Source organism: Actinomadura litoris (assembly GCF_009733595.1).
Taxonomy (GTDB): Bacteria; Actinomycetota; Actinomycetes; order Streptosporangiales; family Streptosporangiaceae; genus Spirillospora; species Spirillospora litoris.
This window is the reverse complement of sequence record NZ_WOFH01000003.1, coordinates 574,009-626,361: the sequence shown is the minus strand read 5'-3', so window position 1 is coordinate 626,361 and position 52,353 is coordinate 574,009. Positions and strand designations below refer to the sequence as shown.

Sequence of the window (52,353 nt, the reverse complement as noted above, 5' to 3'; positions counted from 1 at the left end):
TCCTGCTGGGGATCATCCCGTCCACGATGGTGTCGGCGCTGACCGAGGGCCAGGTGCTTCAGACGCTGCTGGTCGCGCTGCTCGCCGGGTTCGCGCTGCAGAGCCTCGGACCGGCGGGGGCGCCGGTGCTGCGCGGTGTCGAGCACGCGCAGCGGCTGGTGTTCCGGGTGCTCGCGATGATCATGTGGGCGGCGCCGGTCGGGGCGTTCGGCGCGATCGCGGCCGTGGTCGGCGCGAGCGGCTGGTCGGCGCTGCGCAGCCTCGCGGTGATCATGCTGGGCTTCTACGTGACCTGCGTGCTGTTCGTGTTCGGCGTGCTCGGCGCGGTGCTGTGGCTGGTCGCGCGGATCGGCATCTGGTCGCTGCTGCGCTACCTGGCCCGCGAGTTCCTGCTGATCCTGTCGACCTCGTCCTCGGAGTCGGCGCTGCCCCGGCTGATCGCCAAGATGGAGCATCTCGGGGTGAGCCGCCCGGTCGTCGGGATCACGGTCCCGACCGGGTACTCCTTCAACCTGGACGGCACCGCGATCTACCTGACGATGGCGACGCTGTTCATCGCCTCCGCGCAGGACCAGCCGCTGTCGGTCGGCGCGCAGATCCCGCTGCTGCTGTTCATGGTCGTCGCCTCCAAGGGCGCGGCGGGCGTCAGCGGCGCCGGCCTCGCGACGCTGGCGGGCGGCCTCCAGTCGCACAAGCCCGAACTGGTGGACGGCGTCGGCTTCATCGTCGGGATCGACCGGTTCATGTCCGAGGCCCGCGCCCTGACGAACTTCGCGGGCAACGCCGTCGCGACCGTGGTGATCGGCCACTGGACCGGCGAGTTCGACCCGGAGCGGGCGAGGCACGTCCTGTCCGGCGAAGACCCCTTCGACGAGGCCGCCCCGCAACACGAACCGACCACCGCCCCCGCCGAACGACCGGCCGCCCCGGCGCTCACCGAGCGCCCGCGACCGGCCACCTGACCACCTGACCAGCCGCCCGGCGCCAGCTCCCCCGCTCCCAAGCTCCCGGCGCCGGGCGGCACTACTTTTTGAACCCCGGCCCAAGGCGCTCGCCTGGCGGCTCGTTGACCGTGCTTTGGGCGAACGCGGCATCGCTTCGCGATCTTCCCGGTGGAGGTCCGCCTTCGGCTTCCCCCCACCGGCCGGCTACGCGCTCGCGTGACGGCCGAGGTCGTTTGCGCTACCGCCTAGGCGGCCTCTGCGGCCGGGGTGCGGCGGTGGCGTTTGGGGAAGGCCGGGCGCAGGCGGATCACCGCGTCCAGGTCGGGCATGCCCATCGTCCGGCGGTAGCGTTCGACGGGGCCCGCGCCCAGTTCGCCGAAGACCTCGCCCAGGACGGCGTCGCCCTCGCAGGTCACCGTGACCACCAGCCTGGGGTGGGTGAGGGTGCCGGTGAGGCGGACGCGCAGGTCGCGGACGCCGGGCAGCGCCTCGCCGTCCCGCGCCAGGTTCGCGGCGGCGGAGCGGGACAGCACGCGGGTGCCCGCGTCCATGTCGGGCCACCAGCGCCGGAGCAGGGCGCGGCCCTGGAGGACCAGCCACAGCTGGCCCGCGAGCGACACCAGTTCGGCGACGGCCGCCAGCACGCCCGGGAACCAGGAGGCTGAGCCGGCGAACCGGACCAGCGCCGGGTCGAGCGGCGGGCGCCCGGACAGGGCGCCCAGACCGTCGAAGCCGCCGAGCCCGGCGGCCAGGGCGGCGGCGCCGCAGCCGAACAGCAGGGCGCCGGTCACCGCCAGAGCGACCCTCATATCAGTCCTTCCGCCAGGTCAGCCGTACATCGACGGGCGGCCGGAACATCGGCTCGATGCTGTCGAGCCGGTCGTCGACCGCGCAGTGGACCAGTTCCTCCAGGTTGGCGGGGTTGCGGTAGCCGGTCGCGGCGCGCACGATGACGCGCCTGCGGACCAGGCCCGCGCCCCGCACGCGGGCGCGCTCGATGCCGGGCACGCTGAGCGCCGCGTCGGCGAGGGAGCGGCGGAGCGCCGAGCGGCGCAGGACGCCCGCGAGCCGCGGGTCGGAGCCGTCGAGCGGCATCCCGCGCATGCGGCCCGGTACGGCCGCCAGCACCAGCGCGAGCCCGAGGACGGCGACGCCCGCCGCGCACGCGCGCACCCCCGGATGGCTCCAGGGCAGCCGCCCGAGCGCGTCGGCCGCCCGGTCCGCGCCCGGGACCGGGTGGACGCCGGAGCCGAGCGCCTGCGCCGCCAGCTCGATCGCGACCGCGCCGCCGGCGACGGTCAGCAGCAGCGCGGCGGCCAGCCCCGCGAGCGTCCGGCGCGGCCGGAACTCCCGTGCGGCGAGCCGCCGCGCCCGCTGCCTGCTCTGTGTCTCCTGGATCACGTCCCTGACCAGAGACTCGGCCATAGCCACCCCCGTGAAGCCTCGGCACGTCGGACATCGTTACCCATGGTGAGGCATTGTCACGAGGAGTGAAACACGCCATGCCGACATCTCACGCGACCATCGCGCATCCGCCCGGGGGTTTCGGGGTGAGTCGCTGTGATTCGTCCTGGAATCAGCGAGGGGCGTCAGCGGGCGGAGGGCGCGTAGCGGTTCCTGCCGACCTTGATCGGGTCCGGACGGCACGCGCCCGGCTTGCCGCGCTTGTCCCAGTCCACCGGCTGCCCCTTGAAGCTCTTGCGGCGGCCGGGGCGCGGATACGGCTTCCCGTAGGTGTTGCCCGCGAAGTAGTTGCCCGTCCCGCACACGGGATCGCGCGGGAACCTGAAGTAGGAGAACAGCCCGTACCAGCCGGTGTCCTGGAACCGGTTGCCGAGCACCCGGTTGCGGCTGGCCCCGTCGCTGGCGCGGACAGGGTCGCCGCTGACCCTGGAGAAGGAGTTGCCCGACACGGTGTTCTCGCTCGCGCCGTCGGAGAAGTAGACACCGTGGATGCGGCTGTAGGTCTTGGCCGTCCTGTTCTCCAGTTGCTGGAAGTGGTTGTCCTCGATCCGCATCTTCCAGGAGTTGTACATGTGGACGGCGCCGTACCCCTCGCGGCCGTGGGCGTACCTGGTGCCGAGCCTGCGGAACACCATGTCGCGGACGGACCCGCCGGTGATCCTCTCCCCGGCGTCCTTGTCGCCCCGGAACAGGATGCCCCCGGCGGTGTAGTTCTGCACCGTGATGCCGCTGAAGTGCGTTCGCGCGCCCCCGGCGCGCACGGTCACCCAGTACCCGTCGCGGCCACGGCCGTCGTAGACGACGCGTCCCGTGCCGGGCTCGGCGCGGATGGTGATGGACCCTCCCTCGGGCGAGTACCGCCACGCGACCGACTCGTTCTTGTACGTCCCGCCCCTGACGAGGACGACGCCGTCGACCGCGTTCCGCTCCTCCAGCACCTTCTCGGCCTCCTCCAGGGACGCGACCTCCCCGCCGGGGGCCACATGGACGACGACGGAGCCGCCCTCGGTGGCACTGGCGGGGGCGGTCCGTAGCGAACCGGGGCCCAGCGCCGCCGCGCCCGCTCCCCCGGCGCCCGCGACGACGGTGGCGGCGAGGCCGATCAGCATTCCGCGCCTGCGCATTCGACTGCTCCTCGCTGACGATCCTTGCGACTGGTCGGCAAGGACGCTACGGAGCGGGAGCGCGCCGTCCCAGGGCCCTAGGGCCCCAGCGGAGCCGTGCGGCGGCCCTAGCGGAAGACGACCGTGCGGTCGCCGTTGAGCAGCACGCGGTGCTCGGCGTGCCAGCGGACGGCGCGGGCCAGCGCCAGGCACTCGACGTCGCGGCCGACCGCCACCATCTCCTCGGGGCTGTGGGTGTGGTCGACGCGCGCGACCTCCTGCTCGATGATCGGCCCCTCGTCCAGGTCGGCGGTGACGTAGTGCGCGGTCGCCCCGATGACCTTGACGCCGCGGGCGTGCGCCTGGTGGTAGGGGCGGGCGCCCTTGAAGCTCGGCAGGAACGAGTGGTGGATGTTGATGATCATGCCGGGCAGCTTGGCGCAGAAGTCGTCCGAGAGGATCTGCATGTAGCGGGCGAGGACGACGAGGTCGGCGCCGTAGTGCTCGACCAGCGTCAGGATCTCGGCCTCCTGCGCCTGCCTGCCGCCGGGGCCGACCGGCAGGTGGTGGTAGTCGATCCCGTAGGACTGGGTCAGGGGCCGCAGGTCGGGGTGGTTGGAGGCGACGGCGACGACGTCGATGTCGAGCAGCCCGGACCGCTGGCGGTAGAGCAGGTCGTTCAGGCAGTGCCCGCCCTTCGACACCATGATCAGCACACGCGGCCGGGACGCCAGGTCGTGCAGCCGCCAGCGCAGGCCGAGGTCGGCGGCCAGGGACGCGAACGCGCCGCGCAGCCCGTCGGGGTCGGAGGCGTCCGGGGCGGCGAACTGCACCCGCATGAAGAACGTGGCGGACTCGCGCTCGCCGAACTGCTGGCTCTCCACGATGTTGCAGCCGCGCTCGGCGAGCAGCCCCGACACCGCGGCGACGATGCCCGGCCGGTCGGGGCACGACAGGGTCAGCACATACTCGTTCACGATCTCATCCCTCGCCGCCTCGGTCATCGCCCCCAACCCTATGTCGGCCGGACCGGTCCCTCGGGGAGGAGGGCGCGGGCGAGCGTGGTGAGCGCGGCGGTGATCTCGGCCGGGGTGCGGCCCTGGCCGCGCTGGTGGGAGTAGACCTCGGAGGCCAGCGGCGCGAGGAGCGCGTCGGCGAGCACGTCCGGGCCCGGGACCCCGCCCTCGGCCAGCAGCATCCGGACGTGCGCGCGCCAGAACCCGTACGCGCCGGTGGTCAGCCGCGCCCCGCCCGCCTCGGCGCCGAGGACGAGCGGGATGTGCGCGTCGAGCAGGTCGACCATGGCGGCGTAGAAGGCGGCGAGCCGGTCGCCCGGCGGGGCGCCGGGGCCGAGCGGCGGGGCGCCGCGCAGCAGCTCGCCCTGGAGGCGGCGCTCGTGCTCGTCCAGCAGCGCGAGGGCGATCGAGGTCGTGTCGGGGTAGCGGCGGTAGAGCGTGCCGCGCCCCACGCCCGCGGCCTTGGCGATGTCGTCCATCGTGACGGCGCGCGGGTCGCCGGCGGCGAACAGCGCGGCGGCGGCGTCGAGGACCTTGGTGCGGTTGCGGGCGGCGTCGGCGCGCTCGCGCGGGCGTCCCTCCGCCCCGGCGGGATGCCCGCTGAGCAGGTCGGTGCGGCGTTCCATCCCGCCGACTGTAATCGACACGGCGATAAGTGGACAAGCTGTCCGGATACGGGGTACAGTCGGCACCGAAGCAAGCGGACAGTTTGTCCACTTAATGAGGGAGACCCTGATGACCACGTTGCTCCACCTGGACTCCAGCGCCCGCCGCGCCTCGGTCAGCCGCGAGGTCGGGGACGCGTTCGCGGACGCGTGGAGGCGGGCGAACCCGTCCGGCCGCCACGTCCACCGCGACCTGGCGGCCGAGCCCGTGCCGTTCATCGGCGAGGCGTGGACGGAGCTGTGCGACTACGTGCTGGCCAACCAGATCACCGACATCGGCCGGTACAAGGAGGCGGTGCGCACGCCCGCGCAGGCGGAGGCGTGGGCGGTCCTCGAACCGCTGCTGGACGAGCTGGTCGCCGCCGACGTCGTGCTGATCGCCACGCCGATGTACAACTTCTCCGTCCCCGCGTCGCTCAAGGCGTGGATCGACCAGGTGACCTTCCCCAAGATGTCGCTGGCCGGACGGCGGTTCGTGATCGCCTCGGCGCGCGGCGGCTCGTACGTGCCGGGCGCGCCGCGCGAGCCCTACGACCACCAGGAGCGCTTCCTGCGCGACTTCATCGCGGGGCACTTCGGGGTCGAGGACGTCGCGGCCGTGGCCGCCGAGCTGGTCAACAGCCGCCTCGACCCGGCGCTGGCGGGGCGGCGGGCCGCCCATGAGAAGTCGTACGCGGACGCGCTGGCGGCGGCGCGCGAACTGGGAGGGCGGTACTGATGGCCTGGCTCGTGCTCGGGCTGGCGGGGCTCGTCGAGATCGCGTTCTCGCAGAGCATCCGTCCGACGGAGAACTTCACCCGCCCGCTGCCGACGCTCGCCTGCTTCGCGCTCGGCGCGCTGTCGATCTACCTGCTCTCCTACGCGATGCGGACGCTGCCGGTCGGCACCTCCTACGCGGTGTTCACCGGGATCGGCGCGGTCGGCGCGATCACGGTGGGCATCCTCGTCCAGAAGGACCCGGTCACGGTCGGACGGGCGGCGGCGCTCGGCCTGATCATCGGCGGGCTCGTGCTGGCCCGCGTCACCAATCCGGAGTGAGGCCATGGCCAAGACATGAGATCTTTTCATATTCGGCGTACTCTTGCGGGGTGACCGCCATGAACCTCCGCGACCGCTACGACGCCGCGACCGGCGGGCTTGAGGCTCCGTTCGCCGTCGTGGACCTCGCCGCCCTGCGCGCGAACGCCGCCGCCCTCGTCCGCCGCGCGGCGGGCAAGCCGATCCGGGTGGCGAGCAAGTCGGTGCGCGTCCGGGCCGTGCTGGAGGAGGTCCTCGCGATGGACGGCTTCGCCGGGATCATGGCGTTCACCCTCCCCGAGGCGCTGTGGCTCGCGCGGGAGGGGCTCAGCGACGACATCCTCGTCGCCTACCCCACCGCCGACCGCGCCGCGATCGCCGAGCTGGCCGCCGACCCCCGCGCGGCCCGCGCGATCACGCTGATGGTCGACTCGTCCGAGCACCTCGACATGATCGAGCGCGCCGGCGGCGGCCGCCCGGTCCGCGTCTGCATCGACATCGACGCCTCCTACCGGACGCTCGGCGGGCGGGTCAGGTTCGGCGCGCTGCGCTCCCCGCTGCACACGGCCGCGCAGGTCGGCGCGTTCGCGGAGGAGATCCTCAAGCGCCCGTCGCTGGCCCTCGTGGGGCTGACGGCCTACGAGTCGCAGATCGCCGGGGTCGGCGACGCGCCGCCCGGACGCCCCGCCCGCGCCCGCGCCATCCGCGCCATGCAGCGGCGGTCGCGGCTGGAGCTGGCCCGGCGGCGCGCCGCGATCGTCCGCGCCGTCCGCGACCTGGCCGACCTGGAGTTCGTCAACGGCGGCGGCACCGGCAGCGTCGAGTCGACCGCCGCCGAGCGGGCCGTCACCGAGATCGCCGCCGGGTCCGGGCTCTACCACCCGCACCTGTTCGACCAGTACTCCGGGTTCACTGGACGGCCCGCCGCCCTGTTCGCGCTGCCCGTCGTCCGCCGCCCCGGGCCGGACGTCGTGACCTGCCTCGGCGGCGGCTACCTCGCCTCGGGGCCCGGCGACCGCGTCCGGCTGCCCCAGCCCTACCTGCCGACGGGGCTGTCCTACCACCGCGACGAGGGCGCGGGCGAGGTGCAGACGCCGCTGCTCGGACGCGCCGCCGCCACGCTGCGGATCGGCGACCGCGTCTGGTTCCGGCACACCAAGGCCGGTGAGCTGTGCGAGCGGTTCGCCGACGTGCACCTCATCGAGGGCGACCGGTTCGTCCGGACCGTCCCGACCTACCGTGGCGAGGGCCGCACCTTCCTCTGACGGGCCTGCCAGGGGACTGTGACGGTCTAGGTTGGGCGGTATGAGCGACGCTCCCCTGATCAGTGTCCGCGGCGAGGCCGTCCTGGAGGTCGACCCGGAGATCGCGCGGCTGTCGGTGTACGTCCAGTCGCAGGAGAACGACCGGCGGACCGCGCTCGACCGCCTCGTCGAGCGCAACCAGCGCTGCCTCGACCTCGTCCGGTCCTACGGCGAGGCGGTCGAGAAGGTGGAGACCGGCGGGCTGTCGATCACCCCGCTGCTGAGGTACCGGCGGCGCGAGGGCGACATCCGCGCCTACCAGGGCACCGCCTGGATCAAGATCACCGTCGCGGACTTCGCGGTGCTCGGCGAGCTGGTGACCCGGCTCGGCGACCTGGAGCGCACCGCGGTCAACGGCCCCGACTGGGCGCTGCGCCGCGACAGCGAGGTGCACGGGCGCGCCGCCCGGCAGGCCGTGCACGAGGCCGTCGCCCGCGCCCGCAGCTACGCCGAGGCGCTCGGCGCCCGCCTCACCGGCCTGGTCGAACTCGCCGACGAGGGACTGACCAGCGGCGACTCGGCCGCGCCGCGGGTCGCGCTCGCCTCGGCGTACGGGCTCGCGCCCGGCGGCGCGCCGGGCGAGCCGGAGTCGATCGACCTGGAACCGGCCACGCAGACCGTCCGCGCCGCCGTCGAGGCCCGCTTCACCGCGACCGCCCCCGCCCTGGACTGACCGGAGGCGGCCAGGGCGCCGGCCGCGGGCCCGGCGCCCCCTCCTCCTGGATCAGCGGCGTTTGCGCTTGCGGCGCCACAGCACGAGGACGGTCACGGTGACCGCCACTCCGGCGCCCGCGAGCAGCAGCCGCCGGTCGGGGCCGCCCGGCTCCTCGCCGTCGCCCTCGCCGTCCGGCCGCACGATCGCGCCGACGGCCTGCGCGACGTGCGCGGCCTCCTCCTTCAACCGGTCGGCGCCCCGCCGCGCGACGTTCTTCGGGTTCACCCGGTCGGCGAGCTCGTCTATCGTGCGGGCGAGCTCCAGACGGGTGCGCTCGATCTGCCGCTCCAGCGCCTCCGGGTCGCGGGCCCTGTCAGCCATGCCGTGTCCTTATCGTGTCGGGCCATGCGTGATCCGAACAGTTGTGCACGAACAGCCATGCACGAACGGTGTCGTGCATGATCCGAACAGTGTCGCAGGTCTTCCCCCCGGACGCCCGCCCGCACCCCGGGCGGTACCGTTGGATCCACCAACCGAGTGGATCCTCACCGAGCGAAAGGCGGGACAGGGTGTCCCAGCGGCTAGAGCCGGGCGACGTCGCCCCCGATTTCGAGCTTCCCGACGCCGACGACACCCCGGTGTCGCTGGCCTCCCTGCGCGGGAAGCGGGTGGTCCTCTACTTCTACCCGGCGGCCATGACGCCCGGCTGCACCAAGGAGTCGGTCGACTTCCAGGGCAGCCTCGCCGACCTGGAGTCCGCCGGCGTCACCGTCGTCGGCGTCTCCCCCGACGCCCCGGCCAAGCTCGCCAAGTTCCGCGAGAAGGAGGGCCTGACCTTCGCCCTCCTGTCCGACCCCGACGCCGAGGTGCTGCGCGCCTACGGCGCCTACGGCGAGAAGAAGCTCTACGGGAAGGCCGTCGTCGGCGTGATCCGCTCGACCTTCATCCTGGACGCCGAGGGCAAGGTCGAGAAGGCGTACTACAACGTGAAGGCCACCGGCCACGTCGAGCGCCTCCGCCGCGACCTCGGCGTCTGAGGCGGCGGCCCTGGAGGCGCGGCGCCCGGGGCGGCACCTGGGAGGGTGCGGGCGGGGGGATTCGAACCCCCACGGTGTCTCCACCAACAGGACCTAAACCTGCCGCGTATACCTGCTTCGCCACGCCCGCGGGCGCTCCGCGAGGGAGCGCGTTCAGCTTAGCGTTCCGCGCCGCCGGTCAGGCAAGGAGATTGGTGCGCGCCCGGGACGGGTCTGTGTCCGTCCCGGGCACTTCGCCGTCCCGGGACGCGGGACGGCGCAGCAGCACCGCGACGACCGCCGCCGTGACCGTGAGCGCGACCGCCGCCGACAGGAACGCGACGTGCATCCCGTCCGCGAACGCCGCCCGCGCCTGCGCCGCGACGTCCGGGCCGAGGCGGGCGGCCGTCGCGAGGGACGTCCTGGCCTGCTCGGCGGCGGGCGCGGGAAGGCCCTCGGGGTCCAGGTTCGCCCGATAGGCGGACTGGACGAGGCTGCCGAGCACCGCGATGCCGAGCGCCCCGCCCAGCTCGCGCGCCAGGTCGTTCATCGCCGAGCCCACGCCCTGCTTCTCCGGCGGCAGCGCGTCGGTGACCGCCGCCGTGGCCGGGGGCATCGCGAGGCCCATCCCGGCGCCGAGCGGGATCAGCCCGGCGAGCAGCGTCCAGTAGCCGCTCCCCTCGTCCAGCCGCGACAGCACGAGCATGCCCGCGGCGACCAGCGCCAGCCCCGCGACGACCACCGGCCGCGCCCCCGCCCGCGCCGCCAGCCGGGGCGCGGCGCCGCGCGCGAACGGCATCATCGTGACCGCCATCGGCAGCAGCCCCACCGCCGCGAGCAGCGCGCTGTCGCCCCGCACCAGCTGCATGTACTGGAGGACGACGAACACGAACCCGAAGAACGCGAAGAACTGGACGGTGAGCGAGAGGGCGCCCGCCGAGAAGGCGCGGACGCGGAACAGCCTCGGGTCGAGCAGCGGGTTCGGCCGGCGCAGCTCCCAGGCCACGAAACCGGCGAGCACGAGGACCGCGACCGCGAGGCCGAGCAGCGTCCGGGCGCTCGTCCAGCCCTCGGCGGGCGCCTCGATGACCGAGTAGACGCCCGCGCCGAGGCCGGCGACGGTGATCAGCGCGCCGGCGACGTCCAGCCTCGGCGCCGCCGCGTCGGCCGACTCGGGGACGACCGCGAGCGTCGCCGCCAGCGCGACCACCGACAGCGCGACGTTCAGCGCGAACACCGAGCGCCACGACCACGCCTCCAGCAGGCCGCCCGAGACGAGCAGCCCGAAGATCGCGCTCGCGCCCGCGACGCCCGCCCAGGCGCCGACCGCGCGGGTCCGCCGCTCGGCCGGGAACGTGGCGGTGATCGTGGACAGCGTCGCGGGCATCACCAGCGCGGCGCCCACGCCGAGGACGCCGCGCATCGCGATCAGCCAGCCGGGGTCGCTCGCGAGCATCGCGGCGGCCGATCCGGCGCCGAACACCGCGAGCCCGGCGGCGAGCGCGCGGCGGCGGCCGTAGCGGTCGCCGACGGCGCCGCCGAGGAGCAGCAGCGCGGCGAACACGAGCGCGTAGGCGTCGATGATCCAGGCGAGCTGCGTCTGGGTGGCGCCGGTGTCGCGGGCGATGGAGGGCACCGCCGTGTTGAGGGACGCCACGGCCGAGACGACGGTGGCGAGGGCGAGCATCACGGCGGGCAGCACGCCCCGCCGCGTCCCGCCCGGTGCCGGTGGGGTGATGGCCATCGGAAGCCTCCTTGAGCTGGGCCTGGACTGGGCCTGCCGCTCTGCGCGGCACCTCGAATCTCGTCCTCGGGAGGGCTATATTTCAACCGTGATGAATAAATCGCGGGGGCGGCGGGCGGGCGGCTCGCACACCCGGGAGGAGATCCTCGCGGTGGCGCGCCGCCGGTTCCTGGCCGAGGGGTACGGGCCCGTCACGATGCGCTCGATCGCCGCCGAGGCCGGCGTGGACGCGGCGCTGATCAGCTACTTCTTCGGCTCGAAGAAGGGCCTGTTCGGCGCCGTCCTCGGGCTCCTGGCCAACCCGCCCGACGTGCTGGCCGCCGCGCTGCCCGGCGACCCCGCCACGCTGCCCGAACGCGTCCTGCGGGCACTGCTCGGCGCCTGGGACGACCCCGCCAGCGGACGCCCGCTGCGCCTGATGGTGACGGCCGCGACGCAGGATCCCGAGCTGGTCCGGCTGCTGCGCGACGTCATCGGCCACGAGATGATCGACCGCATCGCCGAGCACATCGGCGGCGTCGACGCCCGGGGCCGCGCCGCCGCGTTCGGCACCCAGCTCGCCGGGGTGATCTTCGTCCGCTATGTGCTGGCCGTGGAGCCGGTCGCCTCCATGCCGGCGGATGAATTAATCGCGCGGTTCGCTCCGGGCCTGCGGGCGGCGCTGGCACGGCGAACCCGCCCGGAGGGACATTTCGGTCCTGTCCCGAATCGCGGTATGTGAAATTCCCGGCCTGCGCGGCGGGGCCGCGCGGCCTACGCTGGGTGCGTCCGCCCGCGCCGGGTGGACGGCATCGCCATGATCATCGTGATCAGAACCGGGTGGGCCACCGTGAGCGCTTCCTTCACCCACCGCGTACTGCCCTATGACGGGGTCGACGAGTTCCTCGGCGGCGCGCTGCCCTTCCTGCGCGACGGCGTGGACGCGGGCGACCGGGTCGTCGCGGTCACCGGCGTCGGACGCGAGGAGCTGCTGCGCGACGCCCTCGGCCCGGCCGCCGCCGGGGTCGAGTTCGCCGACGCCGCGACCTGGTACGCCCACCCGACCCGCACGCTCGCCGACTGCCTCGGCGACGCCGACAACACCGCCTGGCAGGGGCGGCGGCTGCGCGTGCTCGGCGACCCGGTGTGGGCGTCGCGCCCGCCGCTGGAGGTCATCGAGTGGCAGCGGGTCGAGGCGATCGTGAACGTGGCGTTCCAGGGCACCGGCGCGTCGCTGCTGTGCCCGTACGCGGCCTCGCTCCCGGCGGGCGTCGTCGCCGCCGCGCGCCGCACCCACCCCGAGTCGCTGCGCGGCGTCCGGGCCGTGGCGAACCCCGGCTACATGGACCCTTGGGCCTACAGCGCGCTCTGCGACGGCGAGCCGCTGCCTCCCCCGCCCGGCGACGCCGACGCGCTGAAGATCGACCGTCCCGACCTGTACTGGCTGCGCGCCTACGTGAGCGACTACGCGCGGCAGACGCGGCTGCCCGAGGAGGGCGTCCAGCGGCTGCTGGTCGCGGTCACCGAGGTCGTCACCAACGCGCTGCGGCACGGCGAGCCGCCGATCGTCCTGCGGCTGTGGACCGACGCGTCCGGCGGGCCCGCGCTCGTGTGCGAGGTCACCGACGAGGGGCGGTGGCCCTCCGGCGCGGCCTACGGGCTCGTCCCGCCCCGGCCCGCCGTGGACGGGACGGGCGGCGAGACCGGCGCGGAGGGCGGCGGACGGTTCGGGCTGTGGGCGGTCCGCCTGCTGTGCTCGATCGTCCAGATTCGCGCCGGTGACGGCGGCACGACCGTCCGGCTGAGGCTCGCGCTACCGGCCGTGCCGGCGGAGAGCGTCAACGGAGTGTGATCGAACATATGCGTTGGGCTTCCAAAACCGCGGGACCGGCGTACCCTGGACGAATCCGTGACAACCTCGATGGGCAGGCCATGGAGACACCCTGGTTCGCCAAGCGACCCGTCAGCGCCGTACGACCGGGCGATCACGCCTGGCTGGCCTACTCCGGCGCCGCCGAGCGCGACGCCGTCATCGGCCCCTTCGTCCGCGAGGGTTTGCAGACGAACGAGAAGGTCGTCTACGTCACCGACCTGCCGCCCGAGTCGCTGCCGGGGCTGACTCCCGCTCCCCGCCCCGGCGTCCGCGCGGGCGACCCGGCCGACGCCGACTCCCAGGCCGACCTCCGCGCCGGCCTCGCCGCCTACACCAGGACGGGCCAGCTGCGCGTCATCGCCCGCCGCGACGCCTGCCTCGACCGCGACGGCGGCTTCGAGCCCGCGATGATGCTCGACACCCTGTCCCGCGAGGTCGAGGCGGCGTTCGGGCAGGGCTTCCGCGCCGTCCGGCTGACGACCGACCACAGCTGGGTGCTGAACGGTCCGGAGGCCGCCGGCCTGCCGCGCATGCTCGGCTGCGAGCACCGCGTCGGCGACGCCGTGTCGCCCAGCACGATGGCGATGGCCATCTGCCAGGTCGACCGGCGCGCCTGCCCGCGCGACCAGCTGGTCGCCCTACGGGATACCCACGAGGTCCTGGTGGAAGTGAACCCCGAATTCGACGACGGGATCCTGAAGATCGTGCGCACCTTCGAGCCCAACGGGCTGCGCGTCGAGGGCGAACTCGACGCCGCCAGACACGCCGTGTTCGCCGAGAAGCTCGCCCAGGTGAGCACCGCCCGGCGGCGGGTCCACCTCGACTTCTCCCGGCTCGGCTTCATCGACCTCGGCGGGCTGGGCCTGCTGGCGCAGCACGCCACCCGGCTGCACGCCGACGAGGCGCTCGTCCTCGACCACCTCCCGCCCGACGTCGAGAACGTCATCGAGATGGTCGGCTGGCACCGGCTGCCCGGCCTGACCCGCGGCGGCGACGGGCTCCCGGAGACGGAGGACGTCCTCTGATGACACTGGAGCACCGGGCGTTCCTGTACGACGACCACGCGGACTTCCTGTCGGTCACCGTCCCCTACCTGCGGTCGGGGCTGGAGCGGGGGCAGGCCGTGGTCGCGGTGGTGCGCGAGCCCAACCTGTCCGCGCTGCGCGAGGTCTTCGAGCCGAAGGGCGCCGCCATCGCCTACTTCGACTCGGCGGATTTCTACCGGCATCCCGTCCGCACCCTGCGCGACTACCAGACGATCGTGGCGCAGAGCGCGCCGCGCAGCGTCTGCGCGCTGGCCGAGCCCGTCTGGGACGGCTGGGACGACCGGCAGACGCTGGAGTGGATCCGCTACGAGTCGCTGATCAACGTGGTGTTCGCGGGCTCGGGCGCGCGGGCGCTGTGCCCCTACGACACCGGGTCGCTGCCCCCGCGCGTGCTCGACGAGGCCCGGCGGACGCATCCGCTGCTGCTGTGCGACGGCCGCACCGGCGGCAACGACTCCTATGTCGACCCGGCGACGTTCGGCGCGAAATGCGACCGGGGCCGCCGCCCGGCGCGGCCGTGCGACGCCGAGTACCTGGCGATCGACGGCCACGACCTGCACGCGCTGCGCTCGTTCGTCGCCGAGCGGGCGCTGACGCACGGCCTGGCCCGCCAGCCCGCGCAGAACCTCGTCACCGCCGCCAACGAGGTCGCGGCGAACGCGCTCCAGCACGGCATCCCGCCGATGGGGCTGTGGGTGTGGCGCGAGTGCGCCGACCTCGTCTGCGAAATCGGCGACAACGGCTTCTGGCGGCCGAGCCCGCTCACCGGCTTCATCCCGCCCGGGTCGGCGCTGCAACGCGGTTTCGGGCTGTGGACGGTCCGGCTCCTGGTCGATCTGATGGAGCTGCGCGCCGGGTGGGACGGCACGTTCGTGCGGCTGCGCGTCCGCCGGTGACCGGTTTCGTTCTGGGTCTCAGATAGCGGCAAACCCCGGTGGGCGAGCGCCCCCTGCGGAGGGTCGCCGCACCGTAACCTGGAGGCGTCATGGAGACCCTCTGGTCCATCCACCGGCCGGTCCGCGACCTGCGGCCCGGCGATCACGCGTGCCTCTTCTACGGCGGCGAGGACGAGCAGCGGCACATCACCGGCGCGTTCGTCCGCGACGGGCTGCTCGCGCAGGAGAAGGTCGTCTACCTCGCCGGGTCGGCCTGCGACGCCGTCCCCGGCGTCCCCGCCGACGCGCCCGCCGGAACGCTGACCTTCCTGCCCGCCGGGCCGCGCGAGGGCGGCACGTTCGACCCGGCGGCGGCCGTCGCGGCCGCGGCCGCCGAGATCGACCGCGCCGCGCGGGACGGCTACCGCGCGATCCGCGTCGCCGCCGACCTGACCCGCGCGCTGCGCTCGCCCGCCGGGCTGGAGCGGGTGCTGTACTTCGAGCGCCACCTGGAGCGGACCGTGCCGCCGAGCACCCAGGTCATGGCGCTCTGCCAGTTCGACCGGCGCCGCTGCAACCCCGGCGAGCCGGACGCGCTCGGCGAGGGGCACACCGTGTTCGCCGCGCCCGACCCCGAGTTCGAGGACGCGGTGCTCCGGATCGTGCGGACGTTCCGTCCCGCCGGGCTCGCGCTGTCGGGCGAGCTGGACGCGTCCCGGCACACGGTGCTCGACCGCGAGCTCACCGCCTCGGCCTCCCGCGCCGGGGGCGGCGACCTCCACCTCGACCTCGCCCGGCTCGACTTCATCGACCTCGGCGCCATCAACATCCTCGCCGCGATCGCGGCGAGCCGCGAAGGGCCCGGCGGGATCGTCCTCGACCGCGTGTCGCCGCAGCTCCGCGCCGTGCTGGAGACCGTCGGCTGGGACATGCTCCCCGGCCTGCGCCTCGGCCGAACCTGACCTCAACGCCCGTACGGCGTGGGCGTCGACCGGCCGGGCCGCTGCGTCGGCCCCGGGTCGGGTGAGGACGTCGGCGGCGGTGGCGACGAACCCGTCGCCGTCGGCGTCGGCCTTCCCGTCGCTCCGCTCCTGGTCGGGCCCTGCGAGCGCGGCGTGCCCGAGATGTCCGACGGGCCCGGTGTCCCCGCCGTGCGCGACGGGGTGGGCGAACTCGGCACCGCCGACGGGACCGGCGGGACGGACGCCGCCGGAGACTCCGGCGGCGCCAGCGGGCGCGGCGGCTCGGGACTCCGCGTCCCGCCCTGGCCCGGCCACAGCAGGAGCGCCACGGCCACCACGACCGCCGCCGTGACGGCGGCGGCGAGCAGCGGGGGCGCCCAGCGGCGCGCGAGGCTCCGCAGCGGCATCGCGCCCCCGTCCCCGCCCGCCTCCCGGCCCGCGTCCTGGAACCGGCGGACGCTCCGCGGGCCGACCTCGATCCGGTCGGCGGCCGCGCGGTAGTGCTCGCGCAGCAGGGCGTCGAGGTCATCGTCCATGGACCCGGCCCCCCTTCACACGCTCCCGCAGCGCCGACATGGCCCGCGAGGTGTGGCTCTTCACCGTCCCCCGGGAGATCCCGAGCGTGTCGGCGATCTCCTGTTCGCTGAGGTCGCACCAGTAGCGCAGCACGAGCACCGCCCGCTGCTTGGCGGGCAGCGCGCCGAGCACCTCGTCCAACTCTCCCCCGCCGGCCCCCGGCGGCGCGGCCTGGACGAGGCGCTCCACGTCCGCGACCGACCCGACCGGCCGCTCCCGCCGCCGGGCCCGCCGCTTGTTCTCGTCGATCGCGAGGTTGACCAGCACCTTGCGCGTGTACGCCTCGGGATTGCCCGCCGCGACGCGCCGCCACCGCCGCGCGACCCGCTCGTAGGCGGTCTGGAGCAGATCCTCGGCGAGATGGCGGTCGTAGACGAGGAACACGGCGGTGCGCAGCAGGCGACCCGCGGTGGCGTTCACGAACTCCTCGAACGTGCTCTCCGCCCCGCGGGTCTCCTGGGTGCTCACGGTGGACAGACCGCACCTACCCCCGCTGGCCGGGCGCCGAGCCGCAGTGCGCCCCGTCGGAGGGAGCCGCGGTGGGCCGCGGCTTGGCCGTCGAGGTGGGGCGCGGCTTGGCCGTCGACGTCGGGTGCGGCGGCCTGGCGGTCGGCGTGGGGTGCGGCGGCCTGGCGGTCGGCGTGGGGTGCGGCGGCTTGGCGGTCGGCGTCGGACGCGGCGGCTTCGACGCGGTCGGCGTCGGGTGCGGCGTGCCGGTGGGCGTCGGACGCGGCGGCTTCGAGGCCGTCGGCGTCGGGTAGGGCTGGTCCGACGGCCGGGGGCGCGGCGGCTTCGACGCGGTCGGCACGGGGTGCGGCGCCTTGGTCGAGGGCCGTGGACGCGGCACCTTCGACGTCGGGGGCACCGGACGCGGCACCTTCGCCGTCGGCGTCGGGCACACGGGCGTGGGCACGGGCCTGGGCGCCAGCGTCCGTGTCGCCAGCGCGCCCCGGGCGGCCACCGGCGCGGCCTCGGGCGAACCGCTCGCGCCCGTGGCGAGCCAGAGCCCTGCGGCGAGGACGCCCGTCCCGCCGAGCCCGGCCAGGACGAGCATCGGCCCGCGGCGGACGCGACCCTTGTCGATCATGTTGCTCCTAGGGGGAGGACATCGTTACACCCCCAATAACCCCCACCCGTCCCACGCGGGTTGTCACGCCCCCGATTTTCCTAGTAGACGAGCGCGTCGGGGAGGAGTCGGGCCAGGGCGCGGAACGCGCGGCCGCGGTGGCTGATCGCGTCCTTCTCCTCCGGGGACATCTCGGCGGTCGTGCGGGACCCGCCCTCCGGAACGAAGACCGGGTCGTAGCCGAAGCCGCCGGTGCCGCGCGGCGCGTCGATGATGGCGCCGCGCATGCGCCCCTCGACGCAGTGCTCGACGCCGCCCGGCAGGACGAGCGCGGCGGCGCACACGAACGACGCGCCGCGCCGCCCGTCGGGGGCGTCGGCGAGCTGGTCGAGGACGAGCTGGAGGTTCGCGGCGTCCCGGTCGCCGGACGCGGCGCCGAACCGGCCCGACCAGCGGGCCGACAGCACGCCCGGCATGCCGTTCAGCTCGTCCACGCACAGGCCGGAGTCGTCGGCGACGGCGGGCAGCCCGGTGTGCGCGGCGATCGCGCGGGCCTTGAGCAGCGCGTTGCCCTCGAACGTCGGCTCGGTCTCGGGCACCTCGGGCGCGTCCGGGAAGGAGTCGAGGCCCGCGACGTCGATGCCGGACAGGATGCGGCGCAGCTCGGCGACCTTGCCCGCGTTGCGGGTGGCGAGGACGATCCGGGTCACCGTGCGAGTGCCTCGGCCTGGATGCGGGTGAGCTCCGCGCAGCCGCCCGCCGCGAGGTCGAGCAGCGCGTCCAGCTCGGCGCGGTCGAACGGGGTGCCCTCGGCGGTGCCCTGCACCTCGACGAACCGCCCGTCGCCGGTGCAGACGACGTTCATGTCGGTCTCGGCGGCCGAGTCCTCCTCGTAGCACAGGTCGAGGCGGGCCTCGCCGTCCACCAGCCCGACGCTGATCGCCGACACCGAGGTGATCAGCGGTTCGCCGCGCAGCAGCCGGCGGCCGCGCATCCACGACACCGCGTCCGCGAGCGCGATGTAGGCGCCGGTGATCGCGGCGGTGCGGGTGCCGCCGTCGGCCTGCAGGACGTCGCAGTCGAGCTGGACGGTGTTCTCCCCGAGCGCCTTGAAGTCGACGCACGCGCGGATCGAGCGGCCGATCAGCCGGGAGATCTCGTGGGTGCGGCCCCCGACCCTGCCGCGGATCGACTCGCGGTCGTTGCGGGTGTTGGTGGCGCGCGGCAGCATCGCGTACTCGGCGGTGACCCAGCCGAGGCCGCTCTCGCGCCGCCAGCGGGGCAGCGAGTCCTGCACGGAGGCGGCGCACAGCACCCGGGTGCCGCCGAACTCGATCAGCGCCGACCCCTCCGCGTGGTCGAGCCACCCGCGCTGCACGCGGACGGGACGGAGCTGGTCGGATGCGCGATCATCGGGGCGAGGCATGCGCCCACCTTAGTGGCACGCCCGGCGGCGGCACGCGCGGCGGCCGCGGCGTCGCCGCTCGCCCGGCCTCACAGGTCGTAGACGGTGCCGACCTCGGCCAGCTCGATCGGGCCCCGGTAGCCGCTCGCTTTGGCCTCGGCGAGCGTCTGCGCCGGGTCGTTCCACGGCAGCAGGTGGGTGAGCACGAGCCGTCCGGCCTCGGCGCGCTCGGCGTGCTCGCCCGCCTCCCGCCCGTTCAGGTGCATGTCGGGCGGGAGCCCGGGACGCTGCGCGAACGCCGCCTCGCACAGGAACAGGTCGGAGCCGCCCGCCAGCCGGACGAGGGTCTCGCTCGGCCCGGTGTCGCCGGAGTAGGTGAAGACGCGCCCGCCGTGCTCGACGCGCAGCCCGTACGCCTCGATGGGGTGGTTCATCCGCGCGGCGGTCACGGTGAAGGGGCCGATGCCCGTCGGCCGGGTCACGAGGTCGCGGAAGTCGAAGGTGTCGGTCATCCCCGGGTTCGGGTCCAGTTCGTACGCCTTGATCATGTGCTCGGCGGTGCCGCGCGGGCCGTAGACCGGGATGCGGGGGGCGGGGCCGCCCGGACAGTACGTCCGCGCGATCCAGTAGACCGTGAGGTCGAGGCAGTGGTCGGGATGCAGGTGCGTGATGCAGATGGCGTCGATGTCGAGCACGCCGTGGAAGCGTTGCAGCGCGCCGATCGAGCCGTTGCCGATGTCGAGGAGCATGGAGAACCCCTCCGCCTCGACGAGGTAGCTGGACGCGGCGCTGTCCGGCCCAGGGAAACTGCCGGAGCAGCCGATCACAGTGACCCGCACGCTCGCTCCTCCCTTGTGTCCCCGAGGAATCAGGTGGTCAGTGCCTTGCTCAGGGCGGTACCGGCCGAGGGGGGACGATGGACGGGGACGGCGCCGGTCTCCACCGCGCCGATCTCCGGCCCGAGGAACCGGCGGCCGAGCGCGGCGAAGACGCCGGGGTCGCCGGTGGCGCGGAAGCGGTGCGCCGGCTCCGGCGTCGGCTCCGCGCGGGCGAGCCCACGGTCATGCAGCACCCGGTACACGTCCTTGGCGGTCTCGTCGGCACTCGATACCAGTGTCACCCCATCGCCGACCACATAGGAGATCGCGCCCGTGAGGAGGGGGTAGTGGGTGCAGCCGAGGATGAGCGTGTCGCAGCCCGCGTCGATGATCGGCCGGAGGTAGCCGCGCGCCGCGTCCAGCAGCTCGGGGCTCATCGTCACGCCCTCCTCGACGAACTCGACGAAGCGCGGGCAGGCGGCGCTGACGAGGTCGATGTGCGGGGCGGCGGCGAAGGCGTCCTCGTAGGCGCGGCTGTTGACGGTGGCCTCGGTCGCGATGAGCCCGACCCGCCCGTTGCGGGTGGCGCGGGCGGCACGCCGGGTGGCGGGGTTGATGACCTCGATGACCGGGACGTCGTAGCGCTCGCGCGCGTCGCGCAGCATCGCCGAGCTGGCGCTGTTGCAGGCGATCACGAGGATCTTCACGCCCTCCTCGACCAGCCGGTCGAGCATCTCCAGCGCGAACGCGCGGACCTCGGCGATCGGGCGCGGCCCGTAGGGCTGGCGCGCGGAGTCACCGAGGTAGAGGATCGGCTCGTCGGGGAGCTGGTCGAGAATGGCCCGCGCGACGGTGAGACCGCCGAAGCCGCTGTCGAAGATGCCGATCGGGGCATCCGCGCCCGGTGACGTTGACATGGTGTCCAAGGCTAGGCGAGTTCGCGACGCGGAAGCACGCCATGCGGTGTACATCACATGGTCATCCCCAGGAAATAGGCGCAGTTCACGCGGGTCGCGCCTGGTCGTTCGGCCGGACGTGGCGAAACGCCGGTGAAACGCCTCACGCCGGATCCGGGAGGGGGCGCGTCCGCAATTCCCGGTCCGGATGGGGAAGCGGTCAGCGCCCTTCGCGGGCGATCTGCCGGCTCTGCGCGACGAGGCGTCCGGCGGAGTCCCAGACCTCGACCTCCTCGTCGAACCAGCCGCCCGACAGCAGCCGCCCCGAGCCGTGCAGGGCGAGCCAGCCCGGCGCGGGGACGGCGCGCAGGTGCCAGGTCAGCTCGACGGTGGGCGACCAGCCCTTGACGCCGAGGTTGAAGACGACGGGCGGGAGCGCGTCCACGGCGAGCGCGAGCGCGAGCGCGTCGGGCTCGTGCGGGTCGCGGAAGCGGAACCAGGCGCGGATCTCCGGCCTGCCGCTGGGCCGCCCGTCCAGCCAGCCCATGGTGGCGCGGTCGAAGCGCATGTCGAGCTGGGTGGCGATGCCCTCGTCGCCCGGGTCCGGCTGGTAGTCGGCGCACTCCTCCAGCGGCGGCAGCGGCGGGAGTGGCGGGGTGTCGCTCCACGAGGGCTCGGCGGCGCCGTCGAGCGTGCCGGTGGTGATCAGCGCGTCCACCGCGCGGCGCCCGTCCTGGACGAGCGTGACCAGCGACGTCGCGGCGGTGCGGCCGACCTTGCGCGGCTCGACGATCACCTCGGCGGGGCCGGGGCGCGCGACGCGCTGGAAGGTCGCGGCGGTGGAGACGGGGTGGGCGTGCGGGGAGACCTCCACGGCGGCGCGGCCGAGGATCGCCATCAGGTAGCCGCCGTTGATCGCGTCGGCGAACCCGAACGCCCCGTCCAGGACGGTCTCGTACCGCCCCTCGGCCACCCGCCGGACGGCGGTGGAGTCCCCGAACCTGCTCATCCGTACCCTCCCCGGTCCCGCGCGGCGGCGTGCGGCCGGCACGGTTCTAGAATCACGTTCCAGGACGAGACTCTACCGCGCCGACCGAACCGCGTTCGCTGGGGAAGGCCGGCGCCGGATCCGGGATCAGGCCCAGAGCTGGCCCTCCAGGCGCGCCTCGGCCTCCTCCAGGGTGCCGCCGTACGCGCCGGTGGACAGGTACTTCCATCCGCCGTCCGCGACGACGAACACGATGTCGGCGCGCTCACCCGCCTTGACGGCCTTGGCCGCCATGCCGAGCGCGGCGTGCAGCGCGCCGCCGGTGGAGATCCCCGCGAAGACGCCCTCCTGTTCGAGCAGCTCACGGGTGCGGCGCAGCGCGTCCCTTGAGCCGACCGAGTACCGGGTGGTCAGGACGGAGTCGTCGTAGAGCTCGGGGATGAAGCCCTCGTCGATGTTGCGCAGCCCGTACACCAGCTCCCCGTACCGGGGCTCGGCCGCGACGATCTTCACGCCGGGGACGTGGTCGCGCAGGAAGCGCCCGACGCCCATCAGCGTGCCGGTCGTGCCGAGCCCGGCGACGAAGTGGGTGACCGACGGCAGGTCGGCGAGGATCTCCGGGCCCGTCGTCTCGTAGTGCGCGAGCGCGTTGGCCTCGTTCCCGTACTGGTAGAGCATCACCCAGTCGGGGTTCTCGGCGGCCAGGCCCTTCGCGACGCGGACGGCCTCGTTCGAGCCGCCCGCCGCCGGGGAGGAGATGATCCGCGCCCCCCACATCTCCAGCAGCTGGCGGCGCTCGGCGGAGGTGTTCTCGGGCATCACGCAGATCATGTTGTAGCCGCGCAGCTTGGCGACCATGGCCAGCGAGATGCCGGTGTTCCCCGAGGTCGGCTCCAGGATCGTGCAGCCGGGCGTGAGCAGCCCGTCCTTCTCCGCCTTCTCGATCATGTGGAAGGCGGGCCGGTCCTTCACCGAGCCGGTGGGGTTGCGGTCCTCCAGCTTGGCCCAGAGCCGGACGTCGGCGGACGGCGAGAGCCGCGGCAGCCCGATCAGCGGGGTGCCGCCGAGGGAGTCCAGCAGCGAGTCGAAGCGCATGAGATCTGCCCGCGGCCGGCTCAGCCGCCGGCGACGGCGGGGAGGATCGTGACGTTGTCGCCGTCGCCGACCGGGGTCTCCAGGCCGCCGAGGAACCGCACGTCCTCGTCGTTGAGGTAGACGTTGACGAACTTGCGCAGCTTGCCGTCGTCCACCAGCCGGGCGCGCAGGCCGGGGTGGCGCGCGTCCAGGTCGGCGAACAGCTCGTCGAGCGTGCCGCCCTTGCCGTCGACGGCCTTGGCGCCGTCGGTGAGGTTGCGCAGGATCGTCGGGATCCGGACCTCGATCGCCATCGCGATGATCTCCTTAGGTCGTACGGGGCTCCCCGCCCCAGCGTGACAACCGGGCGGGGCGCGCGGGAATTCCGGGCGCTGGATTCGGGCGCGTCAGCGGCACGGCGCTGCGCGGCGGAGACACGCGTCAGCGACAGTCGTAGACGACCTCGGCGCGCGAGTGCCCGAACAGGAAGCTCTGCACGGGCGGCACGGCGGCGTTGAGCGCGGCGCGGACCCGGCGCCGCGCGCCCGCCCTGTGCCCGCTCGTCCCCATGACGACCAGTTTACCGGCCCCTCTCCCGCACGTCAGCGCCCGGCGCCCTCAGCCGTAGGACTCGACGATCTCGACCTCCTCCTCGACGATCTCCCCGTCCACCAGCAGGTAGGAGCGGACCTCCGCCTCGTCCGGGTCGCGGGTGGAGACCAGCAGCCGGTGGACGCGCGGGTCGGCCAGCGGCGAGCGCAGGTAGGCGAGGTCGGTGCGGGACGGGTAGGCCGCGGTGGCGGTGTGGGAGTGGTAGTGGACGATCATCTCCTCGTCGTTGTCGTCCATCTCCCGGTCGACCTGGAGCCACTCCCGGCTGTCGAAGTTGTGGTAGGTCGGCGAACGCTCGGCGTTGGTCATCGCGATGAACCGGGTGGGCCGGTCCGACCCGGCGGGCCCCGCCACGATCCCGCAGGCTTCGTCGGGGTGGTCGGCGCGCGCATGCGCGATGATCTTGTCGACGAGGGCGCGTTCGATCCTCAGCATGCCCCGAAGATTACCGGGCGCCGCCGGGGCGCCCGGGTGCCGGGGGACACGGGGTCGGTCACAGCTTGACGTGCATGCGGAGGCGCGTCCCGTCCACGCCGGTGCGGATCTCGACGATGTGGCACAGCCGCCGGACGGCCCACATCGCGGCCTCGTGCCGGCGCCGTCCGTGCGGCGGCGCGTAGCCGAGGAACCGGTCGGTGAGGACGCGGCCGGGGTCGCTGACGTCGCAGAGGAGTTCGCCGTCCTCGGCCCACACCCACAGCGCGCCGCGCCCGCCGCCCTCGCGGATGATGTTCGTGGCGACCTCGTTCACCGCCAGCACGAACGGGAGCGAGCGGTCGCCGGGCAGCCCGAGGCGTCCCGCCTCGGCGGCGAGGAAGTCGCGCAGGGCGGGCAGCTCGCCGGTGGAGAACGCCTTGCACGCGGCGGCCGCGGGCGGCTGCGAGAGCGGGACCGTGTTGCACTCGTCGTAGAAGTCGGCGGGGTCGGTGAAGTGCGCGCTCGGCACGCTCCCGTCCGGCCCGGCGAGTTCGGGATGGGTGCGGGACGCGTCGGCCACGACGTGCCCGGGCAGCGCGGACGCGTCGTACAGGCACATGATCGCGGTCGGCGTCCCGGCGAAGGCGACGTTGAGGATCGCCTCGTGCCGCTTCCACTCGCGGACCTCCAGCGCCGTGCGGCCCGTCCAGACCGGCTCGGTGAGCAGCCGCACCCGCCCGCGCGGCCACCAGTCGGCGCGCGTGCGGTCGAAGCAGGTGGCCAGCGCGTGCATCGGGCCCCCGAACCAGCCCCCGGCGTCGAGGAACTCGACATGGGAGGCGGTCTCGGCGCCGAGCCGCCCGCCCAGGAACGCGGTCACCTCCGGCGCCGCGACGACCACCACCGCCTCGCCGCCGCGGCATCCCGCGCGCAGGTAGGGGACGGCGGTCAGCTCAAGCTCGCGCCGCGTCCGGTAGACGAGCGCCTGGTGGACGAGCACGTCGGCGCCCTCTCCCGGGGCGGGCGCGGCCGTGTGGTCGGCCACGGGCCGGGCGGGCGGCTCTGCGGAGAACCCGATCATCCGGTGGCCTCCAGGACGATCCCGGGCGAGTCCCGCCAGCCGGACACGCGCAGCATCAACTCCACGCAGCCGGGCGTCGCACGCAGGATGATCTGCCGGTCGAGCACGGCGGTCGACCGGTTGGCCTCCACCAGGCCCCGCACCCCTTCCAGGTCGCAGAAGTCGAGCCGGGACAGGTCGAGGCACAGGTGCGCGGCGCCCTCGTCCAGGTCGCGCAGCGCCGCGACGAGCGCGGGCAGCGTCGAGGCGTCCAGCACGCCCGACAGCCGCAGGCCGGGCGGCGCGAACAGCGGCGCGATCGTCAGGACGCCGTCGTCGAACACGTCGTCGGCGCGGACGCGCGCGCCGTGCCGCTCCTCCAGCGCGGGCAGCCGCCCGGCGTCGAACCAGCGCAGGTCGTACTGGCACAGCGCCGTCACCCGGGGGCGGTGGGCGCCGACCAGCCGGTCGACCGCGTCCTCGAACGCGGCGAACCGCGCGGTGCCGGGCCGGCCGCGCGGCGCGGCCGACGCCTCGACGGTGAGCCGGACGCCCGCGTACCCGCGCCGCAACGCCGACCGGACCGCCGCGCGCGGGTCGCCGCACGCGGGCAGGACCTCGATGCGGTCGTCGGCGCCGAACACGGCGCGCAGCCGCCGCTTCGCGGTGTCGGGCCCGGCTTCGGCGAGGTAGAGGACGGCGTCCCCGGCGCGCAGCCCGTCCCAGACGAACGCCGTCATGATCGCGTCACGTTCCGCCGGATGGTCGTAGGCAAGGCAGGCGTGGTCGCCGGGGAGCATCGCGCCGACCGCCGTGCGGGACTGCTCGGGGTGCGCCATGCGACCTCCTCAGGGAGCGCCGGTCAGCCGCCAAGGTACCAACGGGGAGCGGGGTCAGCCGGGCGCGTCCTCGACCGACACGCCCGGCAGCGCCACCAGCCCGGACGAGCGGAGCCGCTCGGCGATCACCGGCGGCACGGCGCGCAGCAGCAGCCCCCGGTCGGGGCCGAGGTCGGGGCGGTCGGCGCGGGTCAGCAGCCGCAGCCCGCCCTCGTCGCAGTCGGTGAGGCCGCCCAGGTCCAGGCAGAGCAGCCCGGTGCGGGTCGAGATCGACTCCAGCACCCGCTCGGCCGCCGGACGCGTCGCCGCGTCGATGACCCCGGCCAGCTCCGCCCCCGGCGGCCCGAAGATCGGCGTGATGCGCAGCGTCCCGTCGTCGTGGTAGTCGTTCACCCGCACCCGGCCCATGTGGCAGGACTCCAGGTCGGCCAGCCGCGCGGCGCCGAACCAGCGCCGGTCGAACTGGCAGATCGCCATCGCCTTCAGGTCGTCGGTCATGAAGACCTCGTCGAGCATCCGCTCGAAGTCGCCGTGCTGGTCGGTGCCGGGCCAGCGGCGCAGCGAGAACCGCGCCTCCCCGGCGATCCGCACCCCGCGGTACCCCTGGACGAGCGCGAGGTCGATCTCCGTCGCCATCAGCTCCAGGCTCTCGCGCGGGTCGAAGCGCCCGCTGGCGAGGAAGGTCTCCTCGGCCGTGCGGACGACGAAGTGGCCCGCCTCCATCGCCTCGGTGAGCTCGGCCCCGGGCACGGCCCGCTCCTCCCCGAGCAGCCAGCCGAGCACGTCGGGGGCGCCGACCGCGTCGGAGATGTAGATGACCTTGTGGCCCGCGCGCACGCCGTCCCGGACGTAGTCGGCCATGATCGACCGCCGTTCCTCGTCGTTGTCGAAGAACAGGCACAGGTGGTCGCCGAGCCGCATGTCGCCGACGGCCTTGTGCTGTGCGGACATCGGGGCCTCCGGGGTGCGGTGTCGGCTCGTCCGGGCGGGGCCTCGGCGCCCCGCGGGGGTGAGGACCCGCGTCCCACGCTAGCCACGCCCCGCACCGGCGTCCCGACAATCGGTGATGTCGTCCGTGGCCGGGTACGGCCGAGATCACCAGAGGGCGCGGACGAGCCCCTCCTGCAGCATCGTGAGCCAGTCGTAGGCGGCGAACATCGGCGTGCGCGGGTCGCGCGGGTCGAGCCGCGCGGCCTCCTCGTACCACTCCTCGCCGATGTCGAGCCGGGTGCCGAGCGCGAGCCGCACGTCGTTCAGCGCGCGCAGCCACGCCTGCGCCTGCTTGTCGTCCAGCACGGTGTCGGAGCCGGTCTCGCCGAGCGAGCCCAGCACCGTGGCCGCGGCCTCCCGCTTGCCGTCGCGCAGCCCCATCTCGGTGTAGCGGCGGAACTCCCCGGCCGCCTCGCCGTCGTCGCGGTAGGCGTCGGGGAACAGCCGGGCGAGGACGGGGTCGTCGGACTTGGTGGCGTTCTCGGAGATGCCGATCGAGGCGAGCCCCTCCCCGGAGTCGCCGGGCGTGTCGCCGATGAGCGCGATCAGCTGCTCCATCAGCGCCCGGACCAGCGCGGTCTCCTCGGCCTCCAGCCGGACCCTGATCCCGTGCCGGGTCTTCTTCACATCGCTCATTGACGCGCCCAGGCTTCTCAGTCGTCCCGCTTCACGGTGGCCCAGAGCCCGTAGGAGTGCAGGATCTCCACGTCTCGTTCCATCTCCTCGCGGGTGCCGTTGGCCACGACCGCGCGGCCCTTGTGGTGGACGTCCAGCATCAGCTTCTCCGCCTTGGACTTCCCGTATCCGAAGACGGTCTGGAACACATACGTGACATAGGACATCAGGTTGATCGGGTCGTTCCACACGATCGCCAGCCAGGGCCGGTCGGAGCTCACGTCCTCCGCCACGTCCGGCCGTTCCAGCTCGACCGGCGCGGGCGCCGTGCTCATGGCGCTCATTTGGCCGTGTCTCCCCTTTCCCCGTCGGTCGGTCCGCCCAGTCCCCGATGCTATGCGTCCGGCCGGGTGTGATGGCCTGCACGTCCATGGTGCACACAGTGAGCCGTAAGGTTCCACTTGTGGACCTTGGTGACGGCACCGCCCTGCTGACCGACCGCTACGAGCTGACGATGCTCCAGGCGGCGCTGCGCAGCGGCACCGCCGACCGCCGCGCGGTGTTCGAGGTGTTCGCGCGCAGCCTGCCCGCGGGCCGCCGCTACGGCGTCGTAGCCGGTACGGGACGGCTGCTGGACGCCATCGAGGCGTTCCGGTTCGGCCGCGCCGAGCTGGAGTACCTGACCGCGAACGGCATCGTGGACGAGCCCACCGCGCAATGGCTGGAGAACTACCGCTTCTCCGGACACGTCTGGGGTTACTCGGAAGGCGACTGCTACTTCCCGGAATCGCCGATCCTGGTGGTCGAAGGGACGTTCGCGGAGGCGGTCCTGCTGGAGACGATCGCGCTGTCGATCCTGAACCACGACTGCGCGGTCGCGTCCGCCGCGTCCCGGATGGCCCAGGCGGCACAGGACCGCCCCCTCATCGAGATGGGCTCCCGCCGCACCCACGAACACGCCGCCGTGGCCTCGGCCCGCGCCGCCTACATCGCCGGTTTCGCGACGACCTCCAACCTGGAGGCGGGACGTCGCTACGGCGTCCCCACGGCGGGGACCAGCGCGCATTCGTTCACCCTCCTGCACGACAGCGAGCGGCACGCGTTCGAGGCACAACTCGCCTCCCTGGGCGAGAGCACGACTCTCCTGGTCGACACCTACGACGTGGAACGGGCCGTCCGCACGGCCGTGGAACTCGCCGGGCCCTCCCTCGGCGCGGTCCGGATAGACAGCGGCGACCTGGGCGTGATGGCGCGCAGCGTCCGCGACCAACTCGACTCCCTGGGGGCCCACGACACCCGGATCGTCGTCACCGGCGACCTGGACGAGTACGGCATAGCGGCCCTCGCGGCAGCCCCGGTCAACGGCTACGGCGTGGGAACATCCCTGGTCACAGGCTCAGGCGCGCCCACGGCCTCCCTGGTCTACAAACTCGTGGCCCGCTCCGACACCCCGTCCGCCCCTATGCGTCCCGTGGCGAAACGCTCCCCGGGCAAGCCGAGCCGAGGCGGGCGCAAGGCAGCCGTCCGCCGCATAGACGGCCGAGGCACCGCCTACGCCGAGATGGTGACCACGGGAGAGCCGGCCCCGGGCCCCAACGACCGCGTCCTCCTCGCCCCCCTCGTCCGGGACGGCGAGGTAGTGGGCCGCGAACCACTCCAGGCCGCCCGCGAGCGCCACGCCGCGTCCATCGCCGAGCTCCCGCCCACCGCGCTGCAACTCTCCAAGGGCGAACCGGCCGTCCCCACCGAGTTCATCGACGGCGGCCCGCGCCACTGAGAGGCGCCTGGGGTAGCGTCCACCGTAGGGAAGGGAGAGGCCATGAAGGCTCTGATCATCGTGGACGTCCAGAACGACTTCTGCGAGGGCGGCTCACTCGCCGTCACGGGCGGCGCCGACGTGGCCACGGCGATCTCGGGCCACGTCGCGGCGCACCGTCCGGACTACGCGCACATCGTGGCGACGCGCGACTTCCATCTGGACCCCGGCGGCCACTTCTCCGAGACCCCCGACTACGTCGACACCTGGCCGCCGCACTGCGTCATCGGCACCCCCGGCGCCGATTTCCACCCGAACCTGGCGCTCGCCCCCATCGAGGCGGTCTTCAGCAAGGGCCGCGAATCCGCCGCCTACAGCGGCTTCGAGGGCACCACCGACGACGACGTCCCCCTGGCCGACTGGCTGGCGACCAGGCACATAGACACAGTGGAAATCGTCGGCATAGCCACGGACCACTGCGTCCGAGCAACAGCGCTCGACGCCGTCCGCGCGGGCCTGAACACCACGGTCCTCCTAACCCTGACCGCCGCCGTGGCCAAGCCCACCGCCGACAGAGCCCTGGACGAACTCAACGACGCGGGCGTCACCCTCACCGGCACCCCCGTAGTGAGCCCCTGACAGTGCCACCCCAGATCATCCTGATCGCCGGAGTATCCGGCAGCGGCAAAACAACGGTAGGCACCCTCCTGGCCGAGCGCCTCAACTGGGACTACGCGGAAGCCGACACGTTCCACTCCCCCGCCAACATCGCCAAGATGAGCGAGGGCCACCCCCTCACCGACGAAGACCGCCTCCCCTGGCTGAACGCGATAGCCGCCTGGATGGACGACCGCCTAAAAACGGGCCGCCCAGGCGTAGTAACCTGCTCCGCCCTGAAACACTCCTACCGAAAACTCCTGACCAACGGCCGCCCCGAAGTCCAAATAATCCTCCTAACCGGCGACCGAGAAACCCTGGAATCCCGCCTGAAATCCCGCACAGGCCACTTCTTCAACCCAACGCTCCTGGACACCCAACTAGCAACCCTAGAACCCCCCACCTCCACCGAGAACATCCCAACCCTCCCCATAACCAAAACCCCCGAAGAACTAGCAACCCAAATCATCAAAGCAACGTCCGCCCAACCCCGCCCCTAATCGTCTCCAGCAAACCGCTCACACAAAACAAGCCCGTCAAGAAACCCCGAGAACGAGTCCGCCACCCGACGAGGAACCCTGTCCTCATCGACATAGGCGACCACCGGCTCCCCCAACGGCCCGCAACCCGAGTAATCCAGCATCACAGCATCATGACCGGCAGACGGCGTCATGAAAACAACCACGCCGATATCCGGATATCCCCACTCCCTGATCAAACAAGCACTCCCCATGCCGGACGGCGAATCAATCCCCCACTCGCCGCCGATCCCCAGCAGGACCTCGACGCAAAAATGGTCCGATGCCCAAGAGGTAGAGAACTCGGTAGGGTAACAACGCTTCCTAAGCACCCCACCGTTACGCCGGCGCAGAACCTCCACATAACGCCGAGGCAACCGATACCCAAGCCCCCTCTCCGCCCGATCGATCAAGGCGGTGCACACCTCCGGGCCCGTATAGCAGTCGTTCTCCTCGAACACTCAGCCGCACCCCTCACCTCTCGCCCGACAGTCGAGATATCTCAGGCGAAGCAACTGCAGGGCAGTGTCATCATCCGGCTCGACTTCCCCACGTGCCGCCTCAACGATAATTCTTCCCTCGCGCAATGAAATTCTCAGAGAATCTTGGCGAGAGACATCGGAGCCCGAGAGAACCGGATCAAAAAGGATTAATGCTCCATCGACTTTCCACTCCGCTACCGGGTCCCAAATAGTCTCCGCGAGATCCATCTGCTCCAGGATTCGTATATCGAAGTCGAACCCTGCAAGCAACCGGACAAGCATCCCGAGTGGTTCGACGTAGCTGGTCGCAGCCGGCTCTTCAGCCAGAACGAGGGCCTCAGTGGTACCGACCGAAATCACTCCCGCATGGCCGCCAACCCCACAGGCGCGACCATAATCCCCCCACTCCTCAACTTTATCCGCCTCGGAGTAACTAGACCCTTTCCAAAGCAGGAGCACCGACTCGGGAACAAGGATCAGCGGCCCTCCCTGCGTTTCTACCCACATATGAGCCCCTACGACTTGGGCGCCAACAGCCCCGACGAGCGCTCCCCCCATCCCGATGGGAGATTACCCGCCAGCACGTAGTAGGTGTGATCGTCTTTGACGGTCAGGTTTCGAACGTGTTGCTGCTGCGTCCAGGCGCCGATGGCGGTGATCTGGATGTGGGTGCCGGCGCTGGTGCGGAGCCACATGCCGGGTTTGAGCTCGCCGGCGCTCATCCAGCGTTGCTGGTCCCCGACCCAGAAGGGGTGGTTGTCGGTCGCGATCACGAACGCCGGTCTATGACCTGCGCGGCCGTCGGTGTCGGCGGTGACGGGGTATGACGCCGAATCTTTGCACCATGGCGACGGCGCCTTGCTGGAGATCAACGACAACGTCCTGCATGATCAGTACCTGCTGAACTTCCAGCGCGTATGGATCTCTCTGCCCGAGGCCGGCCGATGAAGCGCGTCGTCACCACCCTTCTCGTTGCGGTCATCGTCCTGGCGGGTGGAACCGTTGGTGCACGCGCTGCGGAAATCCAGCAGGGCACCTACGCTTACGGCACGCACCAGCGGCAGGTCCTGGACGCCTACTGGCACGCGGCGTCCACGCCGCAGGCGGGTCTGATCCTCGTGCACGGCGGGGCCTGGAACGGCGGCGGCAGGGGTGGAGGCTGGGCCGAGACCGCCCGCTGGTACGCCGACCAGAAGCTGGCCGTGTTCTCCATCGACCACCGGTTCAACACCGATGTCGTCTGGCCCGGTCCCCGTGACGACGTGCTCGCCGCCATCCGCTGGATCAAGGCGGAGGCGGCCCGGTTCGACCTCGACCCCGACAAGCTCGTCATCATGGGTTCGCAGGCCGGGGGGCAGTTGGCGACCGCCGCCGGGACCTACGGGGCCGGTGGCTCCACCGTGCGCGGGGTGATCGGTCTGTCGGCGATCGCTTCGCCCTACCGCTCCTGGGGCGGCGCGCCGCATGACACCTCGCCCGCGCTCCGGCGCAAGATCAGGGACAACGCGGTGATCCTGGCCCGGTGTCACCCGGTCGAGTCCGACCAGCCCTGCTGGAGCCGCTGGGCCGACACCGTCACCAAGTCCCGCGCGTCCGCCGACGACGCCCCGATGTACCTGCTGACCGCCGAGCACGACCCGTATGTCTCCGCAGGTCACGCTGATGACCTTGCCGCAGCCCTCCAGGCCGCGGGTGTGTCCGTCACCACCGAGACCGTCGCGGGATCGCAGAGCGGCGGCCACCTCCTCACCGACGTCACCAAGCCGAAGACGCTGGCCTGGATAAGGGCGCGCACCTCGTCGCCACCGCCCGCCGAGAAACCGGTCGGCGACCCGCCCTCACCCGTCCGGAAGCACCCCGCGACGATTCCGGACGTGGACGCTCCGGTGCGACGGCTGTTCCCCCGGCCTGTCGCGACCGTCGAGACGACCCACGCCTACGGCGAGCATCCGCGCCAGCAGTTGGACGCGTATTACCAGTCCGGCCCAGAACCGCGGCCCGCGCTCATCGTCGTTCATGGAGGGCACTGGTACGAGGGGGACAAGCAGGATTGGGCGGGCACGTCCCGCTGGTTCGCCGGCCAGGGATACGCCGTGTTCTCCGTCGACTATCGCCTCAACACCGACGCGCCGTGGCCCGCCCAACGCGACGACCTGGACTCCGCCATCGCCTGGATCCGCCAGAACGCCGCCGCATTCAACATCGACCCGGGACGGATCGTGATGCTCGGCTCATCTGCCGGGGGCCACCTCGCCACCATGGCGGGAACGCATGGGAAAGGGAGCGACCTTGTTCGTGGGGTCGTCGCGCTCTCGCCCGTCGCCGATCCGGGTCTCGGCTACGCCGCTGGGCAGGCCGCGGGCGCGACCGCCGCGCAGGTGAAGCTTCGCGACAATGCCACCCTTCTCGCGCGCTGCTCGCCCGCCCCCGACAGCGCCTCCTGCTCCGGGCAGTGGAGCGACGCGGCCGCCCGGTCCCACGCCGGCGAAGGCGATTCACCGATGTACCTCGTCCATTCCCAACAGGACTTCGTTCCCCCGGCGCACTCCACGCAGCTCTGCTCCGCGCTCACGCAGGTCCGTGTTTCCTGTACCGCTGAGACGACCGCGGGCAGTTATCACGGCGGCGCGCTTTTTCAGGTGCCGGGGCTTCGGGACAGGGTTCTGGGGTGGCTCAGGGCTCATGATTGAGCCGGGGGGTCAGGGGCGGCGTTTGGTCGCCCATTCTCGGATCTTGGTTATGCGTTTGCGGATGTCCTCGGCGCTCGCCTGGGCTATGGCGGGGCCGCCGCAGGAGCGGCGCAGTTCGCTGTGGATGACGCCGTGGGGCTGGCCCGTGCGGTGGTTCCAGGCGCCGACCAGGCCGTTCAGTTCGCGGCGGAGGGTGGCGAGGTCTTCGGCGGTGGTGCGGTCGGCGCGGGGGTCGCCGGTCTTCTTCTTGCGCTCGCCCGCCATCTGCTCGGCCTGGCGTTTGCGGAGGAGGGCGGTCACCTGTTCGGGTTCCAGGAGGCCGGGGATGCCCAGGTACTCCTCTTCTTCCGCCGAGCCCGGCTGGGCGTGCATGCCGAACTCGCCGCCGTCGTAGAGGACGCGGTCGAAGGTCGCGGACGCCTCGACGGTCTCGAAGGCCAACTCCTCGCCGACGTCGGGGGTGTCCTGCCGGCGGTTGGCCTCGGCGATCAGGTCGTCGTCCAGGCCGTCCTCGCGGACGGGGCGGTCGAGGACGTGGTCGCGCTCGGTCTCCATCTCGGCGGCGTGGCCCATCAGGGTCGGCACCGAGGGCAGGAAGACCGAGGCCGTCTCGCCGCGTTTGCGGGCGCGGACGAAACGGCCGATGGCCTGGGCGAAGAACAGCGGTGTGCTGGTGGACGTGGCGTACACGCCGACCGCGAGGCGCGGGATGTCGACGCCCTCGGAGACCATCCGGACCGCGACCATCCAGCGGTCCTCGGTCTCGCCGAACTGCTTGATCTTCTTGGACGCGGTCGGGTCGTCGGACAGGACGATCGTCGCGCCCTGGCCGGTGACCGACCGCAGCATCTTGGCGTAGGCGCGGGCGGCCTCGTGGTCGGAGGCGATGACCAGGCCGCCCGCGTCGGGGATGGCGCGGCGCAGTTCGGTCAGCCGGCGGTCGGCGGCGGCGAGCACCTGCCCGATCCAGTCGCCCTTCGGGTCGAGCGCGGCGCGCCATGCCTGGGAGGTCTGGTCCTGGGTGAGCGGTTCGCCGAGGGTCGCGGTGATCTCGTCCCCGGCGCGGGTGCGCCAGCGCATCTCCCCCGCGTACGCCAGGAAGATCACCGGACGGACGACGCCGTCGGCCAGGGCGGGGCCGTAGCCGTAGGTGTAGTCGGCCCGGCTGCGGCGGACGCCGTCGGGCCCCTCCTCGTACTGGACGAACGGGATCGGGTTGATGTCGGTGCGGAACGGCGTGCCCGAGAGGGCCAGGCGGCGGGTCGCGGGCTCGAACGCCTCGCGGACGGCGTCGCCCCAGGACAGGCCGTCGCCCGCGTGGTGCACCTCGTCGAAGATGACCAGCGACTTGCGCGACTCGGTGCGGTTGCGGTGCAGCGCCGGACGCGCCGCGACGGTCGCGTAGGTGACGGCCACGCCGTCGAAGTCCTTGCCGACCGGGCCGTCGCCGTTCTGGTACTCCGGGTTGATCTTGATGCCGACGCGGGCGGCGGACTCGGCCCACTGCCGCTTGAGGTGCTCGGTCGGGCAGACGATCGTGATCGCGGCGATCGCGCGGCGCTCCATCAGCTCGCGCGCGAGGCGCAGCGCGAACGTCGTCTTCCCGGCGCCGGGCGTCGCGACGGTGAGGAAGTCGCGCGGGCCCGGCTCCTGGCCGCTCTCCCCGAAGTACGCCTCAAGCGCCTGCTGCTGCCAGGCACGCAGGGACGACGCGGTCCCCCAGGCGGCCCGCTCGGGGAAGGCGGGGGGCATGCTCGATGCGGCGAAGGTGCTCACGGTCATTGAAGGCTACCGAGCCCCACCGACAGATCGCGCCCTCGTCGTCGGTTCTGTGCGGAGATCTACAGCTTTGGCGCGGCGGTTCGGGGCGCGGTAGGCGGCCCACGCGGCGCGGACGCGGCGCCCCTGACCTGCGGTGAACTCCCGCATGCAGGCGTCCTGCGCGTAGTCCATGAAGTTGTGGACGGGGTCGCCGCCGCGTTGCGGACACGAGTTCCGGCCGCTCGGACAGCCCGTCGCGGGCTCCGCCTCGTACGGGGTGTCGGCCACGCCGTCGCCCGGCGGCTCGCAGCCGTTCTCGAAGGTGTGCATCAGCCCGAGCCAGTGCCCGATCTCGTGGACGGCCGTGTAGCCGCGGTCGAACCCGCGGTTGGAGCCGCCCGGCAGGCTGCGGTAGTCGACGACGACGCCGTCCATGCGGGGTTCGCCCCGGTACCACTGGGGGAACGTGGAGAAGCCGAGCATGTCCGTCCCGACGGCGGCGGAGAAGATGTTCAGCGTGCCGGGGCCGCCCCTGCGCAGGCGCCGTTTCATCTCGCCCTCGTGACGCTGCGGGTGCCAGAACCACGATTCCCTGTCGGTGACGTCGTATCCGGCCAGGCGGAACCTGACCCCCGTGTCGACGCCGCCCTTCCTGCCCCCGTACGCGGCGTTCAGGGTGGAGATCTGCCGCCGGACGGTGGACGGCCCCACCCGTCCCCGCCGCCCGCTGGAGATCGCGTGGAAGCGGACGGGGACGACGACGCGGCGGCGGCTCATCCGGAGCGCCGCGTCGACCCGGTTCTCGTCGTCGGTGCCGAACCTCTCCCGGAGCGTGCGGCGGAGGTCGGCGAGCAGGGCGTCCACCTGGCGCGGATCCAGGTCTTCCCCGTCGCGCCTGGCGTGTCTGGCCGCGCTCTGGCCCGCCCCGGAGCGGGTGGACGCCGCGCAAGGCTCACCGCCCCGGCGGATCTCGTCACTTTTCGAACTCGAAGCAGCACACAGCGTGACCAACAGTGCGCATAGCGAACCCACGGCAAACCGCCGCATCCATTCCCCCCGTACGGTCGTTCGGCGATCCCTCGATGAAACGCGATGATCCCGCGGTCGGCCCGCCACCCCGCCGACCGCGGGATCACCCTGGCATGTCGCCGCCCGTCAGCGGCCGTCCACGCCGGTCGTGCTCAGTGCCCGCTCAGTCGTCGCCCTGCTTGCCCGGCTGCATGGACTCGTAGATCTCCTTGCACTCCGGGCAGACCGGGTACTTCTTCGGGTCCCGGTTGGGCACCCAGACCTTGCCGCACAGCGCGATCACCGGCGTGCCGGCCACCGCGCTCTCGGTGATCTTGGCCTTCTTCACATAGTGGGCGAACCGCTCATGATCGCCGTCACCGTGCGAGAGATCAGGCTTGACATCACTCTGGGTGTCACTGTCGGGAAGGATCTTCGTACTCACGGAAATCACCTTAGTTCAGCGTCGGGTCCTCGGGAAAAGTGGAGACGAAGGCCAGGTCGCCGTCCTGGCGCCGCAGCACCTCCTGCCACAGCCGGTCGGGGTCGGCGGCGAACACGTCGCCGGCCTCGGCCTGCACCAGGTACCACGCCCCGTCCTCGATCTCCGCGTGCAGCTGGCCGGACGACCAGCCCGCGTAACCGGCGAACACCCGGAACTGGAGCAGCTCGGGCGCCAGCAGCGCGGGCGGCGCGTCCAGGTCGACGAGCCCGACCCTGGCCACCTCCGTGCCGCCGTCCAGCGCCCGCCAGCCGAGCGGCTCGTCCTCGCCGGGAAGGCGGGCCAGGGCGAGCGCGTTGTCGAGCGCCACCGGACCCCCCTGGAACACCACCGAGGGACCCGTGACGAGTTCGGCCCAGGGAGGCAGGACCCGGTCGACCGGAACCTCCGTCGGCCGGTTGAGGACAACCCCCAGTGTGCCCCCCTCCAGGTCGTGCTCGACCACCAGGACGACACTGCGCCTGAAGTTGGGATCCTCAAGTTGGGGGGTGGCCACCAGCAGGAGGCCCACCCTGATGCCGTCTTCCATGGACCCCATCATGCGTTGCCCGGACCCCCGGCGGCACGTCCCCGTGCTCGTTAGCCTGTTACGCATTCCTATCGATGGGGATATCGGCACGGCAAGGACCTAGGTCCCAGAATGATCTAGCATCATCGGCCACCCGTGCGGTCCTCCGGCCCGCGGGCCGGAGAGGCCCGACCGGGCCGGGGAGGAACGCGATGCAGTTGCCCAGGGTCGTCATCGCCGGCGTGTTCTTGGTCATCGCGGCCCTGATCGCCGTCCCCGCGGTGTGGAAGGCCACGTCGTCGGACTCGCGCGCGGCCACCTCGGAGACGCCCTCCCCCAGCCCCTCCGGCGACGGCGCCTCGCCCTCGGCGTCGCCGAGCGGGCCGTCCGGCCCGGTGGGGCAGCCGCTCTCGGCGAGCGTCGGGGCCGTGTCCTGCCCGTCCCGCGAGGTGCGGGTCACCATCCGCAACACCGGCGGCCAGCGCGAGGACTACGGCGTCGAGCGCAACGACGACGGCGGCCCGGTGGCCGGGAAGATCGCCGCCCGCACGACCAAGACGGTCACCATCCGGCTGCGGGAGGACCGCCGCACCCGCGTCCAGGTGAGCTGGGCGAACAAGCCGATCGAGACGCGGACGCTCAAGGCGAACTGCAAGAACGCGGGCGGTGGCGGCGCGCCGCCCGAGACCCCGCCGAGCAGGCTGCCGCACACCGGTCCCGACAACGGCGTCCTGTGGGCGCGCGCCGCGACCGGCGGCGCCATCGTGCTCACCGGCCTGATCATCTTCTGGTACGGCGGGATCTGGCCGCGCCGCCGCGAGCGGATCTTCGCGAAGAAGGCCGACTGACCGGCCACGTCGGCCGACCGCCCACCGAGCCGGGAGCCGGAACAGCCGCCGGGGTTCGCGCCGAACCCCGGCGGACCGTTGCGGGGCCTCAGACCTCGGTGCGCGGACGGCCGCCCGCCGCCTCGCGGACGGCGCCCGCGACGCGGCCCGCCACGTCCGGGTGGAAGACGCTCGGCACGATGTAGTTCGGGCCCAGCTCGCCCGGCGTGACGACCTCGGCGAGCGCCTGGGCCGCCGCGGCGAGCATGCCCTGGGTGACGCCGTCGGCCTGCGCGTCCAGCAGCCCGCGGAAGACGCCGGGGAAGGCCAGCACGTTGTTGATCTGGTTCGGGTAGTCGCTGCGGCCGGTGGCGACGACGGCGGCGTGCTCGCGCGCCTCGTCCGGCGAGACCTCGGGCTCGGGGTTGGCGAGCGCGAACACGATCGCGTCGTCGTTCATCGTCGCGATGTCGTCGCCGGTGAGGATGCCGGGCGCGGACACGCCCACGAACACGTCGGCGTCCTTCACCGCGCCGCGCAGGTCGCCCGCGTAGCCGGCCTCGTTGGTGTGCTCGGCGATCCAGCGGAGCGAGTCGTCGAGGTCGTCGCGGCCCAGGTGGACGGCGCCCCGGTAGTCGCAGACGACGAGGTTGCGCGCGCCCGCGTGGATCAGCAGCTTCAGGATCGCACTGCCCGCCGCGCCCGCGCCCGCCATCGTGATCCGCACGTCGGCGATGTCCTTGCCGACGACGCGCAGCGCGTTGGTCAGCGCGGCCAGCACGCAGATCGCGGTGCCGTGCTGGTCGTCGTGGAAGACGGGGATGTCGAGCAGCTCGCGCAGCCGCGCCTCCACCTCGAAGCAGCGGGGGGCGGAGATGTCCTCCAGGTTGATGCCGCCGAACGCGGGCGCGAGGATCTGGACGGTCCGGACGATCTCGTCGGTGTCCTGGGTGTCGAGGCAGATCGGCCACGCGTCGATCCCGGCGAACCGCTTGAACAGCGCCGCCTTGCCCTCCATCACCGGCAGCGCGGCCTCCGGGCCGATGTTGCCGAGGCCGAGCACCGCCGACCCGTCGGTCACCACCGCGACGCTGTTGCGCTTGATCGTCAGCCGCCGGACGTCCTCGGGGTTGCGGGCGATCGCCAGCGACACCCGCGCCACCCCGGGCGTGTAGGCCATCGACAGCTCGTCACGGGTGCGCAGCGGCACCTTGGACTGCATCTCGATCTTGCCGCCGAGGTGCATCAGGAAGGTCCGGTCGCTGACCTTGTGGATCTTGATGTCGTGCATCTGCTCCAGCGCGGCGGCGATCGCCTCGGCGTGCTGGGTGTCGCGGGTGGCGATCGTGACGTCGATCCGCAGTGTCTCGTGGCCCGCCGTGTTGACGTCGAGGGCCGTCACGATCCCGCCCGCGTTCTCGACCACGTGGGTGATCTGGCTGACGGCACGCCCGCCGGCCGGAACCTCCAGGCGGACGGTGATGGAGTACGACACGCTCGGCACGCTCGCCACGACAACTCGCTCCCTTGCTACCGGGTACGTCCCTGTCCCGGCCGTATCGTCCCACGAGGGGGCGACGCTCCGGGGGCCGCGGCCCGGCCTCCCCTGCCGCTCAGCACGCCCGTGCCGCACCGACGATGAGGTCGGCCGCGGCGGGGACGGGCAGCCTCGTCGTGTCGATCACGAGGTGGTAGAGCCGCGGGTCGGCGGGGTCGGCCCCGTAGAAGTGCTTCACGTAGGCCGTGCGGGCGCGGTCGTTGTCGTCGAGCATACGCTCCACATCGCGCTCCGGTGCCCCGCTCCCGCCACCCGGCATCTCGGACGCGGCGAGCAGCAGCCGCCGCTCCCGCGGCCCGTCCAGCCGGACGTGCAGCGCGTCCGGGCGGTCCGCGAGCACCACCGCCGCCCCGCGGCCGAGCAGCACGCCGCCGCCGGAGTCGGCGGTCCTGGTGATGATCTGCTCGGTGTGCTCGACGAACTCCTCGGGCGGGACGATCGTCCGGTCCGGGAGGTAGACCTCCATCGCGCCCATCGCGACCGTCGGCAGCCGCGCCGCCCCGGCGAGGATCCGCCCGAGGCCGCGCTCGGCCCGGCCGTCGTGGGCGAGCGCCTCCTCCAGCGTGCACCCGATCTCGCCCGCGACGATCTCGGGGATCGCCCGGTCGAGGAAGGGCAGGCCGAGGGCCCGCGCCACCATCGGGCCGACGGCGGCGCCGCCCGCGCCGAAGGTGGCCGAGATCGTCACCACGCGTACGTTCACGTTCGTCTCATGCCCGTTTCCGCGCCCGGCACGTCCTGGCCCGGCTCAGAACAGGGCGGCCTGGAGCGAGCGGCGCGCCTTGGCGATGCGCGGGTCGTCGGCGGGCAGGAGGTCGAACAGCGACAGCAGGTGCTTGCGCGCCGCGTCGCGGTCGTCGCCCGCGCTGACGCGGACGGCGTTCAGCAGCCGCGCGAAGGCGTCCTCGACCCGGCCGGACATGATCTCCACGTCCGAGGCGTTGATCTGGGCCTGGACGTCGCCCGGCTTGTCGACCGCCTCCTGGACGGCGCGCTCGGGGTCGAGCGCGCGGACCCGCAGGCTCAGCTCCGCCAGCCCGAGGCCCTGCTTGGCCTGGACGTCGCGCGGGTTGGCGGTGAGGAGCCGCTGGAACTCGGCCTTGGCCGCGTCCAGGTCGCCGCGGGTGAGCGCGTCCTCGGCCGCCGCGTACGGCGAGTCGGCCGGGGCGTCCTGCGCGGCGCCCGGGACGGCCTGCTCGCCCTCCGGCGCGTCCGGGAGGATGCCCTCCTTGCGCAGCGCGTCGAAGAGCTGGTCGACGGCCTCGCGCACCTGCGCCTCAGGGGCCGCGCCGTTCAGGAACGGCAGCAGCTGCCCGCCGACGACGGCGGCCACGAACGGGATGCCCCGCACGCCCATCTGCTGCATGTACGCGCCGAGCTGCGGGTTGGCGTCGATGTCGACCTTGGCCAGCACCCACTTGCCGGCCGCCTCGGCGGCGAGCTTTTCCAGGATCGGGCTGAGCTGCTTGCACGGCCCGCACCAGTCCGCCCAGAAGTCGACGAGGACGGGGACGGACTGCGACCGCTCCACGACCTCGGTGTTGAAGGTCTCGTCGGTGACGTCCACGACGTACTGGCCGGCCGCGCCCTCCGCGGCGCCCGCGGCCGCGCCGCCGCCCTGAGCCTGGCGTTCCTGCTGCTTCCTGGTGGCGGCCTGGCGGGCCCCCAGGTCGATGGCCCCGTGCAACGAAAAGTCCCGAGAAGGCATGGGACCATCCTGCCCCATGACCGCCCCCGCCTGTACGTCCGTCCGCTCCCAGCGGAGCGCGTCGCGCCCCGCGCGGCGTCCGGGGCGCTTGATCGGGTGCCCGACTCGCCTGATCCCTCCGCCGCCGTAGCCATTGTCCGGCTTTTACGAATTCTCACGTCCGCCGCCCAAGGCAAAGAATTCAGGCGCTCCGCCGTAAGGGCAAAAAGATTGCTGACAGCCATCACCAAGCCCGGTTATAGTCACGACGTCGATGCATCGCGGCACGGCAAAACAGGGCCCCGGCGCCCGGGACGGTCACCAGCGTCCCGTCCGCCGCGGCGGGCACCGGGTGGCGAGGGGAAGCGCCGGTGCGCCCCGTCCGCCGCGACCGCACGACGATCAACGGGGGGAAACAAGTGATCGCGGAGCATTCCGCGATCGTGGCCCGAGGAATGGGTGTCCGCCGCGGGGGGCGGTGGCTCCTGCGCCCGGTGACCTTCGGGGTGCCCGAAGGCGTGGTCGGCGTTGCCGGTCCACCTGGTGTCGGTAAATCCACTCTGCTGGCCACGTTCGCGACCTTGCGCCGGCCGCACACCGGCGCGCTAAACATTCTGGGGCACGACACCGCGCACGCCGCCGGCGTGCGCGCCGCGCGGGCCCGGATCGGCTACCTGCCCGGAAGGCTGTCGCGCAAGCAGAACATGACCGCGGGAGAGTTCGTCTCCTATGCCGCCTACTACCAGCGCGCCGGCGCCTCGGCCGCGCGCGACGTGATCGCCCGGCTGGACCTCGCCGAGGCGGCGGGCACGGAGCTGTCCCTGCTGCCGCCCGACGTCCGGCTGCGCGCGGGCGTGGCGGCGGCGTGCGTCCACTCGCCCGACCTCGTCCTGCTGGACGACCCGTTCGCCGAGCTGTGCGCGCCCGGCGCGGGGGCCGAGGCCGGGGGCGGGGCGGCCGCCATGGCGGAGCTGATCCCGGTGCTGCGCTCGCTCGCGCCGACCGTGGTCGTCACCGCCGACGCCGCCGGGACGCTCACCGGCTGGTGCGACCTCCTGCTGGGGCTCAGCCGGGGCAGGCTCACCGAGCTTCCCGCCCGCTCGGCCGCGCGGGTCCCTGCCGACCGGGCGGCCGGGCGCCGCGTCCCGCACCCGCGGGACGCCCGCGCTCCGGCGGCGGTACGGGAGCCCGGCCGGCGGCGCGCGGCCCGGCCCGTGCTGGCGCAGCTGACGAGGTTCCGGATGCCGCGCGCGCCCGCCGGGAGCGGCGCCGGTGTCTGAGCTGGGGCGCGTGCTCCGGCTCGACGCCCGCCGCGCGGCGCCGCTGGTCGCGGTGCCGCTGCTCACCGCGGTCGGGATCGCCGCGTCGGTGCCGTCGTTCGTCGCGTCCGTCGCCTACTGGGACGAGTCGCTCGTCACACTGCTCAACGCCGTGCGGCTGCTCGGCCCGGTCGCCGCCGGGCTCGCGGCGTGGACGGCGGTGCGCGAGCGCCCCCTGGACTACCTCCGCGAGCTGACCGCGCGCTCCCCGGCCACCGGCGTGCTGTTCGACCTGCTGCTGCTGTCGGTCGCCGCGCTCGTGTCCTTCCTCGCAGTGACGGCCTCGGTGGTCGTCGTGGCGCTGCTGCGGCAGGAGGCGGGGCGGCCGCATCCGCTGGGGCTGGCCGTGGGCGCCGGGGCGCTCGTGCTGCACATCGTCGCCGGGTACCTGTCCGGACGGGTCGCCCCGCACCGGACCACCGCGACGGTCGTCCTCGCGGCCACGTCCCTGTGGGCCGCCCTGCGCGCGCCCGGGGTGTCGTGGCTGAGCCTGCTGCCCCCGGCGGCGTTCCCGCACCTCCCCCTGTTCACCGCGCTGCGTCCGGCGGTGCTCGCCGACCAGGCCGTCTGGACGATCGGCATGACGGGAGCGCTCGTCCTCGGCTACGTCGTGTGCGCGACCCGGCGCGTGATGCTCCTCCTGCCGCTCGTGCTGGTGATGGCCGCGATCGTCGCCGCGACGCTGCGCCTGCACGGGACCGGCGGCGGGGCGACGTCACCCGCGCCGGCGAAACCGGTGTGCCGCGTCTGGCCGCTGACCGTCTGCGTGCACCCGGCGCTGCGCGGCGCCCTGCCCGCGCTGATGAGCGCCGCGACCCCGCTCGCCTCCCGGCTGGACGGGACGCCCGGCGCGTTCACACGGGTGGAGCAGCGCCCGTCCTGGGCCCCGGCCACCGTGACGGACGGCGTGGCCGCGATCCACCTCGACGAGCGCCTCGCGCCGGGGTTCGAGGGGCGCGCCGTCCGGCAGATCCGGGACGGGCTGATGGACGCGAGCGCGTGCGCGGCTCCGCGGCGTCCGGTCTCGGAGGGCTACCGGAGGCTCGTCGACGCGTGGCTGGCCGGGGAGGAACCGCCGAGCATCCCGGACGTGCGCGCGGCACGCCGCTTCACGTCCTGGGGCGAGCAGCGCCGCCGCACCTGGCTGCGCCTGCACTTCGCGTACTACCGGGCGTGCGCGCTGGGCCCGCAGGACTTCGACGGCTGGGACGTCCCGCCCCGGCTGTTCCCCAAGTACGCGACACCGGCGGCCGCGCCCCCGGCCCCGCCCCGGATCGACCTCGGCGCCCGGTAGACCTCAGAACCCGGCAGTCCTCACGCCCGCGCGGGCGCTTCGGCGGGCCTGGCCCAGAAGTGCTCCACGAGGAAGGGCGCCACGGGCAGCACGCCCGCCCCCAGCGCGAGGACGGTCCGCCCGGTGCTCCAGTGGAGGTTCTCGCGGACGAAGAACACCATGCCCACGTAGGCGAGGAACAGGACGCCGTGCAGGGGGCCCATGACCTGCACCCCCGCCGGAGCGTCCGCCATGTACTTGAGCGGCATGGCGATCAGCAGCAGCACGAGGAACGAGACCGCCTCGGCGATGGAGACGACACGGAAGGCACGAACGATGTCCACGGCCTGTCAACGCGCGGACGCCGGCTCCGGTTTCGGACGAGGCGTATGGCGCTTCTCACACCCGAATCGGCGGACCGAAACTCGGCTCGGGTGGATGGCGCATTCATCCGGGAATGTCACCTCACATGGCCGGTTCGGAATCGCGCAACGACGCCCCCCGCAAGCCCGCGCCCGCGACGAGGGCCGCCGCGAAGGCGGCGCCCTGGCACGCCCTCCGCGCGCCCCTCCTCCTGGTCGTGGCGACCATCGCGCTCGTCCTGGTGGCCCAGCAGACACTCCGGATGCTGCCCCACTGGCTGAACCCGTTCGCCGAGGAGACCAAGGACCGCAGCGGCCCCGCCCTGCTCCAGTCGATCCGCGACCTGCACCGCTACGAGGCGGCCAGCGGCAATTTCCAGGTCGTCGTGGACCTGGAGAAGGACGCGAAGTTCCTGCCCGGCGCGCTGCGCGGCAAGCGGACCCTGTTCGTGGGCAACGGCTCCGTCGACGCCTACGTGGACTTCTCCAGGCTGGCCTCGGGCGCGGTCAAGGTGGACCAGGACCGGACGTCCGCGACCATCAGCCTTCCCCCGGCGCAACTGGAACCGACGAACCTCGACACCAAGCGCAGCTACGTCTTCGCCACCGAACGCGGCCTGTTCAACCGCTTCGGCGACTTCTTCAGCGGCAACCCCAACGACCAGCGGCAGCTCTACGTCCTGGCGAGCCAGAAGATCCAGGCGGCGGCGACCGAGAGCAGCCTGCGCCACCGCGCGGACGCCAACACCAAGCTCATGCTGGAGAGCATGCTGCGCGCCGTCGGCTTCAAGACCGTGACGGTCCGGCAGACCGCCGCCCAGTGACGCCCGGCCGCTACTCGGCGGGGACGCGGAGCACCAGCGCGTCGCCCTGGCCGCCGCCCCCGCACAGGCCGGCCGCGCCGATCCCGCCGCCGCGCCGCCGCAGCTCGTAGGCCAGGTGCAGGGCGATCCGGGCGCCGGACATGCCGACCGGGTGGCCGAGCGCGATGGCGCCGCCGTTGACGTTGACCTTCTCCGGCCCGACGCCGAGGTCGCGCATCGACTGCACGCCGACCGCCGCGAACGCCTCGTTGATCTCGATGAGGTCGAGGTCGTCCACGCCGAGGCCCTCCTTGCCGAGGGCGTGCCTGATCGCGTTGGACGGCTGCGACTGGAGCGAGTTGTCGGGGCCGGCGACGTTGCCGTGCGCGCCGATCTCGGCGAGCCAGCCCAGCCCGAGCTCCTCGGCCTTGGCCTTGGACATCACCACGACGGCGGCGGCGCCGTCGGAGATCTGCGAGGACGAGCCCGCGGTGATCGTCCCCTCCTTGCTGAACGCGGGGCGCAGCCGCGCCAGCGACTCGGCGGTGGTGTCACCGCGCACGCCCTCGTCGGTCGCGAACAGGATCGGCTCGCCGCGCCGCTGCGGGACCTCGATCGGGGCGATCTCCTCGTCGAAGACGCCGTTCTTGATGGCCGCGGCGGCGCGCTGGTGGGAGCGGGCGGCGAACTCGTCCTGCTCCTCGCGGGTGATGCCGAGCCTGCCGTTGTGGCGCTCGGTCGACTCGCCCATCGCGATGCCGTCGAAGGAGTCGGTGAGCGCGTCGTGGGCCATGTGGTCGAGCATCTCGACCGAGCCGTACTTGTAGCCGCCGCGCGACTTCGGCAGCAGGTGCGGCGCCTGCGTCATCGACTCCATGCCGCCCGCGACGACGATGTCGAACTCGCCCGCCCTGATCAGCTGGTCGGCGAGCGCGATCGCGTCCAGCCCGGACAGGCACACCTTGTTGATCGTGATCGACGGGACGGTCATCGGGATGCCCGCCTTGACCGCCGCCTGCCGCGAGGGGATCTGCCCGGCGCCCGCCTGGAGCACCTGGCCGAGGATCACGTACTGCACCTGGTCGCCGGACACCCCGGCGCGCTCCAGCGCGGCCCTGATCGCATGCGCGCCGAGGTCGGCGGCGGAGAAGTCCTTCAGCGAGCCCAGCAGGCGTCCGACGGGGGTGCGCGCTCCGGCGACGATCACGGACGTGGCGGTCATGTGGGGGCCTCCAGAATGGTGCGCTGCGGCGACGTTTGCCACCATACCCAGCGGGAGGGAACGCCCTCCCTGTCGGCCTGTCCCCGCAGTCATTCGGGAGAACACTGTCATGAGGGAGAACCGCCAATGCTGACCCGCATCGACCACATCGGGATCGCGTGCTACGACCTCGACGTCACCGTCGAGTTCTACCGGCGGACCTACGGCTTCGAGGACGTGCACGTCGAGGTGAACGAGGAGCAGGGCGTCCGCGAGGCGATGCTCAAGATCAACGACACCGGGGACGGCGCGGCGAGCTACCTCCAGCTCATCCAGCCGATCCGGGACGACTCCCCCGTCGCCAAGTGGATGGCGAAGAACGGCGAGGGCGTCCACCACATCGCGTTCGGCACCGACAGGAGCGTCCAGAAGGAGGCCGACTACATCGCGGATGAGGGCGTGCGCGTCCTCTACGACACGCCGCGGAAGGGCTCGATGGGCTCCTTGATCAACTTTTTGCACCCCAAGGACTGCCACGGCGTCCTGACCGAGCTGGTCCAGAAGGGCTGACCCCCGCCGCGCCCGCGCCGCTATCACAAGATCTCCCGGGCACGGCGGCGCGGCGCGCGGCGCCGGGCGTCCGCGCGGAACCCTTGGATCGTGACGTGTTCGATATCACCCCTGCGAGCACACGGGTACGGACAGTCACTCTGTGACCGTTCAGCCACATCTGGTGCATTTTGGGGGCGTGTACCTGGGCCGCCGGGCCAGGAAAGGGCAACCCCCCAAAAGCGACAAAACACGCAGCGCGTCAAGATGAGCCCCCAACACGGCAGTGTCCGGAGTACGCTTCATTCGCCGGAAGAGGTCTGGGGCACAGCGCCCGTCATGCCAGGCGTTCAACCGGTCCCCGGAACTACCCGTAGCCCCGTCACATCAGGATTGAGCCACATGCAGTCCGACATCGACGCCCAGCTCAGCAACTTCTTTGAAGACACGCCCCCGCGCGAGTTCGACGTGGTGCTTCGCGGCTACGACCGGCACCAGGTCGACGAGCACATCAAACAGCTCGACAACGAGGTCCGGCAGACCCGTGAGCAGACGCAGGCCCTGCAACGGGAGCTGTCGGACGCCCACCGCCAGCTCCAGGAACAGGAGCGTCCCACCTACTCCGGCCTCGGCGCCCGCATCGAACAGCTGCTGCGGCTCGCCGAGGAGCAGGCCACCGAGCTCGTCCAGGCCGCCCGGTCGGAGGCCAACGAGATCAAGGCCGCGGCCAAGGTCGACGCCGCCGAGCAGCGCGCCACCGCCGAGAACGACGCCGCCGAACTGCGCGCCAACGCCCAGCGCGAGGGCGACGACATGCGCGGCGCCGCCGAGCGCGAGGCCGAGGAGGTGCGCACCTCCGCCCGCCGCGAGGCCGACGAGCTGACCTCCACGACCGAGCGCGAGGTCGCCAAGCTGCGCGCCACCGCCGACCACGAGGTCGCCGAGAAGCGCGCCGGCGCCGAGCGCGAGATCGCCAAGCTGCGCACCACGACCGAGCGCGAGGTCGCGCAGCTGCGCGCCTCCACCAAGCGCGAGCGCGACGAGATCCTCACGACCGCCAAGCGGCAGGCCGACGAGATGCGGGCCCAGGCCCAGCGCATCCTGGAGGAGAGCGAGGCGCAGCGGGCCCAGGCCGAGGCCGAGTTCGAGATCCAGCTCGCCGCGCGCCGCGAGGAGGCCGACCGGCAGGACGCCGAGCGCCACGCCAACGCCCAGGCCGCCACGCAGAAGCTCGTCGCCGAGGCCGAGCAGCGCGCCGCGTCCGCCGAGCAGCGCGCCGCGAAGGCCACCCAGCAGGCCGAGCAGACCCGGCGCGAGGCCGACTCGCACGCCAAGCAGCTCATGGCCAACGCCCGCAAGAACTCCGACAACGTCATCGCCGAGGCCAAGTCGCAGGCCGAGCAGCTGCTCGCCGAGACCAAGGCCGAGGCCGACCGCGTCCGCACCGCCGCGCAGCGCCAGGTCGACGAGCTGACCCGGCAGCGCGACAGCATCACCAGCCACCTCAACCAGCTCCGCCAGCTCATCGGCGGGGTGGCGCCCGCGATGGGCGGCGACCCCGAGCTGGCGGCGCCCCCGGAGAAGGCGGCGATTCCGGCCGCCGAGCCCAAGCCCGCCCCGGCCCAGCCCAAGCAGCCCGCCGCCGCCAAGGCCGGGCCCCCCAAGCAGGCCCAGGGCAAGAAGTCCGACGAGGACGACGAGGACTGGTGGCAGGAGTGACGGTCGGCGTGCCCACCGGCACCTGACCGGCGCGACCGGGTAAGCCGCGACCGGGTGACAGGCGTGATCGGAAAGCCTAGAGGCATGAACTGCCTCTAGGCTTTCCGTCATCTATCCCGTGCGCGGTGGCCTCCGGCCCAGGCCGCACGCCCGGCGGATGGCAGGACGGAAGAGGAAGAGAGATCGGCGTGCCCGACGAGACCCCCCACGAGGACCGCCCGGCGGCGGCCCCCGGCGAAGGCCGCCGCGCGGTCCCCGCACCGTCCCCGCCCGCCGACAGCACCTCCACCGACGAGGCGCCCAAGGACGACCCGCTCAAGGACGACCCGGCCAAGGACGACGTTCCCGAGGGCGAGCCCGCCAAGGGCGGCCCCGGCGGGGGCGAGAGCGCCGAGGACGGCCCGGAGCGTCTCGCCGAGGAGGCGAAGATGCCGAGCGGCGCCCTCGACCCGGAGAAGACCGACAAGCCGTTCGGCGAGCGGGATCCGGCGACCGGCGGGCCGGTGGAGCGGTCCCGCGACGAGGACGCCGTCAAGCCCGTCCCGCCCGAGCCGGGCGCGCCCGACCCGGCGCACGACATCGAGCAGCGGCGCCGCGAGGCGGGCGTCGACCACCGCTTCCCGTTCGGACGGCCCGGCGAGCCGCTCGGCCGCGCGCACCCGTTCGTGTTCGGCTTCACCGCCGCGCTCGGCGTGATCACCGCCTGGATGCTGGTGAAGGCCGCCACGAACGCCAAGTCCGTGATCGTGATGATCGTGGTCGCGATGTTCCTCGCGGTCGGGCTCAACCCGGCGGTGGAGCGGCTGCGGCGGATCGGGCTGCCGCGCGGCGTCGCGGTCGGCACGGTGTTCCTCGGCGTGCTGGCGTTCTTCGCGGGCTTCGTCGCCTCGCTCGTCCAGCCGGTGTCCGAGCAGGTCACCGAGCTGCGCAAGAACATCCCCGACTACGTCACGCAGCTCCAGAACAACGAGCGCCTCGCCGAGTGGGACAAGCGCTACGGGCTGCTCGACCGCGCGCAGAAGGCCGTCAACAGCAAGGGCTTCCAGGACGGGCTCACCGACACCGCCACCGGGATCGGCAAGGTCGCGATCAACGGCGTCTTCCAGACCGTGACGATCCTGATCCTCACCCTGTACTTCCTGAGCTCGCTGCCGCAGATCAAGACGTTCTTCTACCAGCTCGCGCCGCGCTCGCGGCGGGCGCGGGTCGCGCTGCTCGGGGACGAGATCCTCGACCGCATCGGCGGGTACGTCGCGGGCCAGTTCACGATCGCGTTCATCGCGGGCCTCACGTCCTACATCTTCCTTGAGATCATGAGCGTGAAGTACGCGCTCGCGCTCGCGCTGATCGTCGCGGTCACCGACCTGATCCCGCTGGTCGGCGCCACGGTCGGCGCGGTCGTGGTGTGCCTGGTCGCCTTCCTCACCGGGACGGTCACCGACGGCTCGATCTGCATCGCCTTCTACGTGATCTACCAGCAGGTGGAGAACTACGTCGTCTACCCGCGCGTGATGAAGCGCACGGTCGACGTGCAGCCCGCGGTGACGATCGTGGCGGCGCTCATCGGCGCCGCGCTGCTCGGCGTGGTCGGCGCGCTGCTGGCGATCCCGACCGCCGCCGCGATCTCACTGCTCATCCGCGAGGTGCTGATGCCCCGCCAGGAGACGCTGTAGGGCGTCAGGGGCCGTCCCAGGTGGTGGGCAGGGGATGGGCGGCCGGGGCGACCCGCCGGACGATCTCGTTCAGCACCGTCCGGACGTAGGGCTCCCCGACCCACAGGTGCTTGGCGTTGTCGACCGCGACGACCTCCGCCTGCGGGACGCGCTTGAACCGCTCGCGGGCCTCGTCCGGACGCAGGTAGTCGTCGAACTCGGGCACGAGCGCGACCACCGGGCGCCCGTCGGCGCCCCACGCGTCCAGGTCGGCGTCGGTGGCGCGGTGCAGCGGTGGGGACAGCAGGATCGCGCCCTCGACCAGCGGGTCGCGTCCCCACTTCAGGGCCAGCTCGGTGCCGAACGACCAGCCGAGCAGCCAGGGGCGGGGCAGGTCGTGGTACTCGGTGTACTCCAGCGCCGCCGCGACGTCGTGCCGCTCGGTCTCGCCCTCGCCGAACTCGCCCTGGCTGGTGCCGCGCGCCGACGTCGTGCCCCGCGTGTTGAACCGCAGGACGGCGAGGTCGGCGAGCGCGGGCAGCCGGTAGGACGCCTTGCGCAGGACGTGGCTGTCCATCATGCCCTCGGCGGTGGGCAGCGGATGCAGGCAGACCAGCGTCGCGACCGGCGGCCGCTCGGGCGGCAGCGCCAGCTCGCCGACGAGCTCCAGCCCGTCGGCGGTGTGCAGGGTGATGTCCTCGCGCCGCGCCGGAAGCACGCTCGACGCCCTGATGTCCCCCATCGTTCTCCTCTTCCCGGACGCCCCGCTCGGGGACGGCCCAGTGCGGTCTGCGGTCAGTAACGTGGCGCGTCCCGCGACCGCCGGACGCGCGGCGAGCGGCGCCCCCGCGCCTCCCAGCAGGGCCGGTGCCAGTGCCGCCGGTCGTCGGCGCCGCCGCGCCCGTCGGCGGGCCACGCCACGACGTGCGCGACGCCCGGCGGGATCTCCTGGTCGCAGCCGGGGCACCGGTACGGCTTGGTCGCGTTCGCCCCCGCGATCATCCGGACGACCCAGGAGCCGTCCGGCCCGTCCTCGGTCTCCTCGGCCCAGCCGCCGGCCCGCGGGCGGGGGCCCGAGACGGCGCGGCGGTTCTTGCGGGGGCTCATGATTGTCAGGATAGGGGCCGCGTCGGCGAACGGAACGGGCGCGGTCAGCGGAGCGGGCGGCGGGCGACGCGGTGCTCCTCCAGCAGCGGCGCCGGGGCGAACGCGGGGTCGCGGGTCTCCTCATGCAGCGCGCGCAGGACGGTGACCGCCCGGTCGAGCCCGAGCCGGTCGAGGTCGGCGACCGGCCCGGACGGGTAGCCGCAGCCGAGCGTCATCGCGGCGTCGATCGCGTCGGCGTCCGCGTATCCGGCGCCGAGCATCGTGGCGGCGTCGTTCAGGTAGGGGAAGCGGAGGGCGTCCACGATGAACCCGGCGCGGTCGCGGCAGCGGACGGTGGCCAGCCCGAGGCCCCGCGCGAGGCCCTCGGCCCGGTCGGCGACGCCGGGCCCGGTCGCGACCGTGACGGCGATCTCCGCGAGCGCGCCGTCCGCCTCGGGCAGGTGCAGGCCGACGACGTCGCCCGGACGTCCCGTCGCCATGGCGCGCTCGATCACCGGTCCCGAGGCGGTGGCCAGCACGGCGCCGTTCCCCGCGGCCTCGGCGGCGGCGGCGAGCAGCGCCCGCCCGGTCTCGGCGTCCTGCGCGCACTCGACGATCAGGTCGCAGTCGCCGAGGCCGGCCTCGGCGGTCCTGACCTGGGCTCCCGCGCCGTCGCAGCGGGCGGCGAAGGCGTCCGCGAGCGGGCCGGTGCCGAGCACCCCGACCGTGGGCGGCGCGGCGGCGGCCTCCTCCTCGGCGGCCCGCTCCTGCCCGTCGTGGACATAGAAGCCGCGCCCGCTCTTGCGGCCGAGCAGCCCGGCGGCCACCAGCTCGCGCAGCACCGGCGCGGGCGCGTGGCGGCGGTCGCGGGACTCGGCGTAGACGGCCTCCAGCACCTGGAGGCAGGTGTCGAGGCCGATCAGGTCCATGAGCGTGAACGGGCCCATCGGCAGGCCCGCGCCGTCCTTCATCGCGGCGTCGATGTCGTCGCGGGTCGCGTGCCCGGACTCCAGCATGTGCGCGGCCTGGTTCAGGTAGCCGAACAGCAGCCGGTTCGCGACGAACCCGGCGCGGTCGCCGATCGTCACCGGCGTCTTGCCGAGGTCCCGGGCGAGCGCGGCGACGCGCTCCACCGCCTCGGGCTCGGTGAGCACGGTGCCGATGACCTCGACCAGCCTCATGACCGGCGCCGGGTTGAAGAAGTGCACCCCGACGACCTTCGCGGGCCGCCCGGTCGCGACCGCGATCTCGGTGACCGACAGCGAGGAGGTGTTGGAGGCGAGGACGGCGTCGGCGCGGCACACCCGGTCCAGCTCGGCGAACACGCGGTGCTTCAGGTCGAGCCGCTCCGGGACGGCCTCGACGACCAGGTCGCAGTCGCCGAGGTCGGCGAAGTCGACCGAGAGCGCGACGCGG

62 protein-coding genes and 1 tRNA gene (2 of these 63 cut by a window edge) are annotated in these 52,353 nt (G+C 73.0%); 23 read left to right on the top strand and 40 right to left on the bottom strand.

Annotated elements, in window-relative coordinates:
- Window positions 1–962, top strand: partial view of a cation:dicarboxylate symporter family transporter gene (locus tag GNZ18_RS10555; protein WP_214617200.1) — the 3' portion only. 406 nt of this gene lie to the left of the window's left edge; 962 of the gene's 1,368 nt are visible here — the last part of the coding sequence; the start codon falls outside the window, past its left edge; its stop codon occupies window positions 960–962.
- A gap of 227 nt (window positions 963–1,189) precedes the next feature.
- On the opposite strand, the gene GNZ18_RS10550 is transcribed toward GNZ18_RS10555, so the two are convergent.
- The 5 genes from GNZ18_RS10550 to GNZ18_RS10530 form a co-directional block, all read right to left on the bottom strand.
- On the bottom strand, window positions 1,190–1,753 hold the full coding sequence (locus GNZ18_RS10550; RefSeq protein ID WP_156216045.1) for a hypothetical protein: 564 nt from the start codon (window positions 1,751–1,753) through the stop codon (window positions 1,190–1,192).
- 1 nt (window position 1,754) lies between these two features.
- Complete coding sequence (locus GNZ18_RS10545; protein WP_156216044.1) at window positions 1,755–2,369, bottom strand: DUF6286 domain-containing protein; 615 nt, start codon at window positions 2,367–2,369, stop codon at window positions 1,755–1,757.
- 164 nt (window positions 2,370–2,533) lie between these two features.
- A complete protein-coding gene (locus tag GNZ18_RS10540) occupies window positions 2,534–3,532 on the bottom strand; it encodes a right-handed parallel beta-helix repeat-containing protein (RefSeq protein WP_156216043.1) in 999 nt (332 codons plus the stop codon).
- Between the two features lie 107 nt (window positions 3,533–3,639).
- The gene (gene purU, locus GNZ18_RS10535; protein WP_156216042.1) at window positions 3,640–4,515 is read right to left on the bottom strand and encodes a formyltetrahydrofolate deformylase; all 876 of its coding nucleotides are present in this window, start codon (window positions 4,513–4,515) and stop codon (window positions 3,640–3,642) included.
- 11 nt (window positions 4,516–4,526) lie between these two features.
- Entirely contained in the window at window positions 4,527–5,153 is a 627-nt protein-coding gene (locus tag GNZ18_RS10530; RefSeq protein ID WP_156216041.1) for a TetR/AcrR family transcriptional regulator, read from the bottom strand.
- A gap of 109 nt (window positions 5,154–5,262) precedes the next feature.
- On the opposite strand from GNZ18_RS10530, the gene GNZ18_RS10525 reads away from it, so the two are divergent.
- Genes GNZ18_RS10525 through GNZ18_RS10510 form a run of 4 tightly spaced genes read left to right on the top strand, consistent with a single transcriptional unit; the run spans window position 5,263 to window position 8,186 of the window.
- Window positions 5,263–5,910 (top strand): FMN-dependent NADH-azoreductase, encoded by a 648-nt coding sequence (locus GNZ18_RS10525; protein ID WP_156216040.1) that lies wholly within the window; start codon window positions 5,263–5,265, stop codon window positions 5,908–5,910.
- Window positions 5,910–6,230 carry a DMT family transporter gene (locus GNZ18_RS10520; protein WP_156216039.1) on the top strand — a complete coding sequence of 107 codons (321 nt, stop codon included), beginning with the start codon at window positions 5,910–5,912 and terminating at the stop codon, window positions 6,228–6,230. The genes GNZ18_RS10525 and GNZ18_RS10520 overlap by 1 nt, the downstream gene beginning before the upstream one ends.
- A 59-nt stretch (window positions 6,231–6,289) precedes the next feature.
- A complete protein-coding gene (locus GNZ18_RS10515) occupies window positions 6,290–7,474 on the top strand; it encodes an alanine racemase (RefSeq protein ID WP_156216267.1) in 1,185 nt (394 codons plus the stop codon).
- A gap of 40 nt (window positions 7,475–7,514) precedes the next feature.
- Window positions 7,515–8,186, top strand: a complete 672-nt coding sequence (locus GNZ18_RS10510; protein WP_156216038.1) for an SIMPL domain-containing protein — start codon at window positions 7,515–7,517, stop codon at window positions 8,184–8,186.
- 51 nt (window positions 8,187–8,237) lie between these two features.
- On the opposite strand, the gene GNZ18_RS10505 is transcribed toward GNZ18_RS10510, so the two are convergent.
- The gene (locus GNZ18_RS10505) at window positions 8,238–8,549 is read right to left on the bottom strand and encodes a DUF3618 domain-containing protein (RefSeq protein ID WP_156216037.1); all 312 of its coding nucleotides are present in this window, start codon (window positions 8,547–8,549) and stop codon (window positions 8,238–8,240) included.
- 188 nt (window positions 8,550–8,737) lie between these two features.
- Here GNZ18_RS10505 and bcp point away from each other — a divergent pair, with 188 nt between their 5' ends.
- Complete coding sequence (gene bcp / locus GNZ18_RS10500) at window positions 8,738–9,205, top strand: thioredoxin-dependent thiol peroxidase (RefSeq protein WP_308165996.1); 468 nt, start codon at window positions 8,738–8,740, stop codon at window positions 9,203–9,205.
- A gap of 46 nt (window positions 9,206–9,251) precedes the next feature.
- Here the strand turns inward: bcp and GNZ18_RS10495 are convergent.
- Window positions 9,252–9,335: transfer RNA gene (locus tag GNZ18_RS10495), tRNA-Leu, on the bottom strand.
- Between the two features lie 48 nt (window positions 9,336–9,383).
- On the bottom strand, window positions 9,384–10,928 hold the full coding sequence (locus GNZ18_RS10490; RefSeq protein ID WP_156216035.1) for an MFS transporter: 1,545 nt from the start codon (window positions 10,926–10,928) through the stop codon (window positions 9,384–9,386).
- Between the two features lie 91 nt (window positions 10,929–11,019).
- Between GNZ18_RS10490 and GNZ18_RS10485 the strand changes: the two genes are divergently transcribed.
- The 5 genes from GNZ18_RS10485 (at window position 11,020) to GNZ18_RS10465 (ending at window position 15,663) form a co-directional block, all read left to right on the top strand.
- Window positions 11,020–11,649: a TetR/AcrR family transcriptional regulator gene (locus tag GNZ18_RS10485; protein WP_156216266.1), complete on the top strand. Its 630-nt coding sequence runs from the start codon at window positions 11,020–11,022 to the stop codon at window positions 11,647–11,649.
- A 108-nt stretch (window positions 11,650–11,757) separates the two neighbouring features.
- On the top strand, window positions 11,758–12,759 hold the full coding sequence (locus GNZ18_RS10480; protein WP_312874419.1) for an anti-sigma factor RsbA family regulatory protein: 1,002 nt from the start codon (window positions 11,758–11,760) through the stop codon (window positions 12,757–12,759).
- Between the two features lie 80 nt (window positions 12,760–12,839).
- Window positions 12,840–13,805 carry an MEDS and STAS domain-containing protein gene (locus tag GNZ18_RS10475; RefSeq protein ID WP_156216033.1) on the top strand — a complete coding sequence of 322 codons (966 nt, stop codon included), beginning with the start codon at window positions 12,840–12,842 and terminating at the stop codon, window positions 13,803–13,805.
- A complete protein-coding gene (locus tag GNZ18_RS10470; RefSeq protein WP_156216032.1) occupies window positions 13,805–14,722 on the top strand; it encodes an anti-sigma factor RsbA family regulatory protein in 918 nt (305 codons plus the stop codon). Before GNZ18_RS10475 ends, GNZ18_RS10470 begins: the two co-directional genes overlap by 1 nt.
- A gap of 89 nt (window positions 14,723–14,811) precedes the next feature.
- Window positions 14,812–15,663: an MEDS and STAS domain-containing protein gene (locus tag GNZ18_RS10465; RefSeq protein ID WP_156216031.1), complete on the top strand. Its 852-nt coding sequence runs from the start codon at window positions 14,812–14,814 to the stop codon at window positions 15,661–15,663.
- A gap of 2 nt (window positions 15,664–15,665) precedes the next feature.
- On the opposite strand, the gene GNZ18_RS10460 is transcribed toward GNZ18_RS10465, so the two are convergent.
- The 17 genes from GNZ18_RS10460 to clpS form a co-directional block, all read right to left on the bottom strand.
- Window positions 15,666–16,199 carry a hypothetical protein gene (locus GNZ18_RS10460; RefSeq protein WP_156216030.1) on the bottom strand — a complete coding sequence of 178 codons (534 nt, stop codon included), beginning with the start codon at window positions 16,197–16,199 and terminating at the stop codon, window positions 15,666–15,668.
- Window positions 16,189–16,707 carry a SigE family RNA polymerase sigma factor gene (locus GNZ18_RS10455; protein WP_214617208.1) on the bottom strand — a complete coding sequence of 173 codons (519 nt, stop codon included), beginning with the start codon at window positions 16,705–16,707 and terminating at the stop codon, window positions 16,189–16,191. The genes GNZ18_RS10460 and GNZ18_RS10455 overlap by 11 nt, the downstream gene beginning before the upstream one ends.
- A 16-nt stretch (window positions 16,708–16,723) precedes the next feature.
- Window positions 16,724–17,326, bottom strand: coding sequence for a hypothetical protein (locus GNZ18_RS10450; protein ID WP_156216028.1), 603 nt, complete (start codon window positions 17,324–17,326; stop codon window positions 16,724–16,726).
- An 80-nt stretch (window positions 17,327–17,406) separates the two neighbouring features.
- Complete coding sequence (rdgB, locus tag GNZ18_RS10445; protein ID WP_214617210.1) at window positions 17,407–18,015, bottom strand: RdgB/HAM1 family non-canonical purine NTP pyrophosphatase; 609 nt, start codon at window positions 18,013–18,015, stop codon at window positions 17,407–17,409.
- The gene (gene rph, locus GNZ18_RS10440) at window positions 18,012–18,731 is read right to left on the bottom strand and encodes a ribonuclease PH (protein WP_156216027.1); all 720 of its coding nucleotides are present in this window, start codon (window positions 18,729–18,731) and stop codon (window positions 18,012–18,014) included. Before rph ends, rdgB begins: the two co-directional genes overlap by 4 nt.
- 68 nt (window positions 18,732–18,799) lie before the next feature.
- The gene (locus GNZ18_RS10435; protein WP_214617211.1) at window positions 18,800–19,549 is read right to left on the bottom strand and encodes an MBL fold metallo-hydrolase; all 750 of its coding nucleotides are present in this window, start codon (window positions 19,547–19,549) and stop codon (window positions 18,800–18,802) included.
- 29 nt (window positions 19,550–19,578) lie between these two features.
- Complete coding sequence (gene murI, locus GNZ18_RS10430) at window positions 19,579–20,445, bottom strand: glutamate racemase (protein ID WP_156216025.1); 867 nt, start codon at window positions 20,443–20,445, stop codon at window positions 19,579–19,581.
- Window positions 20,446–20,644: 199 nt separating this feature from the next.
- Complete coding sequence (locus tag GNZ18_RS10425) at window positions 20,645–21,433, bottom strand: thioesterase family protein (RefSeq protein ID WP_156216024.1); 789 nt, start codon at window positions 21,431–21,433, stop codon at window positions 20,645–20,647.
- A 126-nt stretch (window positions 21,434–21,559) separates the two neighbouring features.
- On the bottom strand, window positions 21,560–22,507 hold the full coding sequence (locus tag GNZ18_RS10420; RefSeq protein ID WP_156216023.1) for a PLP-dependent cysteine synthase family protein: 948 nt from the start codon (window positions 22,505–22,507) through the stop codon (window positions 21,560–21,562).
- Window positions 22,508–22,527: 20 nt separating this feature from the next.
- Window positions 22,528–22,800, bottom strand: coding sequence for a MoaD/ThiS family protein (locus GNZ18_RS10415; protein ID WP_156216022.1), 273 nt, complete (start codon window positions 22,798–22,800; stop codon window positions 22,528–22,530).
- 127 nt (window positions 22,801–22,927) lie between these two features.
- Window positions 22,928–23,056 (bottom strand): hypothetical protein, encoded by a 129-nt coding sequence (locus GNZ18_RS43085; protein ID WP_281377911.1) that lies wholly within the window; start codon window positions 23,054–23,056, stop codon window positions 22,928–22,930.
- A gap of 48 nt (window positions 23,057–23,104) precedes the next feature.
- A complete protein-coding gene (locus GNZ18_RS10410) occupies window positions 23,105–23,533 on the bottom strand; it encodes a M67 family metallopeptidase (protein WP_156216021.1) in 429 nt (142 codons plus the stop codon).
- Window positions 23,534–23,591: 58 nt separating this feature from the next.
- The gene (locus GNZ18_RS10405) at window positions 23,592–24,596 is read right to left on the bottom strand and encodes an anti-sigma factor RsbA family regulatory protein (protein ID WP_156216020.1); all 1,005 of its coding nucleotides are present in this window, start codon (window positions 24,594–24,596) and stop codon (window positions 23,592–23,594) included.
- The gene (locus GNZ18_RS10400) at window positions 24,593–25,414 is read right to left on the bottom strand and encodes an MEDS domain-containing protein (protein WP_156216019.1); all 822 of its coding nucleotides are present in this window, start codon (window positions 25,412–25,414) and stop codon (window positions 24,593–24,595) included. The genes GNZ18_RS10405 and GNZ18_RS10400 overlap by 4 nt, the downstream gene beginning before the upstream one ends.
- 54 nt (window positions 25,415–25,468) lie before the next feature.
- Complete coding sequence (locus GNZ18_RS10395; protein ID WP_156216018.1) at window positions 25,469–26,365, bottom strand: MEDS domain-containing protein; 897 nt, start codon at window positions 26,363–26,365, stop codon at window positions 25,469–25,471.
- A gap of 144 nt (window positions 26,366–26,509) precedes the next feature.
- Window positions 26,510–27,040, bottom strand: coding sequence for a DUF2017 domain-containing protein (locus GNZ18_RS10390; RefSeq protein ID WP_156216017.1), 531 nt, complete (start codon window positions 27,038–27,040; stop codon window positions 26,510–26,512).
- A 17-nt stretch (window positions 27,041–27,057) separates the two neighbouring features.
- Entirely contained in the window at window positions 27,058–27,354 is a 297-nt protein-coding gene (clpS, locus tag GNZ18_RS10385; RefSeq protein WP_156216016.1) for an ATP-dependent Clp protease adapter ClpS, read from the bottom strand.
- A 95-nt stretch (window positions 27,355–27,449) separates the two neighbouring features.
- On the opposite strand from clpS, the gene GNZ18_RS10380 reads away from it, so the two are divergent.
- Genes GNZ18_RS10380 through GNZ18_RS10370 form a run of 3 tightly spaced genes read left to right on the top strand, consistent with a single transcriptional unit; the run spans window position 27,450 to window position 29,932 of the window.
- Window positions 27,450–28,796 carry a nicotinate phosphoribosyltransferase gene (locus GNZ18_RS10380; protein ID WP_156216015.1) on the top strand — a complete coding sequence of 449 codons (1,347 nt, stop codon included), beginning with the start codon at window positions 27,450–27,452 and terminating at the stop codon, window positions 28,794–28,796.
- A 42-nt stretch (window positions 28,797–28,838) separates the two neighbouring features.
- A complete protein-coding gene (locus GNZ18_RS10375; RefSeq protein WP_156216014.1) occupies window positions 28,839–29,414 on the top strand; it encodes an isochorismatase family protein in 576 nt (191 codons plus the stop codon).
- Window positions 29,415–29,416: 2 nt separating this feature from the next.
- Window positions 29,417–29,932, top strand: a complete 516-nt coding sequence (locus GNZ18_RS10370) for a gluconokinase (RefSeq protein WP_312874418.1) — start codon at window positions 29,417–29,419, stop codon at window positions 29,930–29,932.
- Here GNZ18_RS10370 and GNZ18_RS10365 read toward each other — a convergent pair.
- From GNZ18_RS10365 to GNZ18_RS43080, 3 genes are read right to left on the bottom strand one after another with little or no spacing between them, the layout of a single operon-like run.
- Complete coding sequence (locus GNZ18_RS10365) at window positions 29,929–30,411, bottom strand: SMI1/KNR4 family protein (RefSeq protein ID WP_216651230.1); 483 nt, start codon at window positions 30,409–30,411, stop codon at window positions 29,929–29,931. The two genes, GNZ18_RS10370 and GNZ18_RS10365, sit on opposite strands and share 4 nt — an antisense overlap.
- Window positions 30,412–30,939: an Imm21 family immunity protein gene (locus GNZ18_RS10360; protein WP_173390721.1), complete on the bottom strand. Its 528-nt coding sequence runs from the start codon at window positions 30,937–30,939 to the stop codon at window positions 30,412–30,414. It abuts the gene before it with no gap.
- An 8-nt stretch (window positions 30,940–30,947) separates the two neighbouring features.
- Window positions 30,948–31,205, bottom strand: coding sequence for a polymorphic toxin-type HINT domain-containing protein (locus GNZ18_RS43080; RefSeq protein ID WP_216651229.1), 258 nt, complete (start codon window positions 31,203–31,205; stop codon window positions 30,948–30,950).
- A gap of 40 nt (window positions 31,206–31,245) precedes the next feature.
- Here GNZ18_RS43080 and GNZ18_RS43075 point away from each other — a divergent pair, with 40 nt between their 5' ends.
- The gene (locus tag GNZ18_RS43075) at window positions 31,246–31,380 is read left to right on the top strand and encodes a hypothetical protein (protein ID WP_281377937.1); all 135 of its coding nucleotides are present in this window, start codon (window positions 31,246–31,248) and stop codon (window positions 31,378–31,380) included.
- Window positions 31,377–33,122, top strand: a complete 1,746-nt coding sequence (locus tag GNZ18_RS10350) for an alpha/beta hydrolase (protein ID WP_173390720.1) — start codon at window positions 31,377–31,379, stop codon at window positions 33,120–33,122. Before GNZ18_RS43075 ends, GNZ18_RS10350 begins: the two co-directional genes overlap by 4 nt.
- A 9-nt stretch (window positions 33,123–33,131) precedes the next feature.
- Here the strand turns inward: GNZ18_RS10350 and GNZ18_RS10345 are convergent, their stop codons facing one another.
- From GNZ18_RS10345 to GNZ18_RS10330, 4 genes are all read right to left on the bottom strand, one after another.
- The gene (locus tag GNZ18_RS10345; RefSeq protein ID WP_173390742.1) at window positions 33,132–34,874 is read right to left on the bottom strand and encodes a DEAD/DEAH box helicase; all 1,743 of its coding nucleotides are present in this window, start codon (window positions 34,872–34,874) and stop codon (window positions 33,132–33,134) included.
- 36 nt (window positions 34,875–34,910) lie between these two features.
- Entirely contained in the window at window positions 34,911–35,747 is an 837-nt protein-coding gene (locus GNZ18_RS10340) for a zinc metalloprotease (protein ID WP_312874417.1), read from the bottom strand.
- A gap of 328 nt (window positions 35,748–36,075) precedes the next feature.
- Window positions 36,076–36,336, bottom strand: a complete 261-nt coding sequence (locus GNZ18_RS10335; RefSeq protein ID WP_214617220.1) for a DUF3039 domain-containing protein — start codon at window positions 36,334–36,336, stop codon at window positions 36,076–36,078.
- 10 nt (window positions 36,337–36,346) lie between these two features.
- Window positions 36,347–36,922, bottom strand: a complete 576-nt coding sequence (locus GNZ18_RS10330; protein ID WP_156216008.1) for a YqgE/AlgH family protein — start codon at window positions 36,920–36,922, stop codon at window positions 36,347–36,349.
- Between the two features lie 191 nt (window positions 36,923–37,113).
- Between GNZ18_RS10330 and GNZ18_RS10325 the strand changes: the two genes are divergently transcribed.
- On the top strand, window positions 37,114–37,749 hold the full coding sequence (locus GNZ18_RS10325; protein ID WP_156216007.1) for a hypothetical protein: 636 nt from the start codon (window positions 37,114–37,116) through the stop codon (window positions 37,747–37,749).
- An 88-nt stretch (window positions 37,750–37,837) separates the two neighbouring features.
- Here GNZ18_RS10325 and GNZ18_RS10320 read toward each other — a convergent pair whose 3' ends face one another.
- From GNZ18_RS10320 to GNZ18_RS10310, 3 genes are all read right to left on the bottom strand, one after another.
- Window positions 37,838–39,241 (bottom strand): NAD-dependent malic enzyme, encoded by a 1,404-nt coding sequence (locus GNZ18_RS10320; protein WP_214617221.1) that lies wholly within the window; start codon window positions 39,239–39,241, stop codon window positions 37,838–37,840.
- A gap of 100 nt (window positions 39,242–39,341) precedes the next feature.
- A complete protein-coding gene (locus GNZ18_RS10315; RefSeq protein ID WP_214617222.1) occupies window positions 39,342–39,989 on the bottom strand; it encodes a cytidylate kinase-like family protein in 648 nt (215 codons plus the stop codon).
- Between the two features lie 45 nt (window positions 39,990–40,034).
- A complete protein-coding gene (locus tag GNZ18_RS10310) occupies window positions 40,035–40,994 on the bottom strand; it encodes a tetratricopeptide repeat protein (protein WP_173390719.1) in 960 nt (319 codons plus the stop codon).
- Between the two features lie 434 nt (window positions 40,995–41,428).
- Between GNZ18_RS10310 and GNZ18_RS10305 the strand changes: the two genes are divergently transcribed.
- Window positions 41,429–42,253: an ATP-binding cassette domain-containing protein gene (locus tag GNZ18_RS10305; RefSeq protein ID WP_156216260.1), complete on the top strand. Its 825-nt coding sequence runs from the start codon at window positions 41,429–41,431 to the stop codon at window positions 42,251–42,253.
- On the top strand, window positions 42,246–43,586 hold the full coding sequence (locus tag GNZ18_RS10300) for a hypothetical protein (RefSeq protein WP_216651228.1): 1,341 nt from the start codon (window positions 42,246–42,248) through the stop codon (window positions 43,584–43,586). Before GNZ18_RS10305 ends, GNZ18_RS10300 begins: the two co-directional genes overlap by 8 nt.
- 20 nt (window positions 43,587–43,606) lie before the next feature.
- On the opposite strand, the gene GNZ18_RS10295 is transcribed toward GNZ18_RS10300, so the two are convergent.
- The gene (locus tag GNZ18_RS10295; RefSeq protein WP_312874416.1) at window positions 43,607–43,909 is read right to left on the bottom strand and encodes a DUF3817 domain-containing protein; all 303 of its coding nucleotides are present in this window, start codon (window positions 43,907–43,909) and stop codon (window positions 43,607–43,609) included.
- 125 nt (window positions 43,910–44,034) lie between these two features.
- Between GNZ18_RS10295 and GNZ18_RS10290 the strand changes: the two genes are divergently transcribed.
- Complete coding sequence (locus GNZ18_RS10290) at window positions 44,035–44,751, top strand: DUF4230 domain-containing protein (RefSeq protein ID WP_246249561.1); 717 nt, start codon at window positions 44,035–44,037, stop codon at window positions 44,749–44,751.
- Window positions 44,752–44,761: 10 nt separating this feature from the next.
- Here GNZ18_RS10290 and GNZ18_RS10285 read toward each other — a convergent pair whose 3' ends face one another.
- Window positions 44,762–45,952, bottom strand: a complete 1,191-nt coding sequence (locus GNZ18_RS10285; RefSeq protein ID WP_156216005.1) for an acetyl-CoA C-acetyltransferase — start codon at window positions 45,950–45,952, stop codon at window positions 44,762–44,764.
- A 126-nt stretch (window positions 45,953–46,078) separates the two neighbouring features.
- Here GNZ18_RS10285 and mce point away from each other — a divergent pair, with 126 nt between their 5' ends.
- The 3 genes from mce (at window position 46,079) to GNZ18_RS42025 (ending at window position 49,872) form a co-directional block, all read left to right on the top strand.
- A complete protein-coding gene (mce, locus tag GNZ18_RS10280; RefSeq protein WP_156216004.1) occupies window positions 46,079–46,501 on the top strand; it encodes a methylmalonyl-CoA epimerase in 423 nt (140 codons plus the stop codon).
- A gap of 381 nt (window positions 46,502–46,882) precedes the next feature.
- The gene (locus GNZ18_RS10275; RefSeq protein WP_156216003.1) at window positions 46,883–48,199 is read left to right on the top strand and encodes a DivIVA domain-containing protein; all 1,317 of its coding nucleotides are present in this window, start codon (window positions 46,883–46,885) and stop codon (window positions 48,197–48,199) included.
- 188 nt (window positions 48,200–48,387) lie between these two features.
- A complete protein-coding gene (locus GNZ18_RS42025) occupies window positions 48,388–49,872 on the top strand; it encodes an AI-2E family transporter (protein WP_312874415.1) in 1,485 nt (494 codons plus the stop codon).
- 4 nt (window positions 49,873–49,876) lie between these two features.
- Here GNZ18_RS42025 and GNZ18_RS10265 read toward each other — a convergent pair whose 3' ends face one another.
- The 3 genes in view from GNZ18_RS10265 to GNZ18_RS10255 are tightly spaced (at most 53 nt apart) and all read right to left on the bottom strand, a layout consistent with a single transcriptional unit that may run on beyond the window.
- A complete protein-coding gene (locus GNZ18_RS10265) occupies window positions 49,877–50,593 on the bottom strand; it encodes an alpha/beta hydrolase (protein ID WP_156216001.1) in 717 nt (238 codons plus the stop codon).
- Between the two features lie 53 nt (window positions 50,594–50,646).
- Window positions 50,647–50,958, bottom strand: a complete 312-nt coding sequence (locus GNZ18_RS10260; protein WP_156216000.1) for an Rv1322 family protein — start codon at window positions 50,956–50,958, stop codon at window positions 50,647–50,649.
- A gap of 44 nt (window positions 50,959–51,002) precedes the next feature.
- On the bottom strand, window positions 51,003–52,353 hold the 3' portion of the coding sequence (locus tag GNZ18_RS10255) for a 3-hydroxyacyl-CoA dehydrogenase family protein (RefSeq protein WP_156215999.1). The gene runs 212 nt beyond the window's last position; the window shows 1,351 of its 1,563 coding nt (coding positions 213–1,563); its start codon lies off the right edge, out of view — the gene reads right to left on this strand; it ends in the stop codon at window positions 51,003–51,005.

Coding starts and splice junctions, on each gene's coding strand:
- GNZ18_RS10525 (WP_156216040.1), top strand. CDS start 5,263: ATGACCACGTTGCTCCACCTGGACTCCAGCGCCCGCCGCGCCTCGGTC.
- GNZ18_RS10380 (WP_156216015.1), top strand. CDS start 27,450: ATGGTGCACACAGTGAGCCGTAAGGTTCCACTTGTGGACCTTGGTGAC.
- GNZ18_RS10450 (WP_156216028.1), bottom strand. CDS start 17,326: ATGATCGACAAGGGTCGCGTCCGCCGCGGGCCGATGCTCGTCCTGGCC.
- GNZ18_RS10460 (WP_156216030.1), bottom strand. CDS start 16,199: ATGGACGATGACCTCGACGCCCTGCTGCGCGAGCACTACCGCGCGGCC.
- GNZ18_RS10550 (WP_156216045.1), bottom strand. CDS start 1,753: ATGAGGGTCGCTCTGGCGGTGACCGGCGCCCTGCTGTTCGGCTGCGGC.
- GNZ18_RS10305 (WP_156216260.1), top strand. CDS start 41,429: ATGGGTGTCCGCCGCGGGGGGCGGTGGCTCCTGCGCCCGGTGACCTTC.
- mce (WP_156216004.1), top strand. CDS start 46,079: ATGCTGACCCGCATCGACCACATCGGGATCGCGTGCTACGACCTCGAC.
- GNZ18_RS10425 (WP_156216024.1), bottom strand. CDS start 21,433: ATGAGCAGGTTCGGGGACTCCACCGCCGTCCGGCGGGTGGCCGAGGGG.
- GNZ18_RS10505 (WP_156216037.1), bottom strand. CDS start 8,549: ATGGCTGACAGGGCCCGCGACCCGGAGGCGCTGGAGCGGCAGATCGAG.
- GNZ18_RS10375 (WP_156216014.1), top strand. CDS start 28,839: ATGAAGGCTCTGATCATCGTGGACGTCCAGAACGACTTCTGCGAGGGC.
- GNZ18_RS10260 (WP_156216000.1), bottom strand. CDS start 50,958: ATGAGCCCCCGCAAGAACCGCCGCGCCGTCTCGGGCCCCCGCCCGCGG.
- GNZ18_RS10545 (WP_156216044.1), bottom strand. CDS start 2,369: ATGGCCGAGTCTCTGGTCAGGGACGTGATCCAGGAGACACAGAGCAGG.
- GNZ18_RS10360 (WP_173390721.1), bottom strand. CDS start 30,939: ATGTGGGTAGAAACGCAGGGAGGGCCGCTGATCCTTGTTCCCGAGTCG.
- GNZ18_RS10265 (WP_156216001.1), bottom strand. CDS start 50,593: ATGGGGGACATCAGGGCGTCGAGCGTGCTTCCGGCGCGGCGCGAGGAC.
- GNZ18_RS10420 (WP_156216023.1), bottom strand. CDS start 22,507: ATGCGCTTCGACTCGCTGCTGGACTCCCTCGGCGGCACCCCGCTGATC.
- GNZ18_RS10410 (WP_156216021.1), bottom strand. CDS start 23,533: ATGCTGAGGATCGAACGCGCCCTCGTCGACAAGATCATCGCGCATGCG.
- GNZ18_RS10390 (WP_156216017.1), bottom strand. CDS start 27,040: ATGAGCGATGTGAAGAAGACCCGGCACGGGATCAGGGTCCGGCTGGAG.
- GNZ18_RS10325 (WP_156216007.1), top strand. CDS start 37,114: ATGCAGTTGCCCAGGGTCGTCATCGCCGGCGTGTTCTTGGTCATCGCG.
- GNZ18_RS10405 (WP_156216020.1), bottom strand. CDS start 24,596: ATGATCGGGTTCTCCGCAGAGCCGCCCGCCCGGCCCGTGGCCGACCAC.
- GNZ18_RS10415 (WP_156216022.1), bottom strand. CDS start 22,800: ATGGCGATCGAGGTCCGGATCCCGACGATCCTGCGCAACCTCACCGAC.
- GNZ18_RS10470 (WP_156216032.1), top strand. CDS start 13,805: ATGACACTGGAGCACCGGGCGTTCCTGTACGACGACCACGCGGACTTC.
- murI (WP_156216025.1), bottom strand. CDS start 20,445: ATGTCAACGTCACCGGGCGCGGATGCCCCGATCGGCATCTTCGACAGC.
- GNZ18_RS10510 (WP_156216038.1), top strand. CDS start 7,515: ATGAGCGACGCTCCCCTGATCAGTGTCCGCGGCGAGGCCGTCCTGGAG.
- GNZ18_RS10395 (WP_156216018.1), bottom strand. CDS start 26,365: ATGTCCGCACAGCACAAGGCCGTCGGCGACATGCGGCTCGGCGACCAC.
- purU (WP_156216042.1), bottom strand. CDS start 4,515: ATGACCGAGGCGGCGAGGGATGAGATCGTGAACGAGTATGTGCTGACC.
- GNZ18_RS10485 (WP_156216266.1), top strand. CDS start 11,020: ATGAATAAATCGCGGGGGCGGCGGGCGGGCGGCTCGCACACCCGGGAG.
- GNZ18_RS43085 (WP_281377911.1), bottom strand. CDS start 23,056: ATGGGGACGAGCGGGCACAGGGCGGGCGCGCGGCGCCGGGTCCGCGCC.
- rph (WP_156216027.1), bottom strand. CDS start 18,731: ATGCCTCGCCCCGATGATCGCGCATCCGACCAGCTCCGTCCCGTCCGC.
- GNZ18_RS10540 (WP_156216043.1), bottom strand. CDS start 3,532: ATGCGCAGGCGCGGAATGCTGATCGGCCTCGCCGCCACCGTCGTCGCG.
- GNZ18_RS10285 (WP_156216005.1), bottom strand. CDS start 45,952: ATGACCGCCACGTCCGTGATCGTCGCCGGAGCGCGCACCCCCGTCGGA.
- GNZ18_RS10350 (WP_173390720.1), top strand. CDS start 31,377: ATGAAGCGCGTCGTCACCACCCTTCTCGTTGCGGTCATCGTCCTGGCG.
- GNZ18_RS10290 (WP_246249561.1), top strand. CDS start 44,035: ATGGCCGGTTCGGAATCGCGCAACGACGCCCCCCGCAAGCCCGCGCCC.
- GNZ18_RS10310 (WP_173390719.1), bottom strand. CDS start 40,994: ATGCCTTCTCGGGACTTTTCGTTGCACGGGGCCATCGACCTGGGGGCC.
- clpS (WP_156216016.1), bottom strand. CDS start 27,354: ATGAGCACGGCGCCCGCGCCGGTCGAGCTGGAACGGCCGGACGTGGCG.
- GNZ18_RS10400 (WP_156216019.1), bottom strand. CDS start 25,414: ATGGCGCACCCCGAGCAGTCCCGCACGGCGGTCGGCGCGATGCTCCCC.
- GNZ18_RS10330 (WP_156216008.1), bottom strand. CDS start 36,922: ATGGAAGACGGCATCAGGGTGGGCCTCCTGCTGGTGGCCACCCCCCAA.
- GNZ18_RS10520 (WP_156216039.1), top strand. CDS start 5,910: ATGGCCTGGCTCGTGCTCGGGCTGGCGGGGCTCGTCGAGATCGCGTTC.
- GNZ18_RS10490 (WP_156216035.1), bottom strand. CDS start 10,928: ATGGCCATCACCCCACCGGCACCGGGCGGGACGCGGCGGGGCGTGCTG.
- GNZ18_RS10345 (WP_173390742.1), bottom strand. CDS start 34,874: ATGCCCCCCGCCTTCCCCGAGCGGGCCGCCTGGGGGACCGCGTCGTCC.
- GNZ18_RS10530 (WP_156216041.1), bottom strand. CDS start 5,153: ATGGAACGCCGCACCGACCTGCTCAGCGGGCATCCCGCCGGGGCGGAG.
- GNZ18_RS10515 (WP_156216267.1), top strand. CDS start 6,290: ATGAACCTCCGCGACCGCTACGACGCCGCGACCGGCGGGCTTGAGGCT.
- GNZ18_RS10275 (WP_156216003.1), top strand. CDS start 46,883: ATGCAGTCCGACATCGACGCCCAGCTCAGCAACTTCTTTGAAGACACG.
- GNZ18_RS10475 (WP_156216033.1), top strand. CDS start 12,840: ATGGAGACACCCTGGTTCGCCAAGCGACCCGTCAGCGCCGTACGACCG.
- GNZ18_RS10465 (WP_156216031.1), top strand. CDS start 14,812: ATGGAGACCCTCTGGTCCATCCACCGGCCGGTCCGCGACCTGCGGCCC.